The sequence below is a fragment of the Christiangramia oceanisediminis genome (assembly GCF_022570735.2).
Classification (GTDB): domain Bacteria; phylum Bacteroidota; class Bacteroidia; order Flavobacteriales; family Flavobacteriaceae; genus Christiangramia; species Christiangramia oceanisediminis.
In genome coordinates this window covers 749,731-807,401 of record NZ_JANCNS010000002.1, presented here as the reverse complement: position 1 = coordinate 807,401, position 57,671 = coordinate 749,731, and the positions used below count along the sequence as shown (strand labels likewise).

Below are 57,671 nucleotides of genomic sequence, written 5' to 3'. Positions count from 1 at the left end.
AATACAGAACTGCGGTTTTGAATCCGCTGAAACTGAAATTCAGTCCATCCACTTTCGGCTTCGGAAATTTAAATGCCTTTGGGTTTCCTTCCTTTGCGTATTTATCGATAAGCGGTCCCCCGGGATAGGGAAGTCCCATGATCTTGGCGCTTTTATCAAAAGCTTCACCAACAGCATCATCGGTTGTTTCCCCGATCACTTCCATTTCAAAATAATCGCTAACCTTTACGATTTGAGTATGTCCACCACTAATGGTCATGGCCAGAAATGGAAATTCGGGTTTGTCATAACCTTCCTCTTCAATAAAATGGGCAAGGATATGGGCCTGCATATGATTTACCTCGATCAATGGAATATTCAATCCCATCGCCAATGATTTGGCAAAGGAGGTTCCTACAAGCAAAGAGCCCATTAAACCGGGACCGCGGGTAAAGGCAATTGCAGAAATATCTTTTTTGTCGATATTTGCCGTCGCTAATGCCTGATGGATCACCGGAACTATATTTTGCTGATGGGCCCTGGAAGCCAGTTCCGGGACTACCCCGCCATATTGTACGTGAACTTTTTGAGTAGCAACAATATTGGAAAGGATTTTTCCGTTGCAAAGTACAGCGGCAGCCGTGTCATCACAGGAAGACTCGATTGCGAGAATGTTAATTTTTTGCTCTGGCATCAGAAGTAATTGGGCTTAGAAGTTGTAAATTAGACGCAAAGTTAAAACATATTAACGTATCAAAAAATTCTGGAAAATACTAACTAGAACAGTGGTCGCACTTGTTTTGTTATTCATTATTTTATTGATAGTATTTTCTATTCCCGCAGTACAAACTTCGGTCGCAGGTAAGATCACCGATTCCCTCAAAGAAAAGAACGATGTAAACCTATCCATTGGCAGGGTTTCACTGGGTTATTTCGGAAAAGTACGCTTAAGGGATATCTATGTGGAAGACCATCATAATGATACTCTGCTTACGGCGGAAGAGATGCGGTCTTCTATCCTAAGTCTTACACGGCTTATAAACAACAAACCCAGATTGGGAAGCACCCGTATTGATGGCCTGGACCTCAAAATGCGGCGTTATGAAGGGGAGGATAAAGATAACCTGGGGATTCTTATCGAAAAACTAAGGAAGCAGCCAACTGGAAATCCACCTGAATTCGAATTAACGGCCAGAGACGTACAGGTGCTTAACAGCCATTATAGCTTTATAGATGAAAACCTGGATAAGCAGGATGTAGTGATCCTGGATAGTTTGAACATCTATGCCAATGAATTGAAGATAGATGGTGATAATATAGACCTGGAAATCGCTAGCCTGAACGGCTATGAACAAAGGGGGATCAAAATAACCAACCTGGTCACTCAATTTCATTACGATCCCTCCAACATGAGCCTGGTTGATATGAGTCTTCAAACACCTGGTTCCCTGATTGACGCCGATCTTTACTTTAATTATGACCTGAGCGATTTTTCCGATTTTGAAAACCTTGTGCAGGTGGAAGCCAACTTCCGAGAAAGTATTATTTCCAGTGACGATCTGCAGGCTTTTTATGACGGTTTCGGAAAGGGACAAATCCTCCAGTTCAAAACAAAACTTACCGGTACTTTAAATGACTTTCAGCTTACCGATTTTGGACTTCAGGGACTGGACAGGACCACGATCTATGGCAATTTCGAGCTGAAGGGATCTTTCTCTAAAGACCCGTCTGAATTTAGTATGGATGGGAGTTTTTCAGATTTTAACACGAATTACTACGACATGGTGAATTTTCTTCCGGGACCTTTATTAGGAAAATTACCCGAGGAGCTTAGAGAATTTGGTAATGTGAACCTGAAAGGGAATACCTATGTTACCAATTCTTCTTTGATCGCCGATGTATATTTGAACAGTCAGCTTGGTGCCGCAGATGCCGATTTTACACTGAGAAATTTTAATAGTTCGAAGAACTCAACTTATAAAGGTAATTTGGTCTTTAAGGATTTCAACGTGGGTCGACTCATGGAAAACAAGCAATTCGGTAAGACCAGTTTTAATATTGAATTTGAGGGAGGTGGCTTCGATCCGGAACATCTCAACAGCCAGTTACGGGGAAGTATTTCCAAGCTTCAGTATAATAATTACACCTATACCAATCTTCGGGTGATCGGTAATCTACGAAACCCGGTTTTTAATGGTAACCTGGTTTCCAGGGATCCAAACCTGCAAATGGAATTCAATGGCCTGGTGGATGTTTCAGAAGAGATCAATGTATACGATTTTGAAGCCGCCGTGCAGTATGCCGATTTGAATACCCTGAATTTTGTGGACCGGGACAGCGTTTCGATTTTCAAGGGAGATGTGATCATGAATATGAAGGGGACGAATATAGACGATGCGTTTGGAGATATCCTGTTGCTCAACACCTCGTACCAGAACGAAGATGATCTTTATTATTTTGACGATCTGAGTATTTCCTCGAGCTTTGAGGGGCCTGTAAGAACCATTAGTATCAATTCTCCTGATGTGATAGACGGGCAGGTGAGGGGAGTTTTCAGTATTAACGAAGTAGGAGCTCTTTTCGAGAATTCACTTGGGAGTATCTACACGAATTACCAGCCCAGGACCATCACCACCAACCAGTTCCTCGAGTTCGATTTTGAGATCTATAACCAGATCGTTGAAGTTTTTTACCCTGAGATTGAACTGGCGCCAAACACCTTTATCCGGGGAAGGGTGGAGTCTGACGAATCTGAATTCAGGCTTACCTTCCGTTCGCCCAGGATCGATGTCTTCAATAATATGATGGAGGATGTGAACCTCCAGGTTGATAATACCAACCCCATTTACAATACGTTCTTCGAGGCCGATAGTGTTTCAACCAGGCTGTATAATTTCTCTGAATTCAGTTTTATCAACGTTACTCAAAGAGACACCCTTTTCATCCGTTCAGAATTCAGGGGCGGGGAAGATAATTCAGATGAATTTAATCTGAACCTGTACCACACGATCAACGAGGAAAATAAATCGGTGGTTGGGATACAGCGATCTGATTTCAAATTCAAGGAAAAGGTATGGTATCTCAACAAGGCTAATGTACGAAGTAACCGAATCGTTTTTGACAATAAGTTCAGGGACCTGAGCATAGATTCGCTGGTGATGAGCCATATGGATGAAGAGATCAGGCTAAGCGGGGTGATGCGGGATTCCACGTACAAGAACTTTCAAATGAGTTTTGATAATGTGGATATTGGAAAGATCACGCCCGAAATAGACAGTCTCGACCTTGCTGGAACCATTAACGGGGATCTGGACCTTTTGCAGGAGCAGGGTTTGTATTATCCAAATACCAAAATGCGAATAGACTCCCTTAAGGTAAATGATATTTTCCTGGGGGATCTCGATTTAAATGTGGAAGGAAATGAAGACCTCACCAATTATTCGGTTTACAGTGTTCTGAAAAAAGAGGGAATGGAATCGCTTTCCACCATTGGCGACATTAACGTTAGCGGGAACGAGCCTACTATAGACCTGGAAGTGAATCTCAACAGGTTGAACCTCGGGATTTTTACCCCGCTCGGGGCTGATGTGCTTACCGATATCAGGGGTTTTGCCTCCGGTAGGGCATTTGTTACCGGGAATTACAAGAATCCTGATTTTTCAGGTGGCCTGGAACTGAACCAGGCCGGGTTAAGGATACCCTATTTGAACGTGGATCTGAACCTTCAGCAGGCTGCGCAGGTGGATCTTACCAAACAGCAATTCGTATTCGATAATATCTCCATTGTTGACACTAAGTATAAAACACGCGGAAGGTTGGACGGCAGCATCTCTCACAAGGATTTTTCAGAATGGTTTCTCGACCTGGAGATCAGCTCAGACCGATTGCTGGTTCTGGATACCGAAGCCGATGAAGACGCCCTTTACTACGGAACCGCTTTTATTGATGGGGAAGCTACCATCAAGGGGCCTACCGATGAGCTGGTGATCGATGTGACTGCGGCTACCGAAAGAGGTACGGTTTTCAAGATCCCGTTGAGCGATACTGAATCGGTTGGGGACAATTCCTTTATTCGGTTTTTAAGCCCGGAGGAAAAAGCTGCACGACTGGCGGGGGAAGAAATTGAGATCCCTGAAGTTAAGGGGATCGAGATGTTGTTCGATCTTGATATCACCAACGATGCCGAAGTAGAAGTGGTGGTAGATAAGACCAGCGGCAGTACACTAAGGGGGCGTGGAGCCGGAAACCTGCTGCTGGAGATCAATACCAACGGGAAGTTCAATATGTGGGGAGATTTCATAGTTTATGAAGGAGTCTATAATTTTAAATATGCCGGTTTGGTTCAGAAGGTTTTCAACGTGGAATCTGGAGGGAATATTAACTGGGACGGTGATCCGCTGGATGCAAGCCTGGATGTGAGTGCCATTTATTCAGTAAATGCAAACCCGGCGGTATTATTAGAGAATCCATCGGTAAACCGTAAGATCCCGGTAGATGTAGTGATCAATCTCCAGGGGCAGGTAGAACAGCCGGAGATCACTTTCGATATCGAATTCCCCAACGCAAGTTCTACGGTAAAATCTGAATTACAATATCGTATAGATGATCGTGCAAGCAAGGAATTGCAGGCTTTATTCCTGGTAACCCAGGGAACATTTTACAGTGAATTCGGGCTACGTGGCGCCGCTATCTACGGAACCCTTGCAGAAAGGGCTTCCAGTATCGTGAACGATATTTTTGCCGATGATGACGGTAAATTCCAGGTAGGCGTCAATTACGTTCAGGGAGATCGAACGCCAGATCAGCAAACTGTAGACCGTTTTGGGCTTACGCTTTCCACCCAGATCTCAGACAGGGTCGTTATTAATGGCCAGGTTGGGGTGCCAATTGGTGGTATTACCGAATCGGTTATTATTGGTGACCTGGAAATCGATTTCCTTCTTAATGAGGAAGGAACGCTTCGTGCCAAGGTTTTCAATCGCGAAAGCAATATTCAGTTTATAGGAGAGGAGATAGGGTTCACCCAGGGGGTGGGGCTTTCCTATTCGGTAGATTTTGATACTTTTAAAGAGCTTTTAAGAAAGATCATGAATGCCGAACTGGTAAAAAATGCGGCAGAAGATGTACAACAGGAAAGACTTGAGACCATGGCGCCAGACTACATGAATTTTCCGGCCAAAAATTAAGAGCTTCAAAATTTTAATAATTTCTTAGTGTTCATTCGTGGACATCCCTTTAAATTTGAAGGAGAACTGGATTTGGGCTACGGCATCGAATTTAGTTTGTAGATTTATAATTCAATTTATGCTTTATGAGTAAAAAAGTAAGACGAATTGGGGTAATGACTTCCGGAGGTGATTCTCCTGGGATGAATGCTGCAATAAGGGCTGTTGTGAGAACATGCGCCTATTATCATACAGAATGTGTTGGTTTTTACCGTGGGTACCAGGGCATGATCAATAACGAATATGTTCCGCTTAATGCAAGGAGCGTTCGAAATATCATCAACCAGGGAGGAACCATTTTGCAAAGCGCCCGGTCCAAGCAGTTTATGACCGAAGAAGGTCGATCTCGCGCAGCAGAGAACCTTAAAAAGGCCGAAGTTGACGCCATGATCCTGATTGGAGGAGATGGAACTTTTCGCGGCGGACTGGCTTTGAGCCAGGAGCACGATATTCCGGTTATTGGAGTGCCAGGGACGATAGATAATGATATTAACGGGACTCATTATGCGATTGGTTATGATACGGCACTTAATACGGTGGTAGAGGCTATCGATAAGATAAGGGATACCGCGAGCTCGCATAACAGGTTATTCTTTGTGGAAGTAATGGGACGCGATGCTGGTTTTATTGCTCTAAACAGCGGAATTGGAGCAGGGGCCGAGGAGATTCTGATCCCGGAAGAAGACCTTGGAGTGGAGCGTTTACTGGATTCACTGGAGCGAAGTAGGAGAGCAGGAAAGACCTCGAGTATCGTGGTTGTTTCAGAAGGAGATAAAACAGGAAAGAATGTTTTTGAGCTGGCTGATTATGTCAAGAAGAACCTTCCGTATTATGACGCAAGGGTTACTGTGCTTGGACATATCCAGCGAGGTGGAAGGCCTACCTGTTTTGACAGGGTTCTGGCCAGCCGACTATCGGTAAAGGCAGTTGAACTACTGCTGGATGGTAAAAAGAACCTGATGGTTGGAATGATGAATAACGAAATAGAATCATGTAGTCTCGACCAGGCCTTGAAAGGAAAACATAATATAAACAAAGATCTGCTGAGGATCTCCGAAATCTTATCTACTTAATTATGAAGACGATCGCCATTATAGCTCATGACGGGAAAAAACCTGAAATGGTGCAATTTTTAAACGAACACCGTGAAATCCTCGATTCCAACCAGGTAAAGATGATTGCTACCGGAACCACAGGTTCAAAGACCGAGGCAGCCGGGTATAATGTTGAAAAGCTGCTTTCAGGCCCTGTGGGCGGAGATGCGCAGATCGCTGCCAGGATCGCTGAAAAGAAGGTGGATATGGTTATCTTTTTCAGGGATCCGTTGGACAAGCATCCTCATGAACCTGATATTTTCATGCTTATGAGGTTATGCGATGTTCATAATGTGCCACTGGCAACGAATCCTGCTACCGCCAGGTTATTGATCAAAGGTCTGTAAGAAGACCTTTTTTATTTTTACTGGAATCTAGAGTTTAACGGCTATTGCGCTTATCTCTACATTCACAAATTTTGGCAGATTTGCCACCTCCACGGTTTCCCTTGCTGGTGCGTCTTCAGAATCAAAATAGCGAGAATAGACTTCATTGATCTTCCCGAAGTTGTTCATGTCGCTTATAAAAATCGAGGTTTTTACCACATGGTGAAAATTAAGACCGGCCTCTTTTAAAATAGCTCGCAGGTTTTCCAGCACCAAAGTGGTCTCTTCTTCAAGATCATCGGTTTTGAGGTCACCCGTAGACGGATCAATTGCTATCTGTCCTGAAATATATAAGGTGTTTCCGGCAAAAACTGCCTGGTTATAAGGCCCTATCGGTGCCGGTGCAAATTTTGTTTGGATGATTTTTTTCATATTGAGAAAATTTAAATCTTTCTAACTTCTAACTTCAAACCTCGTACTTCAAACCTCGTACTTCAAACCTCGTACTTCAAACCTCGTACTTCAAACCTCGTACTTCAAACCTCGTACTTCTACCTTACAACTGCCTGTCTCTTTCCCTTCGCTTCTCATACTTGATATCCTTAAGCACATTTGCCTTGATCCTGATAAGGAAATTCCAGGATTTCCTGTCGCTGAACGGAACCCAGCTAAAACTCATCATCCAGCTGTCCAGGTCTCTTTGAAATCGAAGCTGGGTAAAGGTAAAGCCCCTGTCTACCAGGTCGTATCCAGAGCTAACCCCGATCTTCCATTTTGGAGCCAGTTCTACGTTTCCTGAAAACATGATGGAGTGGGTATTGATCTCGCTCTGCCTGGCATTGTTATTATAATTCATCGAGTAAGCCAGCCTAAGATCCCATGGGATGGTATAATTATACCACGAATTCTCATTTTCTTTTTCTTCACCTTCAAACGGGTCCTCGTCAAAGAGTTCTCCATCCTGGCCCATTCCCTGTCCGAAGAGGTTGTCTTTTCGTCCACCATTCCGGAAGGTTTCATTATCTATATTGTCATCTTCATCATCTTCCTCGCTTGCCTCAAAATCCTTGTTGGAAAACGAATAACCAAAATTAACACTTCCGTTGGTGAGCCTGAAAAGGCTGCCTCCATTTTCGATATTAAGTCTGTCTATCCTCCGGTTGTTGTTGTTCAGGGCATAGATGTCCAGGTTCCCCCCAAAGTTGATATCTAACTTGTTTTTCACGATGGGGATCGCTCCCCTCAGGGCAATTGGCGAAAGTTTTAGTGAATCTGCAGCCAGGTTGTAACTTGTGCTTACACTAAAGTTGTTGAGTAAGGTTATCTTTTTAGGTTCGATCTCCGTACTGTCTTTTGCGGTCACCTTGGCTTCCAGTTGATTAGATATATTAAAGCCCACGGAACTTGAAAAATTGCTTCCAGGCGCTCCGTATAGAGTTCCATCAAACCTGGAGTAGTCAACCAGTTCGATCTGGTTGGGATCTGCCAGGTCTGCTCTTTCATAGGTATCATAATACTGGTCAAAACCAGGTCTAATGCTATAACTTACCGAAGGTCTCATTACATGCCTTACGGCCTGTATCTTTTTGTCTGCTCCAAAATTTTTGATCCCGTAGACCGTCGTACCCATACTGGCATTCAAATTATAGGTGCGATAGGAGTCGAAGCCATTGATGGTATCTCTCACAACCTGGCCAAGAGCAGGATCGTAAGATTGTTCAAAGGTCCTTGAAACCCAGGTTTCCTCATAATTAGCACCGGTACTTACACTCAGGAACTTGAATAACTTGAAGTTAGTGGAAAGCGGGATCTGGTGTTGCGCACCCAGCCTGGCATCCCGAAACATTTCTGATTTGAAAAATAAGGAATCGGTAGTTTCGATCTGGTTTTCAGCGCGGAGGTTATATTGAAGGTTGATGTTATCTATAAATCCCTTTTTGGCTCCTACTTTTGGTGCGAAAGGAAATATCCTTGACATGCTAAGCTGAAGGGTTGGCAGGCTCATACTGATACTCTGGGTACGTGTATTTTGCTGGTGCCTGGCTGCAAGGCTCAGGTTTACCTGGGGTTCTCCTTCAAATGTTTTACTGTAGGATACCGATGAACTCAGGGTGTTGTTAAGGAAGTTCCCGGTATTCGCCTGGTTTATGGATTCCTGGTAATATTCACTACTTCCAAGATTTACCGAAGCAGAGAACCTGGAAGTTGGATTCGCCTTGGCATCCTGGTTATGAGACCACCGGATGTTATAACTGGATGATTCACTAAAATTTGGAAATCCTCGCTGGCTGTTGAATCGTTTCTCATACCTAACACTAAAATTTCCTCTAAAGCGGTACCTTAAAGCATAATTAGAGGTAAGCTCCATATTGTAGGTTCCGTTAGTGAAATAACTTCCCAGTGTTAAAAGATCTACATAATCACTGATGGCGAAATAATACCCACCATTTTGAAGATTAAATCCAAATTGGCTTTCTCCAACGGCAGGAATTATAAAACCGGATGTTTCTTCATCGGTTAATGGAAAATAACCAAATGGCAACCCAATTGGAGTAGGGACATCAGCGATGTACATGTTCACCAGTCCGGAAACGATTTTTTTATCGGGTACGAATTTGATTCGCCTGGCATAAAAGAAATAGTCTGGATCGTCAACATCTTCTGATGTGGTAAACCTTACATTTTGCATGAAATAGACCGAATCATTTTCACGCTTTGTCACCATGCCCTTTACGTTGAATTCGGCTTCCTTGGTCCTGGAGTTATATACCAAAGCACGTTCGGTATCAAAATTAAAACGAATGGAATCTGGCCTTACTTCACGTTGTGCCTGGGTGAATATAGGCGTCTGGGAATATACCCCAAGCGAATCTTCGATCCCGTAAGCATATACCTCATTAAGTTTATTATCTATTATTATAAGCCCTGCTTCAATGGTCATATCGCCGTACACTACCTTGGCTTCATTATACAGGTACATTTTGTTTTCCTTTGAACTAAGCCTCATATAGTCGGTAGCCGTATAATTTACAATATCGGTAAGAAATTGAGGTTTTCTAAGGGTATCGGTCTTTGTGGTATCCTGTTGCTGAACCTGGATATCTACTTCTGAAGTATTGACAGTTGCAGGAATTGAATCCCTTTCGGCTTCTACAGGAACCGAATTATTCTCTATTTCCTGTGCCTGCAGAATAAGGGAGAAGAACAGCGTGAAAACTAAGCAAAAAAGACTATTCGGGATATTTGTTTGCAATGCTTTAAGTGCTATTTTTGTACGGATTGGCTTGCTTTTTGCAAATCCAAAATTACATATATTTTTTCAGCTGACTTTGGCGAGCTAAGGAAAAATAGTAATTAAAATATTCACCCCAGTTAAGCGTTAGCCTTTTATGAGAACGAATTTACTTAGACTTTTCGTATTTCCAATTTTACTGATTGGTTTAACAATAAGCCTTAAGGCTGCTGAAGTTCCACCTTCGGCCGATAAGTTTGTTGTGGTTCTGGATGCAGGCCATGGTGGTAAGGATACAGGAAATATCGGTAATGGATATAAGGAAAAGGATATTGCACTTAGCATTGTGTTAATGGTTGGCAAAGAGCTCGAGAAGAAGGGTATCGAAGTAGTTTATACACGGGATAGCGATGTTTTTATACCTCTTGAAAAAAGAGGGAAGATCGCCAATGATGCCAATGCCGATCTTTTCGTTTCCGTTCATTGCAATGCTCATAGTTCACAGGCATATGGGACCGAAACCTTCGTTTTAGGGCTTCATCGTAACGAAACCAATTTTGAAGTAGCCAAACGCGAAAATTCGGTGATCTACCTTGAGGAAGATTATGAAGTTACCTATAGTGATTTTGATATCAATTCTCCGGAGTCCTTTATTGGCCTAACAATTATGCAGGAAGAATACTTGGATCAAAGCATCCTGCTGGCAGACTTTGTTCAGAAGGAATTCACAAACCAGCTCAAACGCAAGGACCGCGGTGTTAAACAAGCCGGTTTCATTGTGCTGCATCAAACTTATATGCCAAGTGTTTTGATTGAGACCGGGTTTTTAACGAACAACCAGGAGGGAGCTTATCTCAACAGTAACCAGGGCCGGCAAAAAATGGCCGAGGCGATCACCAGGGCAATCGTAGAATATAGTCATACTATTAACCTGAACACCCTGGAAAGTATTGCCCAGGAGCAAACCAATGTTGATGTTGAAACCAAGCCCGCTCAGCCAGAATCACAGATCTATCGCGATGTTACTTTTAAGGTTCAGATCGCGGCGGGATCTAAAAAGATAGACACCAAAGCTTATAATTTTAAGGGGCTTAATAATATCGTAAGGGAAAAGGAAGGTAAACTATTCAAATATTACTACGGAAGTACCTCTGATTATATTAAGATCCAGCAACTACATAATGAAGCCATAAAAATAGGATATCCAGATAGTTATATCGTTGCCTTTAAGAACGACGATAAGATTACGGTTAATGAGGCGTTAAATTCTGGAGTTAAATAGAATGCCTTTTCTATATTTATTTCTAAATTTGTGCGTATTCATTAAAAAATTTGCTTTTGAAGTATTCCAGAGAGGTCAAAACTGCCCTGCTAGCTATTATTGCAATAGCGATCTTAATTTTCGGTTATAGTTTTCTAAAGGGTGAAAATCTACTGGATAACAGCCGTACATTTTATGCAGTATATGAAGATGTGGAAGGTTTGTCTCCTTCTTCAGAAGTGACCATTAACGGGTTGAAGGTAGGAAAGATAACCAGTATCGATTTTCTCAATCGCGAGGGAGACCTTGTTGTGACGTTTACAGTTAAAACCGACTTCAGATTTTCCAAGAACAGCGAGGCCCAGATCTATGGAGGAGGTATTATAGGTGGGAAATCGCTTGCTATCGTACCCAAATATGATGAAGGTTCGGGTTGGGCAACCTCCGGTGATACACTATCTGGCGGAAAGGAAGAAGGGATCATGGAGCTTGTGAACGACAGGCTTACACCTCTTCAGAACAAACTCGAAGGCACCATTGTTAGTGCCGATTCCATGTTAACGGCCATTAATCAGATCCTTGACGATTCTACCCGTAATAATATACGCGGAACTTTTAAAAACCTTGATGCCACTGTGTCTTCCTTCCAGGTAACAGCTAACGAATTGCAGAATATCGTACAGGGAAATTCAGGTAAGCTGGACAGGACGTTCACCAATCTTGATGAAATGTCCACGAATTTCAATAAATTTTCAGACACGCTTACCAATATGAACATCAATAAGATCACTACCGATCTGGAAAAGGTGGTCGCTGATTTTGAAGCGGTGTCCAATAAACTGAACAATGGTGATGGTACGGCGGCAAGGCTGATCAATGACGATGCTGTTTACAATAACCTTGATAGAGCTACCAAACAACTGGAAGAATTGCTTCAGGATGTGAAGCTGAATCCGAAACGTTATGTTCATTTCTCAGTATTTGGAAAAAATCCGGGGCCTTACGATCCTCCAAAAGATTCTTTAAAATAACCAACCATGCAAATTCTTGCACAGATCCTTTTTGTAATTGCCTTAGTGGCAGGAATAGGCTTTTTTGCCAGAAATATTAAACGGGTAATCCGAAACATCAAACTGGGCAGGGAAGTAGACCGCTCAGACAGGTCTGGAGAACGTTGGGCAAAAATGGGTCGTGTTGCGATAGGGCAGAGCAAGATGGTGAAAAGACCTTTTGCAGGTTTTTTGCATATCGTTGTTTATGTAGGTTTTATCATCATCAATATTGAAGTCCTCGAAATTATTATTGATGGGATATTTGGTACCCACCGAATATTTTCCATTTTAGGCGGATTTTATGACGTCCTTATCTTCAGCTTTGAAATTCTTGCCTTCCTGGTACTTGTTGGAGTGATCGTTTTCTGGACGAGGCGTAATATTTCAAATATTCGCAGGTTTCTGGCCCGGGAACTTAAAGGCTGGCCAAAGAACGATGCGAATTATATCCTGTATTTTGAAATGATCCTGATGATCCTTTTCCTTACCATGAATGCTGCAGATTACCAGCTTCAGCTTAATGGTGTCGATGATTATGCATCGGAAGCCGGGATCAAGGGAAGTTTTCCTATCAGTCAGTATTTATTGCCATTATTGGATGGATTGAGCAATTCAACCTTGATCATCATCGAGCGAGTGGCCTGGTGGCTTCATATTCTAGGGATACTGTTCTTTCTGAATTACCTATATTATTCAAAGCATCTTCATATTATCCTGGCATTCCCAAATGTGTATTTATCAAAGCTAACTCCGCAGGGAGAGTTTGATAACCTGGAATCGGTTAAAAAGGAGGTGGAATTGATGATGGATCCCAATGCCGATCCATTTGCAGCACCAGCCGAAGGCGAGGAAGAGGAAGAACCGGAAAAATTTGGAGCTTCAGATATTTTTGACCTCAATCAGGTCCAGTTACTGAATTCCTACACCTGTACGGAGTGTGGACGCTGTACGGCTGAATGTCCGGCTAACCAGACCGGGAAAAAGCTTTCACCAAGAAAGATCATGATGGATACTCGTGACCGCGTGGAAGAGGTTGGAGAGATCATCAACAAGAATGGTAAATTTGAGGATGATGGTAAAAAACTGCTCGACGATTATATATTAAGAGAAGAACTCTGGGCCTGCACTACCTGTAATGCATGCGTGGAAGCCTGTCCTGTAGGTATAGACCCGCTTTCTATCATCGTGGATATGCGAAGATACCTGGTTATGGAAGAAAGTGCCGCTCCAAATGAACTGGCGATCGCGATGACCAATATCGAGAATAATGGTGCACCTTGGCCTTATAATCAAATGGATCGTTTGAACTGGGCAAAGGAAAAATAAATTAAGTAATTAAAGAATAAGATAAAGATCAGCAATATGGCAGAAGCACTAAAGGTTCCTACAATGGCCGAATATATGGCAGAAGGTAAAAAACCCGAAGTATTGTTCTGGGTGGGATGTGCCGGTAGTTTCGACGATCGGGCCAAAAAGATCACCCGGGCCTTTGTTAAGCTGTTGCACCAGGCAGGAGTTGATTTCGCTGTGCTTGGAACTGAAGAAAGCTGTACCGGGGATCCTGCAAAAAGAGCCGGGAACGAATTTCTTTTCCAGATGCAGGCCGCGACTAATATCGAAGTTCTGAACGGGTATGAGATCGAAAAAGTAGTAACTGCCTGTCCGCATTGCTTCAATACCATAAAAAATGAATATCCGGCCCTGGGTGGAAACTATGAAGTGATGCATCATACACAGTTTCTGAAAGCTCTTCTAAACGAAGGAAAGCTGAAGGTTGAAGGCGGCAAGTTCAAAGGCAAGAAAATAACCTTCCATGATCCCTGCTACCTGGGACGTGCGAATGATGAATACGAGGCACCTCGTGACCTGCTTAGAAAACTTGAGGTTGAACTGGTAGAAATGCGAAAATGCAAGAAAAATGGACTTTGTTGCGGTGCAGGTGGAGGACAGATGTTCAAGGAGCCGGAACCTGGAAATAAAGATGTGAATATCGAAAGAACCGAGCAGGCTCTGGAAACCCAACCCGAAATAATCGCAGCAGGTTGCCCTTTTTGCAATACCATGATGACAGATGGTGTTAAGAACAAGGAAAAAGAAGACAGCGTGGCAGTAATGGATGTGGCAGAACTTATTGCCCAGGCTGAAGATCTTTAAAAATTCACAAAAGTTAAAACACGGTACTATATTTGAGCTGAGGGCTAAAAGAATTAGATTTGTAACAATTCAAATGTAGCCCTTATGTTAGTACCTTTCGAAAGTCTTCCCGATACTGCAAGAGTCTGGATCTACCAGGCCAACAGGTCGTTCACCCAGGAAGAAGTTCAGGAAATAGCCTCAAAATTAGACGCCTTTATCGAAAAGTGGACTGCGCACGGAGCAGACCTAAAAGCTTCTTACGAAATCAAATACAGGCGTTTTATAACTATAGGACTTGATCAGCAGCTTAATGCAGCATCAGGATGTTCTATAGATGCATCTGTACATTTCATTCAGCAACTGGAAAAGGAATATGATGTGGATCTGCTCGATAAAATGAATGTGTCCTACAAGCAGGGTGAATTCATCGCCTATAAGAGTTTAGCCGATTTTAGAAAAATGGCTAAACAACGCGCCGTATCGGCAAATACCATCGTATTTAATAACCTTGTAAACAATAAAGCCGAATATCTCAATGACTGGGAGGTACCGGCATCAGAAAGCTGGCATAAACGATTTTTGAATTAATGAAGTTGAGATCGCCCTGGATTACCGGATTCTTTTTTATTCTTTTCCTTATTCCCAATGCTTTAACCGCGCAGATCACAAACCCCTTAAGGGCTGAAGATCACGTAGCCCAGAAGCAATGGGTGGATAGTATATACAACGCCATGAACCTTGAAGAAAAGGTGGGGCAGTTGTTTATGGCGAGTATCTGGTCTAGGAACGATAATGAGGCAGATACCATCCGGAAGCTGATAAAGGAGCATCATATTGGGGGTCTTATCTTTTCAAAAGGCGGTCCCATAAAACAGGCAAAGCTCACCAATGAATTCCAGGAAATGTCCAAAATTCCTTTATTGGTGGGAATGGATGCGGAATGGGGGCTGGCCATGAGACTGGATAGTACCTATGCATTGCCATGGAATATGACCCTTGGGGCGATCCAGGATAGCCGTTTGATCGAAAATGCTGGGGCTGCGATTTCCCGGCACGCCAGAAGGCTTGGTGTACACTTCAATTTTGCCCCGGTAGTTGATATCAATACCAATCCCCTGAATCCAATAATCGGGAACCGCTCATTTGGAGAGGATAAGCTTAATGTAACTCTGAAGTCTCTTGCGTTCATGCGTGGGATGCATAGGGAAGGTGTTTTAAGCTCTGCAAAACACTTTCCGGGTCATGGAGATACAGATACCGATTCACACAAGGCCCTGCCCATCATCCAATTTTCAGCTAATCGTATCGATGAAATAGAACTTTATCCTTATAAGGAATTGATCCCGGAAGGTCTAAGCAGTATTATGGTGGCTCACCTCGATGTGCCCCAGCTGGAACCTGCGGAAGGTCTTCCTGCTTCGCTTTCAGAAAATATTGTTACAAATATTCTCAAAAAGAATATGGGCTTTAATGGCCTGATATTTACCGATGCTCTTGGGATGAAAGGGGTTTCCAGGAATAAAAAGCCTGGTGAGGTGGATCTGGATGCTTTCCTGGCCGGAAACGACGTGCTTTTGATGAGTGAAAATGTAGGGAAGGCATCGAATAGCATTATCGAAGCTTATAACTCCGGCATCATTTCAGAAGAAAGGCTGGAATTGTCCGTGAAAAAGATCCTTTATGCCAAGTATAAAGTTGGCCTGAATAACTTTAAGCCCATTGAACCCGACTACCTGTTTGATGAACTGAATACAAGTCGGGACCAGGCGCTACTGGAAGATCTTTTCGAGAATGCCGTAACGCTTTTGAAGAATAATAAAGCGGCCGTGCCGGTTAAGAAGTTGGATAAGCAAAAGATCGCCTACGTAAATTTTGGTGATGCAGATGGCAGCCCTTTCCTCGAACAAATGCGAAAGTACAGCAGGATAGACTGGGTTAAAGCCGAAAGATTACCAGATCTGTTGAGTAAACTTGAAGATTATACCTATGTAGTTATAGGTTTTCATAAGTCTGATAAAAGCCCGTGGGCATCTTATAAATTCTCTCAAAAAGAACTGGTTTGGCTTCACGAGATCGCACGACAGAATAAAACGGTTCTTTCATTATTTGCAAGGCCTTATGCCTTGATGGATGTGAAAAGCTTCGCCAATCTGGAAGGCATCGTTGTAGGGTATCAAAACCATCCTGTAGCACAACGAAAAGTCGCTCAGGTTTTGTTTGGAGGATTGCCGGCAAAGGGAAGACTTCCGGTTAGTATCTACCATGAATTTCCTGAAGGGACCGGTTTTAATACAAAAGCTGTAGACCGCCTGTCTTATGGGATTCCCGAACAGGTAGGTATGAATTCTGCCAGGCTGAACAAGATCGATAGTATCGTGAACTATGCGATACAGGAAAAAATGGCTCCCGGGGCCCAGGTTTTAATTGCCAGGAAGAACAAGGTGATCTATCAGAAAAATTTCGGTTATCAAACCTATGATAAGAAGCTTCCTGTTACAGATACGACCATCTACGACCTGGCTTCCCTAACCAAGATCCTGGCCACCCTTCCAATCGTTATGAAGCTGGACCAGGAAGGAGTCATTGATTTTGAAACCAGGCTGGAAGAATTGTTACCGGTTTTTGCCAATTCAAATAAAGGAAAGATCAAACTTCAGGACATGTTGATGCATTATGCGCGTCTACAGGCCTGGATACCATTTTATATTTCTACGTTAGAGCCCAAGACCCGGAAACTTTCACCCGATTATTACAGTGAAATTCCGTCAGACATCTATAATCTACAGGTCGCAAAGAATATGTACATCAGGAAGGATATTGGAGATACCATTGTAGATGTGATCAAAAAGAGTGAATTAGAGCGTCGGCTTCAGTATAAATACAGCGATTTACCCTATTACCTGCTGAAATATTACCTGGAAGGTCATTATGAATCCAGTCTTCAGGATATCACCCAGGAAGAATTATATAAACCTATTGGAGCTTCCTATACCGGGTTTGTTCCGCTTACCCGCTTTGACAGCCTGCAGATCGCGCCAACCGAAGATGACAGGCTATGGAGAAGGCAGGTGATAAGAGGCTATGTACATGACCAGGGCGCGGCCATGCAGGGCGGAATTGGAGGTCATGCAGGCCTTTTCAGTAACGCAAATGATGTTGCCAAGATCATGCAAACCTTTTTAAACGGTGGTAGTTATGGGGATGAGCGTTTATTCGATAAGGAAATAATTGATAAATATAATACCTGCTATTATTGCGAAGATAATGTACGCAGGGGAGTGGGCTTCGATAAACCACAGTTAAGCGGGGGTGGTCCCACCTGTGCCTGTGTTTCCATGATGAGCTTCGGGCATAGCGGCTTTACCGGAACATTTGCCTGGGCAGATCCTGAAGAAGAGATTGTTTACGTATTTTTGTCTAACAGGACCTATCCAGACTCTAATAACCGAAAGCTTATTCGTGCGGATATTCGATCTGAAATACAACAAATCATTTACGAATCTATTGATTATTAATACATGAAAATAGCCATTGTTTGTTATCCCACTTTTGGTGGGAGTGGGGTTGTCGCCACCGAGTTGGGCCTGGCCCTTTCGAAAAGAGGGCACGAGATCCATTTTGTGACCTACAAACAACCGGTGAGACTGGAAACCATATCCAGTCATATCAGGTTTCATGAAGTAAATGTACCGGAATATCCTTTATTTCATTACCAGCCTTACGAGCTTGCACTGAGCAGTAAACTGGTAAACGTGGTAAAAAATTACGGAATCGAGCTGTTACATGTACACTATGCCATCCCTCATGCGTATGCTGGTTATATGACCAAAAAGATGCTTGAGGAAGAAGGGATATCGCTGCCCATGGTAACCACGTTGCACGGAACCGATATTACCCTGGTAGGGAATCATCCGTTCTATAAGCCTGCGGTTACCTTCAGTATCAACAATAGTGATTTCGTGACCTCGGTTTCGTTAAGTTTACGAGATGACACCATGAAGTTTTTTGAGATCACTAAAGAAATAGATGTGATCCCTAATTTTATAGATTTCTCTAAGTTTCAGCAGAAAAGTTTTACCGATTGCCAAAGAGAATTAATGGCAAATGAGGATGAAAAGATCATAACCCACGTAAGTAACTTCCGCAAGGTGAAACGAATCGAGGATGTGGTGAATATTTTCTACAGAATTCAGAAAGAAGTAAAGGCCAGGCTTATGATGGTAGGTGAGGGGCCCGAGCGGGAGGTAGCTGAACAATTAGTAAAGGAGCTGAATATTCGCGACCGCGTTTTGTTCCTGGGACAAAGTAATGAAATAGATAAGATCCTGTGTTTTTCAGACTTGTTTTTACTGCCTTCAGAAACTGAAAGCTTCGGTCTTGCTGCACTTGAAGCAATGGTTCACTCTGTGCCTGTAATATCTTCAAATACAGGAGGCTTACCTGAGGTTAATGTTGACGGGTTTTCGGGTTATCTACACGATGTTGGCGATGTAGACAGCATGGCTCAAAGCGCGATTTCAATACTTAAGGATCCTGGTAAATTAAGTAAGTTTAAAAGTCAGGCCAAGGAGGCTGCGAAGAGATTCGATATCAACGAGATCGTTCCCATGTACGAAGATCTTTATAAGCAGGCGAAGATTAATGCATAAAAAAAGTGGAGACTCCAATGAGCTCCACCTTTCCTTTCTTAAACCTATTTAAGAAAATCTAAAACTGATATCGTATCCCAATCGCAACATCGGGAGTAAAATCGTCGTGGTCGTCATAATTCGAAAATCCTATCTCCGGTCTAAAATCCAGCGAAAGTAATAAGGGGAAATCAAAATTATATTCGATACCTATATCACCTGCAACGAGCGCAAATAAACCGTCGTTGTTGTGCCTGTCGTCGTCATAGTTTCCTAATCCGGCACCAGCACCAACATACCAGTTGAACCCGCCTTCGATATTCCATACCCATTGGTAAAGACCTACTAGTTTGATCGCACTAAAATTGCTATCATCTCTCCAGCCCAGGTCGAATTCCAATCGGTTATTATCGCCGCCAATAGCTCTCTGGTAGGAGACTTCAGCCCCATATCCGCCGCCGCCACCTATACGCAAACCAATGGCATTATCGGCAATTTGCTGGGCATTCGCCTGATTACAAAACACACCGCCTAGAATAAAGGCTGCAATAAGAACAAGTTTTTTCATGTTAGATCGATTTGATTTTTGACAAATTTATAAGTAATAGCATAATGCAAACGCAGCCTGCAGCAAATCTATTGTTAATATTATTTAAAAAACTGTTAAGTCTGCAACCTGAAAACTTCTAAATTTGAGTATGGAAAAGACTGATGCCCTTCATAAATTATCCAAGGCACTTAGCGGAAAGCTTTACTACGATGCTCTGTGGAAAAGCATATATGCTACAGATGCCTCTGTTTATCGCGAGGTTCCGCTTGCGGTTTGTTACCCTTTGAACGAACAGGATATTATTACCCTCATTGAATTCGCCAGAAAGCATAAAACCTCCCTTATTCCAAGAACTGCGGGAACTTCACTGGCTGGACAGTGTACCGGGAATGGTATTGTGGTGGATGTTTCAAGGAATTTTACAGATATCCTGGAAATTGATGTGAAGAAAAAAAGAGTATGGGTGCAGCCAGGGGTTATTAGAGACGATCTTAACAGGCGACTCGAGAAATACGGACTTTTCTTTGGCCCTAACACATCAACCTCGAACAGGTGTATGATAGGAGGAATGGTAGGTAATAACTCAAGCGGAACCACTTCTATTAAATTCGGAACCACCAGGGATAAGGTTATATCCATAAAATCAATCCTGAGTGATGGGAGCATGGCCGAATTTCGGAATCTTTCAGAACAGGAATACCAGGAAAAACTGGGCCTGGAGAACCTGGAAGGCGAAATATATCGAAGCCTGGACTCCAAATTAAAAGACCCTGCGAATCAGAAAGAGATCAGGGAGAAATATCCTCCTGCAAGTTTACACCGAAGGAATACGGGTTATGCCCTTGACGAATTATTAGACTGCCAGGTTTTTCAGGAAAGCCAGAAACCATATAACCTTTGCCGACTTATCGCGGGAAGCGAAGGTACCCTGGCATTTATTACCGAAATATGCCTTGAATTGGATTCATTGCCTCCAAAACATACAGCGATGGTCGCAGCACATTTCGCCAGTATCGATAACTGTATGAAGGCTGTGGTGCCCGCCATGAAACACTCCCTTTTCACCTGTGAGATGATGGATAAGGTGATCCTGGATTGTACGAGCGAGAATTTGAAATACAGGGAAAACCGGTTTTTCATTGAAGGGGACCCGGAAGCAATCCTGATGCTCGAATTGCGTTCACATTCCCAAAAAGACCTGGAAGAGCAACTGAAAGCCCTGCAGGAAACCCTGGAAGACGCCAACCTGGGATACTCGTTTCCGGTGCTATATGGAGAACAAATAGAGCTTGCCCTCGAACTTCGAAAGGCCGGGCTTGGCCTGTTGGGCAATATGAGAGGTGACCGGAAAGCTGTTGCCTGTATCGAAGATACAGCCGTGGCTCTGCCAGTACTGGCTGATTATATCTCAGAATTCAGCGGCATCATGAAGGGATACGATCAGCAGGCTGTGTATTATGCACATGCCGGTGCTGGAGAGATCCATTTAAGGCCTATTCTGGACTTAAAAAAGTCTGAAGACGTAAAACTGTTCAGAAGCATCACGACCGATGTAGCAAAGCTGGTAAAAAAATACAATGGCTCTCTTAGTGGAGAACACGGAGACGGGCGTGTACGTGCAGAATTCATCAAACTGATGTATGGAGACCATATCTACCAAATGCTTAAAGACGTAAAACAGGTATTTGATCCAAACAACCTGTTCAATCCCGGGAAGATCGTGGATGCTCCTCCAATGGACAGTTCTCTAAGGTACGTCCCGGATCGCAAGGAACCCGAGATCGAAACCATTATGGATTTTTCAGACGCCGATGGGATCCTTAGGCTGGCCGAAAAATGTAACGGTAGCGGAGATTGCAGAAAATCGGTGGAAGCAGGTGGGACCATGTGTCCCAGTTATCGTGCGACCAAGGATGAAAAAGATACCACCCGTGCCAGGGCCAATGCCTTAAGGGAGTTTTTAACCAATTCAGATAAGGTAAATAGGTTTGATCATCCGGAATTAAAGGAAGTTCTGGACCTGTGTATTAGCTGTAAGGGCTGTAAAAGCGAATGTCCTTCTAATGTGGATATGGCTGCCTTAAAAGCTGAATTTCAGCACCAGTATTATAAAAGTCACAAACCAAGCTTTAGAGATAAGGCCTTTGCGAATATCACCCGGCAGAATGCCATGGCCTCAAAAGTTCCTGGGATCTCAAGATTCCTGCTTTCGAATTCCTTTACTTCTGGAATCGCGAAATCAATGCTGGGCGTGGCGAAAGAACGTCAACTGCCTGTGATTGAAAAGCAGAGCCTAAAGGCATATTATTTGTCTCATAAGAACAAGTTCCAGAAACCAGATTGCATTAAAACGGTATACCTTTTTAACGATGAGTTCACCAATTACCTGGATGTGAAGGTGGGTAAGGATGCGCTAAACCTGCTGGCTAAACTGAATTACCAGGTTAAACTGGTAGATCACCCGGAAAGTGGGCGTAGTTATCTTTCCAAAGGTTTTCTCACCGAAGCAAAAAAACTGGCCAATGAGAACATAAGGATTTTTAAAGACCTTATAGATGAAGATCATCTTTTGATAGGAATCGAACCTTCAGCTATCCTGAGCTTTAGAGACGAATATTTGAGATTGGCAGACGATAAGCAGGCTGCAAAGAAGCTTTCGGCTAATACGTTCCTGATCGAGGAATTCCTGAAACAGGAAATCGCCAGTGGGAATATCAGGGAAGAACAGTTCACAAAAAAGAAAGCCACTGTTAAAATCCATGCGCATTGCCATCAAAAAGCCCTGTCCAATTCAAGCAGGACTTTTGATATACTGAACTTGCCGAAGAATTATAAAGTTTCCATCATAGCTTCCGGTTGTTGCGGGATGGCGGGTTCATTTGGTTATGAAAAGGAGCATTACCAGATTAGTATGCAAATTGGTGAGAATTCGCTTTTTCCAGCTATCAGGAAAGCTGATAGGTCTGTGATCATCTCGGCAAATGGTACTAGCTGCCGGCACCAGATCAAAGATGGCACCGGGCGTACTGCTCAGCACCCTGTAAGTATACTTAGAAATGCCTTGAAAAAGCAGTAATAAACAAAGTTTTGTTAATGCATCTTAAATCTTATAGCCGCCCAACTTCAAAATCTTACATTTAGCCAGATTCAAATAATAGAGGATGAAGGAAGGATTACAGATTGAGGAATTAGAGCAGGAAATTGATAAACTTCGTCAGAAAAACGCAGACCTGAAAAAGCAGGCTTTTGATTATGAAAAACATATATCTAATCTTGAAAAAAAGCTATACCAGTATAAGGGCGTTATCTATTCATCCTCTGCTCTTATAACATTCCTGAAAGGACCAGATTATATTATCGAGTTCGCTAATAGGCCCATTTTAAAGGTTTGGGGAAAAGGTGATAGGATAGAAGGCAAAGCATTGTTCGATGTGTTACCTGAACTAAGAGAACAGGGTATTGAAACGTATTTAAACCAGGTTTTTTATAAAGGAATTCCGTATCACGCCCAAGGCCTCCCCATAGAACATGAGGTTGACGGAAAGTTGATCAGGTCTTATTTCGATTTTTCCTATACTCCTCAATACGATGCAGAAAAGAATATAATCGGGATTGGTGTGATCGCCCAGGATGTCACAAATCGTGAACTCCTAAATGACCAGGTTCGTAAAAGAGAAAAGGAATTCAGCGAACTAATAGATTTTATGCCCCACAAGATCAGTCTTGCTAATCCTGAGGGAGAGCCGGTATTTTTTAATAAAAGCTGGCAGGATTATACCGGTAAACCTATGGAAGAGCTCATCCAGGAAAAGTGGTGGTCTGCAATTCATCCAGATCAATTGGATAAAGCCCAGAATGAGGTGAATGAAGCACTTTCCAGGGTGAAGGATCTCGATATGGAATTATTAATCAAAGACCGAGAAGGAGAATATAAATGGCATTTGTATCGTACTATCCCGGTTCTGGATGATAAGGGAAGCCTGTCTACCTGGATTAGTTCAAGCACCGAAATACAGAAACTTAAAGAAGTAGAGCAGGGGAAGGAAAGTTTTCTAAAGCTTGTAAGTCATGAACTTAAAACCCCGGTAACTTCCATAAAAGGCTACGTACAACTTCTCTTAAAGATGATCCGTGATAAAAATGGAGAGACCGATATTCCCGTACAGCCTTACCTGGGAAGAATTGAAGATCAAATTGAACGATTGATCGTTCTCATCTCGGAGATGCTGGATCTATCAAGAATAGAGACCAATGAAATGAAAATGCAGCGGGAGGAATTTCAGTTAAATGAGCAGGTAGAAAATATTGTTCAGGAGGTTTCAGATACCCATAGCGATATCGAAATTGTGCTTAATCATGAAGCTAGTTGTCTGGTGGAGGCCGATAGAAACAGGGTTGGCCAGGTGCTTATTAATTTTCTTACCAACGCCTATAAATATTCTCCTGAAGAAAAAAACGTGGAGGTTAAGATCCACAAGTATAACGATGATTTTGCCGCAGTAACTGTTAGTGATAAAGGAATAGGCATTAGGGAGAGAGACAGGAGGAATATTTTTAAACGCTTTTACAGGGTTGAATCTAAGAACGAAAACACCTATTCAGGTTTTGGTATAGGACTTTATTTATCAAAAGAGATTATTGAAAGGCATAACGGAAAAATTATTTTAGAAAGCGAATACGGAAAGGGATCTGAATTTACATTTACACTACCTTTAAAATCATAAAAAATGGCGAGAATTTTAATAGTCGATGACGATCAAACAATAGGGATCATGATCCAGGACATTCTTGAGTTCAAAGGCCATAACGTGGTGGTCACCCAGCAGCCCGCTACCACAAAAGACCAGATTCTCCAGCATGATATTGAACTGGTTTTACTTGATAAGCTGATCTCTGGGGTAGATGGCACCGATGTGTGTTCTGAACTTAGAAAAGATGAACGTTTCAAAGATCTGCCAATCATCATGATGTCTGCACTTCACAATGTAGATGAAATCTGCCGGGAGGCCGGAGCGACCGAGTTCCTATCTAAGCCTTTCGATATGGACACACTTATTGCTGCGATAGACAGTATAGTGAATGGTGAATCACAGAATTAATATAAAATCAGGATCGATTCAGCAGTAAACAGCCGTTTTTATTTAAAAACTGGAAAGAATTCAGGCAAATTTCTGATTCATCTCTGGGTTTATTATTGATCAAATTTTTTAAGCTACATTGAACGCATAAAATGCAACCTGCTGCACAATAAGCAGGAATCCATTTTTAAATATGTGCTTAAAAAATTACATTTGTTCAAAATCCTTTAGATGCCCGGAAATTCCTTTGGTAATTTATTCAAATTAACCACTTTTGGTGAGTCACATGGTGTGGCCATTGGTGGGATCATAGACGGTTGTCCAGCCGGTCTCGAAATAGATGTTGAAAAGGTTCAGAACGACCTGGATAGAAGACGTCCGGGCCAGTCGGCCATCGTTACCCAGCGTAAAGAGCCGGATACCGTTGAATTTTATTCCGGAATTTTCGAAGGAAAATCCACGGGAACACCAATTGGTTTTGTGATCAGGAACGCAAACCAGAAATCCAAGGATTACTCTCACATAAAAGATACTTACCGCCCGTCACATGCCGATTATACCTATGATGAAAAATATGGTGTAAGAGATTATCGCGGTGGTGGAAGGTCATCTGCCAGGGAAACTGCCTGCAGGGTGGTTGCCGGAAGCATCGCAAAACAATTGCTGAAGGATATAAAGATCAATGCCTTTGTTTCCTCCGTTGGAAAAATGGAATTACAAAAAAATTATTCTGAGCTGAATTTTTCAGAAATTGAAAAGAATCCAGTTCGTTGCCCCGATCCTGAAATGGCTCGCGAAATGGAAGCCTATATCAAGGAAATTCGTTCCGAAGGTGATACCGTGGGAGGCACCGTGCAATGTGTGATCAAAAATGTACCGAAAGGATTAGGCGAACCGGTCTTTGATAAACTTCATGCTGAACTTGGCAAGGCTATGCTTTCCATCAATGCCGTTAAAGGATTTGAATACGGAAGCGGCTTTGAAGGAACAAAGATGAGAGGCAGTGAACATAACGACCATTTTAATACAGATGGTTCAACCCAGACCAATTTAAGCGGAGGCATCCAGGGAGGTATTTCCAACGGCATGGACATCTACTTTAAAGTAGCCTTTAAACCGGTTGCGACACTTATGCAAAAACAGCAAACCATTAACTCTAAAGGTGAAGAAGTGGAAATGCAGGGTAAGGGAAGACATGACCCATGCGTGGTTCCCAGGGCGGTTCCTATTGTGGAAGCTATGGCCGCATTGGTTTTAGCCGACTTTTACCTTCAGAATAAATCCTCTAAAATCTAAATTTAGAATATCAAAGAATGAAAAAACTTGCACTGCACTGGCAGATATTATTAGGAATGGTTGCAGGGGTACTCTTCGCCCTGATCCTAACCAATTTTAGCTGGGGAGCCGATTTTGTTAGCGACTGGATCAAACCTTTCGGAAACATTTTCATCAATGCCCTTAAATTAATCGCAGTGCCTTTGATCCTGGCATCTTTAATAAAAGGTATCTCGGACCTTAAGGATATTTCGAAATTATCCAAAATGGGAACCCGTACCATCGCTACATATATAGTGACCACGGTTATTGCGGTCACCATTGGTTTGGTGATGGTTAATATAGTTGGTCCCGGAAGAACAATTTCAGACGAGACCAGGAACGACCTAATTACCAGTTATGAGGGAGATGCCTCGGTAAGAATCTCAGATGCTCAAAAGCAGAAAGATGCCGGTCCCTTGCAGGCCCTGGAAGACCTGGTGCCCAGCAATATAATTGGTGCAGCAGGGGATAACGGGAATATGTTACAGGTGATCTTTTTCGCCATCTTCTTCGGAATTGGTTTGATCCTCATTCCTGAAAAAACGGCCAAGCCTGTAAAAGATTTCTTCGACGGCTTTAACGAGGCCATCCTGAAAATGATCGATTTGATCATGCTCACAGCTCCTTATGGCGTATTTGCCCTTCTGGCTGCCCTCGTGGTAGAATCACCTAGCACCGACCTTTTTGCTGCGCTGGCCATGTATGCCTTAACCGTATTGATTGGTCTTGCTATGATGATTGGAGTTTATATCCTACTGGTATGGATATTCACCAAAAACACGCCTTCTTTCTTTATCAACGGGATATCTCCTGCCCAGCTTCTGGCATTTTCTACAAGTTCCAGTGCGGCCACGCTGCCGGTTACCATGGAGAGAGTAGAGGAACATATGGGAGTAAATAAGGAAGTTACCAGTTTTGTCCTGCCAATTGGTGCTACCATCAATATGGATGGAACCAGTTTATACCAGGCAGTAGCGGCGATCTTTATTGCCCAGGCCTTTGGAATGGACCTTACCTTAGGAACTCAGTTGGGAATCATAGCTACCGCTACTTTGGCCTCCATTGGTTCTGCTGCTGTACCGGGAGCCGGAATGGTAATGCTGGTGATCGTACTGGCCCAGGCAGGAATTCCTGAAGCCGGTCTGGCTTTGATCTTTGCAGTAGACAGGCCGCTTGATATGTGTAGAACGGTAGTGAATGTTACGGGTGATGCAGCGGTTTCTTTGATGGTCGCAAAATCGGTAGACATGATGGGCCCGCCGAATGTAAAGGAATGGGATGATAATTATCACCCGGAAGCCGAAACAGTTTCAGAAAAGGCCTAATCCAGGAATTTAGCTTTTAGTTCGGGAGTAGGGATCATGCATTGTTCCTTTTTCCCGAACCACTTATATCGGTTTTTCGCTATAAAATCATAGATCCTGTCACGCATAACTTCGGGTATAAAAAGAAAATTCTTCAGTAAGGAATAACCTCCTGATAGATCTCTTGCTATCTCCAGGGCGGCGGTGGATTTCCTGTAGTAGGCAACCCCAGGCTCAATGAGCATGATTGAATCGATCTCCTCCTGATCCATTCCGCGTTCTTTTACCAGTTCCTTTCCCAGTTCGCTTTGCAGCGAGGCATACCGGAATACATCCTTTTTATCGTGTTTGATGATGAACTGAACGGCACCATCGCAAAGGTTGCAAACTCCGTCGAACAGGATGATCTTTTTATTTTCAGGTAATTGAGCCATAAACTATTTTTTTGCAGCCTGAACCAGTTCCAGCTGATCTAAAGATACAGAAGTGGTGAACATCCCGTAGTTAACGATCGCTTTTCCTTTTTCAATGGTATCTATAGAACCTACCGATTTGCTGTCTTCTAAACGAACGCGATCACCTACTTTTAGTTTCGCTTTTGGTTTATTCGCTTCCGCTTTTTTGATCTCTTCTTCTTTCTTTTTCTCCGCTTTCTTCTTTTCCCTAATAGGCTGGATCTTTTTCTGAACTTCCTGTTTCAGCTTACGTTCCTGGGCTTTTTTTGCTTTCTGTTTCCTGATATCCTCTTTCTTCCTTTTGGAATTCTCGATTTCAACCATTTTCAGAAATTCGCCTATCAGTTCCTTTTTCTTTTTACTGGTGAAATATTTTTCACTCATATCGTTCACCTTCTGTCCCAGGTAGATCAACCTTTGGTTGGCATCATAAAGCTCCTGGTAACTTTCCAGTTTTTGCTGAACCCTGTTGTTGATCTCCTCCAGCTTTTCTTTCTGTTCAGCGGCTTTTTCTTCCTTGGTCTTAAGGGAATCAGTCGTTTTTCTTAATTCGGAACGCTCCTTTTGAAGCTTGGCAATACTCCTGTCAAATCGTATTTTTCCTCTTTCAACCTTCTTTTTCGATCGATTGATAAGGCTATATGGGATCCCGTTTTTCTGGGCTACCTCAAAGGTGAACGAACTTCCTGCCTCGCCAACCTGAAGTTTATAGATCGGCTCCAGAGTTTGGTTGTCGAACATCATATTGGCATTGCTCATATCGGGCAATTCGTTCGCCAGTTTTTTAAGGTTGGCGTAATGGGTGGTCAGAATTCCATAAGAGCCTTTTTCATAGAAAACTTCCAGGAAGGTTTCGGCTAAAGCACCCCCTAATTCAGGGTCACTACCGGTACCGAACTCATCGATGAGGAAAAGCGTTTTTTCATCGCATTTCCTGAGGAAATAGTTCATATTCTTCAATCGATAGCTATACGTACTAAGGTGGTTTTCGATAGATTGATTATCACCAATATCGGTAAGAACTTTATTGAACAGGCAAACGCGGCTGTATTCATGAACAGGGATCAACATTCCACTTTGAAGCATGACCTGCAACAGGCCAACCGTTTTGAGCGTAATACTTTTACCTCCGGCGTTAGGACCGGAAATCACAATGATCCGGTTATCAGAAGCCAGTTCGATAGTTTGAGGAAAAGTCTTTTCTCCCTTTTTCTTATTACTGAGATAGAGCAGGGGATGATAAGCTTCTTTAAGCTGAAGCTCGCGGTCTTTGCTTATCTTCGGAAGCAAAGCATTGATCTTTTCGGCATATTTGGATTTTGCGGCGATCACATCCATGTCGCTCAAAAGATCCTGGTATTCAATTAAAACGTCCCGGTAAGGTCTTGAGAATTCGGTCAATTCCTTCAGGATACGTTTGATCTCTTCCTTTTCTTCATATTCCAGGTTGTTCAGTTCCCGTGTATACTGGTAAGTGGCTTCCGGCTGAATATAAACGATACTACCGGTCTTGGAATTCCCCATAATACCACCTTTCACCTTTCTTCGGTACATGGCCTTTACTGCGAGCACCCTTACATTCTCCATTACACTTTCCCTGATCTCATCCAGGTAACCATAAGAATTATAGGTAGAGAGTGCGCTATTGAAACTGGAGTTGATCTTCCCTCTTACCGAATTGATCGATTTTCTGAGATCCTGCAAAAGGGGAGAAGCGTCATCTTTCATTTCCCCAAAACGATCGATCACCGAATTTATCTTCTCGGTAAGACTGGTGTCGAATTCAATATGCGAAACGGTTTCAGCAAGCACCGGGAAGACTTCGCTGTATTTTTCAAAAAACTTCAAATGCGTATTAACTGTTTCAGTAATAGCTGAAATCTTTCGGAAGCCCGTGATCTCGATAAGAGAACCTTCGATTCCCAACAACTTTATTTCGGCTTGTATGGAATCAAAGCCATGATTGGGAATAGGTGTGTCGTTGGTTTTGGAATTGAAATATTCATTGGTCTGGTTAAGGCCAAAAATGGTCTTTTTATAGTTTGGATACGGCTGGATGTTCAGGGCTTTTTCCTTTCCCTGTCCCGTTATGCAAAATTCGCTGATCTGTTCACATACTACCGGGAACTCAAGATCTTCTAGACTCCTCGAACTTATTTTAATCATATCAATTTTTCCCTACTTTTGAGGCGCTACAAAGTTACTTAATTCTAATGAACGTAAGAATACACCCCAGCTGGAAAAGTGAACTGGATACCGAATTCGAAAAAGACTATTTCAAGACGCTAACCCATTTTGTAAAAAATGAATATGATAAGCACACCTGTTTTCCTCCGGGACCTGAAATATTTGCGGCATTCGATCATTCAAATTTCCAGGATACCCGTGTGGTCATTCTTGGGCAGGATCCGTACCATGGGCCGGGTCAGGCAAATGGGTTGTGTTTTTCAGTACGTGATGGAATTCAATATCCGCCTTCGTTGATAAACATCTTTAAAGAGATAGAACAGGACCTGAATAAACCTATGCCTGAAACAGGAAATCTGGAGCGTTGGGCAGACCAGGGTGTGCTTTTATTGAATGCGACTTTAACGGTTAGAGCACATGAGGCAGGTTCTCATCAGAAGATGGGATGGGAAAAATTTACTGACAGTGTGATCAAACTTATTTCAGAAAACAAGGAGAACGTAGTATTTATGCTTTGGGGCGGCTATGCAAAAAAGAAATCAAAATTGATCGATTCTTCTAAACACCTTGTTTTAACCAGTGGGCACCCGTCACCATTAAGCGCGAATCGCGGTTACTGGTTTGGCAACGGGCACTTTAGCAAGGCAAATGAATATCTTACGCAAAATGGCAAGGCTCCTATAAACTGGTAAAGAAGGAAATTGAAATTTTAGAATTTTACCTTTCATTCGTAAAACAATTCTTCCTTTAATTTTTCTTCCTTTGATCCATAAAACTCATATTCTGGTATTCACCTGTATTTATTGAAGTTTTCACCTGGTTCAAAGATTGCGCCGTCAATAGAATGTTATTCCTAGGTTTTTTCTTATCGGTATAATTAATCTCTGTTATTAGGCTTTCTGAAAATTGCTTGATAAGGTCTGGATCTATGTTTGGAAGTTCCTTATCCATTGGTCCTGAAAAATTAAACAGGCCATTCGTTTTTATAGGAGCCTGGGTTGTATGATAAACCTGCGCAAAATAATCCTCATTCTCAATCTCTACGCCCTTGCTGTTATATCCAATGATAGTTTTATCTGGAAGTTCTCGAATTTTGAACTCCGGTAAATTACCAGGATTGTCCTGGTTTTGCATAGTATGTACCTGGAGGAATTTTCCATCCCCAGATTGTATGAGCATAACCAAAGAATTTATATTTAAATCGAAGACCATAGTTGCTTCAACCGATTTTTCCACCTTCATCTTTATACCTTGATAATTTGCACCTTTTCTAAGAAGCAGGATCATATCCATTGCATCTTGTTTCTGGTTCGACATATGCATTTTCAAGTGGTATTCCCAGTCAAAATCATAACTTCCCGGTAAATTATCTTTCCCAAGGTTGCCTTTTTCACCGGTAGATCTCATGGAACTTTGCGTAACCTTCTCGGAACTAGTGTTTCCGGAACTAATTTCAATATTGTTTCCCGAAGCTGGGTTGTTTTCTCCGGGAGGTGTTGCATCTGCACCGGCCAGGAACAGATCCTGGAATGGCATTTTTACCTCTACAGCATCTGGTACTTTAACCGAAACCGGCTGGTATAAGAATTTAAAACTTCCGGTACCTTTTGCCTGTTGAGAATCTACCTTAGCGAAAATCTCCGACAATCTACCTTCGCTATCGAAAAGCACCCACGAACCCCGATTCTCAGGATTGGTGTTTAAGAATTTTGGACAGCTCCCTCCATTTGTGCAGGGAATGCTGGTTTCTTCGTAATCTCCATTTCTGAAATGCTCCGGCTTATATATGAAAGCTAATTCCACGATCTGGAATGTATTCATATTTAGCCCTTGTTCCTTTAGTTTTCTTGAAGCTTCTAAACTGGGTTCTGCAGGAAGTTTCAGTATTCCCATAGACATGGTCGGCATCATAAAGGCCATTCCGTCAGACCTCATGAGTCCCGTTTTTTCCCAGCGACCTTCTCCCTCATTATAAGCGTAGTTGAAACCTTCACTATCTATATAAATAGGTCCTTTGGCATTGGGAGCTTCCCCTCGGGCTGCAATTTCATTGCTGTCAAAATAATAAGTGCTGCCCGGGCCCTCGGAATCTGAGGTTTTTACGATCACGTCTGAAGTGTAAAAGGCTCGCTTAGCTGCAGAGTTGATCGTTTTGGCTTTATTCGAACTTTTATAGTTCTCGCTACTTACTTCTGAAGTATTATTTTGCTTTTGAGGATTAACAATACTATCAAAGGCACTCTCCACGGTCTTCTCAACTTCTTTCTTTAGCTTTTTGAATATTTGTCCTTCAGCAAAACTGCTGGTGAAAAGAAAACAAAGGCTAACAATTAATAATCTCCCTTTCATGTTCCATCCTTTTGTTTATTGAGTAGTAAATTATATTTATGTCATCTAGAATAGCATGATCATAAATTCAGAGGGGGGTTGTCTTTCGACAATTAGGCGGTAGTAACCTTAGGGTCAGTGATCTTACAAAGATACGATAAATCAAAAAATTGATGATAGGCTAAATAGCTAATTTCAATAGAATACCATATTTGTTTCATTTAAAGCCTGGTATTTGGAATTTAAATGCTGAATTAATAAGTTCTCAGTTATTAGGATTTTACTAAACCCATAAAAAAAGCCGACTTATGAGTCGGCTTTTTGAATTTATGCGTTGGTAACTAAAACCGGAATCCCAGATTAACCATGAACTGGCCAACGATTGTTGGAGAATTGTTGCTTAAAAGGTTTCTTCCAATTCCTGCATTTAGATCGAGTAAGAAACCACCGCTGGAAACAAATTTTCCTCCCAGTCCAAAGCCTATAGCAAAATCGGCGTAATCGTCGGTTTCAACTATATAATCACCATCTGTCCAGTATGATTCTGTTTCGTATTCACCGCTGGAGATCATTCCGAAGCCATTTACATAGAAACCACGGGCATAGGTTGAACTAAAGAAGTGTTTATATTTTCCGGTTAGCGACAAATCTTTATAGTAAAGTTCATCTACATAGTCTTCCTTGTTCGGATGAATAAAGGCTTCAACTGCCCAGGTAGAATTTTCACTGATCACGCGTTCGTAGGCTACTTCTATGACTCCGAAGCTTACAAGGTTAAAAGCATTTAAGCTTAATTCATTTTGGGTGATATCCCTCTTTTCAGGTTCCTCTTCCTGTAGGTTTTCCTGGGATAAACAAATTGAAGTAGATAATAGCAGAATCCCTGCTATGGCAAGTTTTTTCATTAGATCAACGAATTATTTTAGGCGCCGAAGTTAGGAAAAATATATTGCGAAGCGGGAGAGAAGCTTATAAATTTTAACCTGCAAAGGCTGTGCGAAAATTCAGTTTCTGAAATTCAGCAACTTAAGTGATAAGATTCGGGATTTTTAAAAACTATGAACCAGATCAGAGAATTTCCTCTTATGGCCAATGAGATTCAGCTTCAAAAGGGTGTTCTGGACATTATCCAGGTCTTCCTCGCTGATCTGTTCCTGGCTCCACCTGGTTAGATCAAGCCACTTCCTGATATCTTCCAGTTTCTGGTCGTAACGTTTGGCGAGTTCCTGGTCTATCTCCTTCTTCATTTTGAAGTTAGTAGTTTCTGCATTGATCACATTCAGCATTTTTTTCAGCCTTTGTGGATTCATTCGGATACTTTCGGTACGCGCAGCAATTACAAAACAGGGCCATGGAGTAGGGCAGTCTGCGATCAATCGGAAGGTTTTGTTATCAACCAGCGGTTTGGTTGTGAAATGTTCCCACATAAAATACTGAGCCCGATCTTCTTTTAAGGCTTTGATAGCTCCATCCAGGTTATCAACGATCTCAAAATCCAGTTTATCAAGGTCCCAGCCCCGGTTGCTGGCATTGACGTAAGCCATGAGATGACTTCCGCTGCCTTTCCTGCTTATTGCCGCCCTGGTGCCTTTAAGTTCCTGAAGATTTTTATACGGGGAGCCTGCATCTACATGAATTCCCCAGATCAATGGGCTTCCAATATAAGTTTGAATGATCTTTGCATCATTTCCCTGTGTAATATCTTTGACGATCCCTTCGGTAAGTATGATAGCTGCATCCAGTTCGCCAGATCTCAAGGCCTTGCACATAGCTCCGGTACCTTCAGGGAAATCCTTCCAGATCAAATGCACATCCTCATCCTCGAATTTTCCTTGCTCCATGCACAGATGCCACGGCAGGTTAAAATGTTCTGGAACTCCTCCTATCTTAATGGTTTTCATAAACTGTGTTTTTCTTTAAGATACTCATAAATAGCATATTGAGACCGGATCTTCTTTTCACCTTTCTTTTGCTGAACATAGGTATTGCTTTCTGAAGCATCCTGTATACGCGCCTTGACATTATCATTCAACTGGATTTGGAGGATATCCTTGAATTCCTGCTTGATATCTTCATCCAGAACCGGAGAGATCACCTCGATCCTTCGGTCCAGGTTGCGGCTCATCCAGTCTGCACTACCATAGAACATCAGTTCATCACCTCCATTTTCAAATAAATAGATACGGCCATGTTCCAGGAACCGGTCTACTACACTGGTGATATAGATATTCTCGCTCAAACCTTTGATCCCGGGGATCAAACAGGTAAAGCCTCTTATCAGCATTCGAATTTCAACCCCAGCCTGGCTTGCCTTGTAAAGCAATTCGATCATTTCCTGGTCTTCCAGGCTATTCATTTTAGCCGTTATCCTGGCCTTTTTACCTTCCCTGGCATGTTCGATCTCATTAAATATCAATTTCATGAATTCCTGCCTGGTAGAGAAAGGGGAAATTAGGAGATTCTTTTCCCTGGGAATAATAAGCTCTCCTTCAAGAACTTTAAACAGGCGCTCCATCTCCTTTGTGATATATTTATTAGCCGTAAAAATGGCGTGATCACAATAGATCCTGGCGGTTTCGCTGTTGAAGTTACCGGTACCTATATAGGCATACCTGGTTTTTTTATCTCCTTCTTCCCGGCAAATAAGCATGATCTTGGAATGCACCTTGACCTTGGGATAGCTGTAAATAACATTAGCTCCCTTTTCTTCGAATTTACGCCCCCAGATGATGTTGTTCTTTTCATCGAACCGGGCTTTGGCCTCCACGAATACCGTGACTCTTTTTCCATTATCAAGAGCTTCGAGTAAGGAAGACGTAAGTTTGGATTCATCTGCCACACGGTATAGCGAGATCTTGATCTCTGTAACCTTCTCGTCCTTCGCAGCCTGTTCCATGAACTTTTCCACATAATCGAAGGACATATACGGAAAGTGTAGCGATATGTCTTTTTTAGAGATCTCATCAAAATAATGATCACTTTGTTCAAGTGTGCGATGCTTGAGCGGCGTGAGTTCGGTATAATGTAACTTCTTATTGTTGGTTGGGTCAGGAAATGAAAAGAAATCCTTGAAATTGTGATATTTCCCTCCCGGCATCATATCGATCTTACCAAGCTTGAGAAGTTTTCTTATTTTCTTTTGGGTCGCTTTAGGCATACTGGCATCATAAAGCAGCCTGGTTGGCTGTCCATCGGTTCGCTGTTTCAAAGATTCATAGATCTTTTCTGCAAGTACGCCCTCGTAAATATCGTCTATATATAATTCCGCATCACGCGAAAGTTTTATTTCGTAGATCCCGGTAATTTTTTCTTTTGGAAAGATGGTATGAGCTTCATGCCTGATGACCTCGTCAAGGTAGGCGATATGGTGTTTCTCTCCCTTATCTTTCACCATTACAAACCTGCCGCATTCTCCAACCGGTATGTTCACTACCGCAAGATGATCCTCACGCTCAAAAGTGATCAGGAAATAAAGGACCGAATTCTTAAGAAAAAGCTCATTCTCTTTATTCAGGTCGAGGTAGATTGGTTTTAAATGTTCTTTTACCTTATTCTGAAAGAACGAACCCACAAAATCTTTATGATGCTCAGAATAATGTTCGGCATCAATGATATTTATATTATTTTGGGCCAATTCTGGAAGGATCTCATCCTGGTATATTTCACCAAATCGTTCCTGCTGGTTCTTTACTTCCTCTATGATTTGCTTGGTGATCTTAGAAGGGCGTAAGGCCAGCTTTTTACGAATGCTTTTCTTAACTCTTTTGATCTGCCGAAGCTGCGATACCCGAACCCTGAAATATTCATCAAGATTTGAAGAAAAAATGGCCAGAAATTTCATCCTTTCATATAAAGGATTGATCTTATCTGCGGCCTCCTGAAGAACTCTCTCATTAAAACTCAACCAATTCAGATCTCTATGTCTAAAATGGTCTTCATTGGGTTGCTGCATGTATCTAGGATTGTTTATCCAAAAATACGAACTTCAACAGGCATTGCTTTTAATATATTGTTAAATACCTAAGCTTTAGAAACGATCTTATCCAGGCAGTATTGAATAAGCTCATCCATCATTTCAGAAGCGTTTTCAGAGAATTCTCCGGTCTCCCTGTTCGCCAGGACCAGGTTCATGGAAATCGCTTCGTGACCTAATAATTTGGCCATTCCGTAGATGCCTGAAGTTTCCATTTCCAGGTTTGTGATTTGAAGTCCTTTATGATCAAAATCCCTGATCTTATCGTTTATTTTGGGATCGGGTACATCCAGGCGCAATACCCTTGCCTGTGGACCATAGAAGCCAACATTGGTTGCGGTAAATCCTTTTTTGGTTCTAGCCGAACTCAATTTATCGATTAGCAATCTGCTTCCTTCCACTACATATGGCCTGGCCTTTAAAGAAGACCAGTTAGTTTGCTCCACGAATGCTTCGGCGATGTCTTTTTTTAAGAATTCATCACTTTTATAATAGTGCATAAGCCCGTCAAAACCAATGGCGAGTTCGCTTACCAAAAAGGAATTGATCGCAATATCCTTTCTAATAGATCCTGTAGTCCCTATCCTGATAATATCCAGTCTTGTATGGTTTTGCCTGATCTTCTTTTCTTTTAGATCGATATTGACGAGCGCGTCCAGTTCGGTTAAAGCGATATCGATATTATCGGTTCCCATCCCGGTAGACATTACAGTAATTGGTTTGCCTTTGTAAACGCCAGTATGAGTGGTAAACTCTCTTTTGCTCTTTTTAACTTCAATCGTATCGAAGAATTTGCTTACCGAAGATACCCGACCTGGATCCCCAACGGTTATGACTGTATTTGCAATATCTTGAGGTAAAAGACCCAGGTGATATACCGAGCCGTCACTATTGAGAATTAATTCGGAAGCTTTTAAGCTCATGCTATAATTTTAAAAGTCGGTGCGAATCTGATTCATAGAGGAAATCATACATTTTTGCACCGCCAAAATATTCATCGTTTTTAAGATCCCGGTAAAAGTTCTTTTCCTGGTTCAAAACCTGATTTCCTTTCTGGTTTAATATCAATCTCTCTGGAGTTTGCTCGATAAAGATGGAAAGCTTGTCCAGGAGTCGCTGCATCTGGCTGTCACTGTAGCCATAATAGCCCTGATATTGCAAGGAGTAACCAAGCAGGTGTTTCTGGTTCTTTATTTCATGGTTTTCGATAAGCTTCAGTACATTCCTTTCAAGGGTATTGATCCCTGTGATGCTATTTGGAAAGCGCTCGATATGCGCACGAATACAGCTTGATAAATATTCGAAATTCGTTTTTATCTTGATCTGAGGTTTCAGTTTAAGCGGGTTGTTTCCACAATAGAGTTCCCAAATAAGAACTGCCACTTCAATATCATCCTCGTTCAATTCGATCCTGTTATCGTAATGATTCTGTAGCTCTTTTGGATTCAGGTGGGAAAGCGGTTTATGTTCTTTTTCACCAGATAGTTTCTTACTACACACCAGGGACAGATAAAGATCTTTTCTTTTTTGATATAAATGATCAATGACTGCCAGCATATTGATGTGGCAAAAAAGATCGAATTCGAACCAGAGCACTACGCGATCATAGCCATCGATGTTCTTCAGCTTCTTTATCTCGGAAACGAACCTTTGCTCATAATTTTCAGCAGAGATATCATAAGCCTTCTTTAGAAATTTCTTCCGAAGTTTGATAAAATCCTTGTCGATCTCCTGTTGTGTAGGACCCTCACAAAGTAATTCCCGCCAAACAACCAGGTCACCAGGAATATCTAATTCCTGGAAGCCTTCGGTAAGACTGTCTCCATTAATAATATGTAAGGTCTTTTCTTTCATCCTAAAAAAAGCGCATTGGATTTAACCTCCAACACGCTTTACTTTTTTATATCCTTCTTTTTTAAGAAGCTGAATTATTTTCTCTCTGTCGTCACCCTGAATGATGATCTCTCCATCTTTGACCGACCCTCCAACTCCACACTTCTTTTTCAGAAGTTTTCCAAGGGCGATAAGGTCTTCTTCCGGACCCTGGTAGCCTTTGATAATGGTTACGGTTTTTCCACCGCGGCCTTTATTGCTGAAATGAGCCTCCAGTTCCTGTTCATCTGGTGATAAACTTTCCTGTGATTCATCTTCAACATAATCCTTTTCATCAAAATCATCGTTCGTTGAAAAGACGAATCCACCAAGATCTTCTAATCCTAATTTCTTCTTAGCCATAATTATTTCTTGGCCAGGCCAATTTCTACAAGACGCTGATGTAGAAATTCACCGGCAGTGATATCTTCGTATTGTTTTGGGTGATCCTCATCGATACATTCTTCCAGGCAATCCAGCCTCATGTCACTTCGTGGATGCATGAAAAACGGTATAGAATATCTTGGATTGTCCCATTCTTCTTTTGGAGGATTAATTACCCTGTGAATGGTAGATCTTAATTTGTTATTGGTATGTCTCTCGAGCATATCGCCTACATTGATCACCAGTTCATCTTCCTGTGGAATCGCATCTATCCACTCTCCATCTTTTCTCAGCACCTGAAGACCTCCGGTTGAAGCACCCATTAATAGGGTTATCAAATTAATGTCTCCATGGGCTCCGGCTCTAACGGCGCCTTTAGGCTCCTCGGTGATAGGCGGGTAATGAATGGGTCTTAATATGCTGTTTCCATTACTGGCCCAGTGATCAAAATAATGCTCTTCCAGACCTATATAAAGGGCCAGAGCCCTTAACACGTAGATACCAGTTTTTTCAAGCATCCTGTATGCCTGCATTCCTACCAGGTTGAAGTCTTTTAATTCCTCTACCTGTACATTCGCCGGGTATTCTTCGATTAGATTTGCATCTTTAGAGGGTTCCTGGCCAAAGTGCCAGAACTCCTTTAGATCGCCTTCCTTTTTTCCTTTAGCATGCTCCTTTCCAAAAGAAATGTATCCACGCTGGCCAGCCAGCCCTTCGATCTCATATTTCTGTTTGGTTTCAAGCGGAAGGTCAAAAAACGCCTTTACTTCTTTATATAGATCATCTACGAGTTCATCACTTAAAAAATGATTTTTTAAGGCTACAAACCCAATTTCCTCGTAGGCCTTTCCAATCTCTTCTACAAATTTTTGTTTTCGGTTTGGATCATCTGATAGAAAATCGGCCAGATCTACGCTGGGGATATTATTCATTGCCATTTTAGCAGTATTTTATGTAAAATCAACAAGCAAAGTTAAGTAAAATTAGGTGATATGCCCCTAGATTATATTTTTCTTAGCATATGGAATTTTAGTTACATTTGAGATATAAACGCTTATTTATGCTCTCCAGAAAAACCAAATCGAGTCCTGTCAAGTTTGAGAATACCCAACTATCAAATGACAAGTTGCTGGATCTTTACAGGTCTATGCTGAAACCCAGAATGATAGAAGAAAAGATGCTTATTCTTCTTCGCCAGGGAAAGATTTCCAAATGGTTTAGCGGGATAGGGCAGGAAGCAATTTCAGTAGGGGTTACTAAGGCCCTGAATTCCGAAGAATATATTTTACCCATGCACCGGAACCTTGGTGTTTTTACGAGCCGAAATGTGCCTTTAGACCGATTGTTCTGCCAATGGCAGGGAAAAGCCAGAGGTTTCACCAAAGGTAGAGATCGTAGTTTTCACTTTGGCACCCAGGAATATAGAATCGTAGGCATGATCTCGCACCTAGGACCGCAGTTAGGAGTAGCCGATGGAATTGCGCTGGGACACCTTTTGAAACATGAAAATTTGGTTACCGCTGTATTTACCGGAGAAGGAGGTACCAGTGAAGGTGATTTTCATGAAGCCCTTAATATCGCTTCGGTTTGGGACCTCCCGGTGATTTTCTGTATCGAGAATAATGGCTATGGACTTTCCACACCAACTTCTGAACAATTCAGGTGTAAGGACCTTGCCGATCGAGGCATAGGCTACGGAATGGATTCCTACATAATTGATGGGAACAATATCCTCGAGGTTTATTCCAAGGTCTCAGAGATCGCTGAGAGTATTCGAAAACAGCCACGACCCGTTTTGATCGAATTCAAAACCTTCAGGATGAGAGGACACGAAGAGGCCAGTGGAATCAAATATGTCCCAAAAGAGCTTATGGAAGAATGGGAGGAAAAAGACCCTATTCTTAATTTTGAATCGTACCTTTTTGATAAAGGCATACTTACAGAAGCCATATTAGAGGAATATCGAACTGAAATTTCTGCTGAAATTGAAGAGAATCTCCAGGTCGCATTTTCTGAAAATTCCATTGAGTCTACTGAAACTTATGAATTAAATGATGTTTTTCAAAGTTTTGAATATGAACACTTTGTTAAAAATGAAAACACTGAAAATATTCGGTTTATAGATGCGGTTTCCCAGGCCCTGGATAGCTCAATGGAAAAACATGATAATCTTGTTCTGATGGGGCAGGATATCGCCGATTATGGCGGGGTTTTTAAGATAACCGAAGGATTTACAGAGAAATTTGGGAAAGATCGCGTTCGGAATACGCCTATTTGCGAATCGGCTATCGTGTCCACAGCCATGGGTCTATCAATTAACGGAATGAAGGCGATGGTTGAGATGCAGTTCAGTGATTTCGTAAGTTCTGGCTTCAATCCTATAGTGAACTACCTCGCGAAGGTACATTATCGATGGAACCAGAATGCCGATGTTGTTATCAGGATGCCCTGTGGAGGTGGAGTAGGAGCTGGTCCATTTCATAGTCAAACAAACGAGGCATGGTTTACCAAGGTGCCTGGTCTTAAAGTGGTCTACCCGGCTTTTCCGGAAGATGCCAAAGGCCTGCTCAACACTGCTATTAATGATCCAAATCCCGTGCTTTTCTTCGAACATAAAGCGCTTTACAGGAGTATTCGTCAGGATGTACCAACAGGATATTACACTATAGCATTCGGAAAAGCAGCATTATTGAAAGAAGGAGAAGGCATTACGATTATTACTTATGGAGCTGGTGTACATTGGGCTTTACAAACTCTGGAAGAAATGGATTATCATCAGGCCGATCTTCTCGACCTAAGATGCCTGCAACCCTTAGATCTGGAAAGCATCCTAAATTCGGTAAAGAAAACAGGAAAGGCGATCATTCTCACCGAAGATTCGGTATTTGGAAGCTTAGCATCTGAAATATCTGCCATTATTTCGGAACAGTGTTTTGAAAACCTGGATGCACCGGTGGTGAGGGTAGGAAGCCTGGAGACACCTATTCCATTTGCACCTGCCCTTGAAAAAGGCTATTTACCCCGTGATCGATTTGCCCAAAAATTGAAAGATTTAATAGACTATTAAAAAATCGCCTTAATTATGGCATTTGAATTAAGAAACCTTAACAAATTCACTGTTAAAGTATTAATAATCTTTTGTCGAAGGAAAAGCACTACTGTAATTTAGTTTTAACTAATCAATTAAAACCTGTAAAATTATGGTACGTTTAATCGTTATTTTTCTGATTATCGCAATCGTGGCCGCGATCTTCGGCTTCGGTGGAATAGCTGAAGGTGCTGCAGATATCGCTAAGATTATATTTTATATCTTCCTGGTTCTGTTGGTAATATCACTATTAAGCAGATTATTCAGAAGATAGAAAAGCTGTTCATATAATCCAATGTGTTTTATGTAATAAATCGCATTGGATTTTTTTATTAATCAAATTTATAACATGAAAAAGATTGTAATGCTACTTATGCTCGGAGTGTTTATAGTTTCCTGTGGCGGTTCCAGTGAGGTCGCTAAGGAAGCCAGAAAGACCTTCGACGGAAACTGGACTCTAACCAGTATTACCTACCCCAATAATACCGGCGAATTCAATGTTACCCTTTTTAACGAAGCTTCGGCTTCCTGTTTTGAGAACAGTACCTGGGATTTTGTATCCAATAACAATCGCGGTACTTATTCGGTATCTGGCATTGGATGTGATGGTGATACCAGTTATTTTATCTGGTCTATAGACGAAGAGAACACACCTGCCGGTGTCTATGATTTTTTATTAAAACCAACCAACGACGATTATAAGTCTACCACTGGAAATCAGGGGTTCAGACTTAATTTAAAGAGCCTTACAGATACCAATATGGTTTGGGAGCAAACCGTTAGTCTGGATGGTTCCCCATTTACTATAAGAATGAATTTTTCAAAAATTTAAAAACTGAAAATGCTATGAAGATTAGATTAAATAAAATGATGGCGATAGTACTGGCTGCAGGAATGCTGGTAAGTTGTGAAGCCACAAAAAATGCCAACAATAAGCAAAAAGGTGCAGTAATTGGTGCTTCCAGTGGTGCCGTTATTGGTGGTGTGATTGGTAATAATACCGGTGACGGAAATACCGCCCTTGGTGCAATTATAGGAGGTGTAGTTGGTGGTACTGCTGGTGCCATCATCGGAAATAAAATGGACAAACAGGCCAAGGAGATCGAACAGGAAATTCCCGGTGCTGAAGTTGAACGGGTTGGAGAAGGTATTAATGTAACCTTTGATGAATCCAGTGGAGTATATTTTGACACCGAAAAATATAATATCAATGATAAATCCCGCCAAACGCTGAATAAACTGGCAGATATTTTCAAGGAATACCCACAAACCAATATTTTGGTTGAAGGACATACCGATAATACCGGAAGCGATAGCTACAATCTTACCTTATCCAAGAACCGTGCACAGGCCGTTACCGGTTACCTGGTAGATTCTGGTGTAGACAGAGGTAGATTTACCACCAAATGGTATGGCGAAAGTCAGCCTAAATATGACAATAACACTGCTGAAGGCCGTGCAAAGAACAGGAGAGTGGAAATTGCCATTGTTGCGAATGAAGAGCTTAAAGAAGAAGCGAGGCAACAGGCAGACCAGGAAAACTGATAAATTTTAAACTCTTAAGTATAAAATAAGAATCCCGGACAGTCTCCGGGATTTTTATTTTAGTAAATTGAAGCTGTGAAAAAGACCCAGGTGATTATTATTGGTGGAGGACTGGCCGGTTTAACGGCTGCGATCCACCTGTCAAAAATGAGACTGGAGGTCATCCTTATAGAAAAGGAGAACTATCCCAAACACAAGGTTTGCGGGGAATATCTTTCTAATGAAGTCCTTCCATATTTCGAAAGCCTGGGAATCTGTTTCAGGGATATTCCAATACCTGAGATCAGCAGAATGGAATTCTCCAATAACGATGGTCAATCCCTTTTTTATGACCTCGAGTTGGGCGGAATGGGAATCAGCAGGCATTTTTTAGACCACCAATTGTATAAAAAAGCATTGGAAAATGGCTGCGAGATCATCAAGGATACTGTTACCCGAGTAGAATTCGCTAATCAAGAGTTCCTGGTGACTACACAGCAAGAAGTTCAGATTAAAAGCGATTTTGTTTTAGGTGCCTTCGGAAAAAGATCTAACCTTGATAAAATGCTTGACCGTAAATTTATAGATCATCATTCGGGATGGCTTGCGGTCAAGGCTCATTATTCAAATGATCATCATCCTGAAAACCTGGTTTCCCTGCATAATTTTAATGGCGGTTACTGTGGAATTTCTGCTACCGAAACAGGTAGGCTAAACGTATGCTACCTGGCTAGCTACCGAAGTTTCAAGAACTTCAAGAATCCTGAAAGTTACAGGGAAAAGGTTTTAATGGCGAATCCTAAATTGAAAGAATTCTTTATCAATTCCGAAAATGCTTTTGACAGGGAACTAAGTATTGCACAGGTTAGTTTTGAGAAGAAGGACCTCATTAAGGAACATGTTCTTATGCTGGGTGATGCCGCAGGTCTTATTCATCCGCTATGCGGCAATGGTATGGCTATGGCCGTTCATAGTGCAAAACTAGCCAGTGAAAAGATCCTGAAATATTATAGTGAACCTGTGATGGATAGAAAAAATGTAGAAAATGAATATATGAAGAACTGGAATTCTAATTTTAAAGACCGCCTACGAACAGGAAGAATACTTCAAAAAATTCTTCTGAATCAAAGCCTTTCTGGTCTTTCTCTTCAATTACTTACTTATTTTCCGGGCCTGATGCCTCAGATAATAAAAAGAACCCACGGCGATCCAATTTATGTTTAGAATAGATACCAGCCAGCGTACGAAAAAAGAAGAGATCATGGATGATTTCGAGTTGAAGGGGCCTGAACTCGAACGTACTCTAAAAGATCTCGAAAACATCAATTTTCTGTTGGGTGGAAATGGCATCACCCTGGATGGTCTGAAAAAAATCCTACAGGCTTCGCCGGGAAAAAAGACCATCAGAGTTATGGATGTGGGCTGCGGGAATGGCGACATATTGCGAAGGGTCGCGAAATGGGGTAGACAAAACGGTTTTTCTTTTCAATTGATAGGAATTGATGCCAATGCACATGCCATCGAAATCGCAAAATTGGCTTCAAGTGATTTTCCGGAGCTTTCATATCGCCACCTGGATATTTTTAGTGAAGAATTTAAGAGCCTGGAATGTGACGTCTTATTATGCACGTTAACCCTGCATCACTTTGATAATCAACAGATAAAAAAGTTGTTAACCAGGTTTTATAAGCAGGCCAATTTTGGAATTGTGATCAACGACCTGCACAGGACCAGGCTGGCTTATGGTCTTTTTAAATTATTCTGTGCCGGCTTTGTTAGGAATGAGATCGCGCGGCAGGATGGGCTCACATCAATTTTAAGAGGATTTAAAAAAGAAGATGTCCTGCAGTTTTCCAAAAATTTACCGGGCCAGCATCAAATCAAATGGAAATGGGCCTTCAGGTACCAATGGATCATCCAAAAAGAAACGAAAACCGTATGAGCGTAAATATAATTAGCACTGAAAAGGAATTACCTGGATATTCAAGGGAAACCAAAGAAATTCTTCCATTAGTTGAAGATTGGCTGGGCGACCAGGAAGATCGTTTTAGAAGAAAGGTTCTCAAAATATTTGAAGGTGCCGGCGTGGATAAACGCTATTCGATCATGGAACCTTCAGAGGTATTTACAGCAACTTCTTTTGAAGATAAAAATAACATCTATGTCCGGGAGGTTAGAAAACTTGGAAAAAGCGTGTTGGAAAGATCGCTTGAAAAGGCCGGCTGGAATCCTGGATCGCTGGATTTCATCATTACCGTAAGCTGTACAGGGATCATGATCCCAAGCCTGGATGCTTACCTTATTAATGAAGTGGGTTTAAAACAAAATATCGTCCGGCTTCCGGTAACCGAAATGGGTTGCGCCGCCGGTATCTCGGGAATGATCTATGCCTACAATTTTCTAAAATCCAATCCCGGGAAAAGGGTAGCCGTAGTGGCAGTAGAAAGTCCAACGGCGACCTTTCAGCTGGGAGATTTCAGCATGGCAAATATGGTAAGCGCAGCGATCTTCGGGGATGGAGCGGCCTGTGTGCTATTGTCTTCAGAAGAAGGGGTGAAAGGACCAAAAATCCTGGGGGAAGAGATGTACCATTTCTATGATTCCACTCACCTAATGGGATTCGACCTGCGAGATACCGGACTGCAAATGATCCTGGACCCTGAAGTGCCGGAAAAAATTAGTGAACATTTCCCTGAGATCATACATCCGTTTCTGCAAAAAAATAATACCTCCATAGAGAAGGTTAACCATTTTATTTTTCATCCTGGTGGTAAAAAGATCATTCAAACAGTTTCTGATCTTTTTGGTAACTTAGGAAAGAATATTGATGACACCCGGGAAGTCTTACGCCTGTATGGGAATATGAGCAGTGCAACGGTGCTTTACGTCCTTCACAGGTTTCTCGAAAAGGAGATTCCTGAAGGAGAACAGGGCTTAATGCTCAGTTTTGGTCCAGGGTTTTCAGCACAAAGAATTTTAATAGAATGGTAGAAGATTTCAAAGATAAGGGTTACTGGGCGCTGATCTTAGGCGGTAGCAGCGGCCTTGGCTATGCCAGTGCCAAAAAGCTGGCCAAACATGGGATGAACATCATTATCATTCATCGCGATCGCAGAAGTGAAATTCCGGATATAGAAGAAGCCTTCGATGAGATTCGGTCTTCGGGTGTGAAGTTTGAAAGTTTTAATGCCGATGCCGTTAAGAAAGAGAGCAGGGAAGATCTGATTGAAAAGATCAAAAATCTGCTTGGTGAAAAAGGCAAAATAAGAACCCTTCTTCACAGTATCGCGAAAGGAAATTTGAAACCAATGACCGGGGAAGAGCCTATCCTTGAAAATATCGATTTTCAACTCACTATAGATGCAATGGCGCTTAGTCTTTATGACTGGACGCAGGCAGTTTTCAGGAACGGTCTGTTTTCAAAGGACGCCCGCGTAATTTCGTTCACTAGCGACGGAAATAAAAAAGCCTGGAAGAACTATGCGGCGGTTTCAGCTGCCAAAGTAACCCTGGAATCACTAACCAGGAGTATGGCGCTTGAATTCGCCAAAAACGGCATCAGGGCCAACTGCATACAGGCCGGGATCACCGTCACCAGATCTTTCCAGATGATCCCCGGCAATGAGACGCTGCGAGTTCATGCCCTTAAACACAATCCATTCAAAAGGCTTACCGTACCTGATGATGTGGCTAATGTGGTCTACCTGCTAAGCAAGGATGAGGCCAGCTGGATCACGGGCAGTATCATTCCTGTTAATGGCGGTGAACACCTTATGTAAATCCAAAAAGCATTGCATACCAATATCATTTCTCAGTTGCCCTATTCCTCGCCATTCCTGTTTGTAGATACCATCTCAAACCTGGATGAGAACGGTGTGACTGGTGAATATACCTTTTCGCCAGATCTAGAATTTTATAAAGGTCATTTTCAGGATGCACCTGTAACCCCCGGTGTGATCCTTACCGAATGTATGGCCCAGATAGGCCTGGTTTGCCTCGGGATTCACCTCGTAAATACTGAAAATATCAAGCTGAATGATCCCCTGATCGCTCTTACATCCTCAAACGTGGAATATCTCTTACCGGTTTATCCCGGTGAAAGGGTAAAGGTGATTTCAGTTAAAAAATACTTCCGATTCAATAAATTGAAGTGTGAAGTAAAAATGTTCAATTCCAAGGATGAACAGGTATGCAGGGGAACATTGGCCGGTATCGTTTATGAAAAATCAAAAAGCAGAAGACATGAATAGGAGAGTGGTGGTAACTGGAATGGGGGTCGCTGCACCTAATGCTGTTGGACTTGATAATTTTCATTCGGCTATAAAAGAGGGGAGAAGCGGTATCAGGTTCTTCAAAAAACTGGAAGAGCTCAATTTCAGTTGCCAGATAGCCGGTAAACCGGAAATACCAGGCGAACTTCTTCAGCAATACTTCACACCCCTTCAGCTTCGCGGACTCAATAGCAGCGGGATAATTTACGGTGTGATCTCTGGAACAGACGCCTGGCACGATGCCGGGCTGTCCTTCGTAGAAGGTGAGAATCCTGACTGGGATTCGGGGATCGTTTTTGGAACTGGTATCCTGGGAGTTGATAAGTTCCGGGAAGCCATACATTTAATTGATGAAGGAAAGACGCGACGACTGGGGAGTACCAGCGTTGTTCAAACAATGGCCAGCGGGATCAGTGCCTACCTCGGCGGAATGCTGGGCTGTGGCAACCAGGTTACTACCAATTCTTCGGCTTGTACCACCGGAACCGAGGCTTTGCTGATGGGATTCGAAAGAATTCAAAGCGGAAAGGCCCGTAGGATGCTTGTGGGAAGTTGTGGTGATCATGGTCCTTATGTTTGGGGAGGTTTTGATGCCATGCGTATCTTGCCAACAAAATTCAATAAGAATCCTGAAGAAGCATCCAGGCCCATGAGTGCATCGGCCTCTGGATTTGTTCCCGGAAGCGGTGCGGGTGCGCTGGTGCTGGAAGACCTGGAATCGGCCATGGAACGAGGCGCTAGAATTTATGCCGAGATCCTTGGGGGAGATGTGAACAGCGGCGGCCAGAGAGGTGAAGGAAGCATGACAGCTGCCAATAACCAGGCGGTAGAACGTTGCATAACCAACAGTATTAAAAATTCAGGAATTCAAGCACAGGAAATTGACTGCATCAATGGTCATTTAACCGCTACTTCCAGGGATTCAACCGAGATACAGAACTGGGTAAACGCCCTGGAAAGAAAGGCTCATGATTTTCCCTTTATCAATTCCTTGAAAGGTATGACCGGGCATTGTTTAAGCGCCTCGGGATCTATTGAGTGCGTCGCTTCGGTTTTGCAACTATACGAATCCTTTATTTTCGGAAATGTAAATTGCGAAGATATTCATCCAGATATCCTTAATTTGATCACTGAAGAGCGCATCCCTCGAAAGACCATTCAGAATGAAATAAACATCCTGGCCAAGGCAAGTTTTGGCTTTGGGGATGTTAATGCAGTAGTTATATTTAAAAAATTCAATAATAATTAGATTGTAATGAGTGAAAAAGAGATCATCCAAAAGCTGAAAAGGATCGTGGAGCCTTATGTTCAGCGAAACGAAGGCCTGGACAACTTCCACGAGGAAACCGATTTTTTACGCGACCTCGAGATCAATTCGGCCAACCTCGTTGACGTGATACTGGACGTGGAAGATGAATTTGATATTACTATAGATAATGAGTCAATGGAGGGAATGTTAACAGTGGGGGACGCAAAGAATATTATTCAGCATAAATTATAATGATAGGAAACGATCTTGTTGATCTGAACCTGGCGCTTCCTGAAAAAAAAGCTAAGAACCTTCGGTACCAGGAAAAGGTATTTTTGGCCGGGGAAATAGACGAGATCAAAGCCTCGTTAGATCCAGAGCGAAGTTTATGGCGATTCTGGTCTATGAAAGAATGTGCCTATAAGGCCAGTCAACGGGATACAAGATTCAGAAGAAAACTCAATCCACTTGATTTTAAATGTGAGATCCAAAAGGATTCAACAGGATTGGTTCACACCAAAAATGCCACTTATAAGGTATATTCAGAAATTGAATCGAACTACATTCATTCCTATACAATTTCTGAATCTTTTAGGCCTTCGGTGATCTATCACCTGGATATTTCCAAACAGGAAAAACTTGCTGCAATAGCTGCGGCTTTAGGCCTTTCAAAAGCTCTTGTAAATATTGAAAAAGACAGCCTTGGCATCCCTTGTCTCAGGTTAGGCTCTACACCCAAAAGCTTCCCAATTTCGATGAGCCATCATGGGAATTTTAGCGCATTCCTCATTCCGTTAATTAACTCCTAAAAGCAGTTAAACATTTAAAAACTGGTTTGACCCCTAGTGGCCTGTTTTGTATCTTCCAACTGTAATTAAAAACTATTATTTTATGAAGACAGTAGATAAAATGGAGGTGCTTCACAGTCAGTCAGCAGAGTTCATTGAAAAGGGAGAAACAGGAAAATTCCTGAAGTTGATCCCCGATACATTTTTGATCAAGGGTGACACACATAATGGAGTATTTAATCAGGGATATGCCATCCGCCATTTGAACAGGCGTGATATGATCCTTATTGATGTGGTAGAAAAATCTACTAAAGATGCAGTTAAAAAATTAGTTGAAGAAGGTTATAATATTAAAGGCATTTTGATCACCTGTGATGCGGTGCTTAATACGGCCTATGCCGATTTAAAAACTATTTCTGAAGATGCTGGTGGAGCTCCTGTTTATGCTCATCCACGAAATAACATTAAAGACAATTTCAAAACTAAAGACATAACCAAAAAAGACAAGGTACTGGATAGCTTCGATATCAATATTTTCGATTTACCCGGTAGTGAGGGTGCTTCTGTTGTGGTTTATTGTGACCTTAATGACGGGATGCTATTCCCGGGAGAAGATGCAGTAGGCTCTGATTATGATTCAGAACTGAACACGTTTGTTCGCCCTGAAAAAAAGAACGCAAATAATGATTACGGCCTGGCCGAGAGCTGGGCAGCTTTTGATACTTCCTTCAGCTACCTCTTCCCAAGAAAGGGAAAACCAGGATTTAACCTCGAGGAAGGTCATCAAATCGATATCCTGAACAAATTAGGGAAAAGCTAACAAATAAATTTTATTGCATTTCCGGAAGGGTTGTTTAGAAAGAATGAGTCGAACCATGATTGCCTTGAATTCAGCAAATCCGTTCGTCAAGACATTTTTTCAAAACACCCTTTTTTTAATTTGCTTGTGATTGCTGTTCCTCCTTTTTCTTTTGTTCATTCTGCCTGGCTTCTTCTTCAGATACCAGCGGGTGATTGGTAATTCCCATTCCTACTATCAGGATCACATTCGTGATGGTCCAGTAAAGCATCATGATCACGGCGATAAATCCACCGCCAATAATTGATGCAACACCAAGAGTTATATAATAGATGGTTTCGTACCATTCCCTGGTTACTTCTTCAGATTCACTAATTGGAAGGTTTAGCATAAGGAAGGTTATTACAGCAGTAATAATAAGGATGGTATCATATTTTGCAATCATAAGCACATCCTTATAATGCCGCCTGGTTAATGTAGACTCTGAAGACCTGCTTAAGCCCAGTAGAGTTAACATCAGTGCCAGAATGGTGGTAGAGCCCAGGATCACTGTATTGCATAACATATTAATGCCGGGAATCGATTTTTGGAGTAACTCCAGGGCCTTATACCCTGAAATCTGTCCCAGTATAAATGCTCCTGTACCCATGATTAGTGTAGATACAATACCACCTACAAGGGACCTCTTTACAATGGTATTCATATTGATCAGGTTTATTATCTAAAATAAAACCCCTGAATAAAAATCTTTATTAATCTTCCTTAAAAAAATAAGGCTTATAGGCTAAGGTTCTGTTAAACACCCTCGGGTTTTATATAAAAGATACTAATTTGAGGATTAAAACTTCTAACAATGCCAAAATTAAACGTCACTCAAAAACTTATTAAAGAACATCTTTTAAAGGGAGAGATGGAACCCGGAAAGGAGATAGGGATCAAAATAGACCAGGCTCTTTTACAGGATGCGACAGGGACACTGGTACAACTGGAGCTGGAGGCCATGGGGCTTAAGAAAGCCCAGACCGAAGTTGCAGTTCAATATGTAGATCATAACCTTTTACAAACCGATTTCAAAAATGCAGATGACCATCTTTTCCTGCATTCTGCAGCTCAACGATTTGGACTTTGGTACAGCCGACCTGGAAACGGAGTTAGCCATCCGGTGCACATGCAACGATTTGGAAAACCGGGAAAAACGATGGTAGGTTCAGACAGCCATACTCCTGCAGCCGGTTCACTAGGCATGCTAGCAATTGGAACCGGAGGATTAGATGTGGCCGCTGCTATTGCCGGTCAGCCGTATTTCGTTAAAATGCCCAAGGTAATGGGAGTGAAGCTTACCGGGAAACTGCCCGATTGGGTAAGTGCCAAAGATGTGATCCTTGAAATGTTAAGGAGACATGACGTTAAAGGCGGAGTAGGGAAGGTAATTGAATATTATGGTGAAGGGCTTGATAGCCTGAGTGCCATGGATAGGCATGTGATCGCCAATATGGGCGCAGAATTAGGTGCCACTACAACAGTTTTTCCGAGTGACGAGGAAACCAAAAGATTTCTAAGGTCTCAGCAACGAGAAGAAGACTGGGTGGAATTAAAAGCCGATGAAGGATGCGAATATGATTTTCACGAAGAGATCATCCTGGATGAGCTGGTACCTCTTATAGCACTTCCTACCAGTCCGGGTAACGTGGTTCCGGTAAGGGAAGTAGAAGGTAAGGAGATAAGCCAGGTGGTAATTGGTTCTTCTGCCAATCCGGGGCTTAGAGATTTCTGGATAGCCGGCGCCATTGTAGAAGGTAAATCAGTAAATAACGATGTGTCTTTCGATATCAACCCAACTTCGAGGCAAATGATTCAGAATATGATAGATAATCGCGCTTTTGCCAATCTTATCAAGGCCGGAGCAAGGTTTCATCAATCTGGTTGTATGGGATGCATTGGAATGGGACAGGCACCTGCATCGGGAACCATAAGTTTAAGGACTATGCCACGTAATTTCCCGGACAGGTCTGGAACCAAGGATGACCAGGTACACCTTTGTAGCCCTGAAACAGCGGCAGCTTCGGCATTAACGGGTAAAATCACCGATCCTCGTGACCTGGAGAAATTATATGATATGAAGTATCCTCAATTTCAACATCCGGAAATTGAGATCATCAATACCGAAATGCTGGTTCCACCACCGGAAGATGGTACCAATATTCAATTAAAGAAAGGTCCAAATATCAAATCACTTCCATATATCGAACCTATGCAGGAGAAATACTGCGTCCCGGTACTTTTAAAAATGGGAGACAATATTTCAACAGATGAGATCTTAAAGGCAGGAGCAGAAGTTTTGCCATTTAGAAGTAACCTGCCAGAAATAAGCAAATTTTCTTACACCGTGATCGATGAAAGTTTCTACGACCGTGCTATGCAGGCGAAAACTGAGCACGGCGGGCATATCGTTGTGGCAAAAGATAATTATGCCCAGGGATCCAGCAGGGAGCATGCAGCCATTGCACCAAAGTACCTGGGACAGGTTGCTGTGATCGCCAATTCGTATGCGAGGATCGCATGGCAGAACCTGGTTAACTTCGGAATTCTTCCATTGGAATTCATCGATATCGCAGATTATGAGAAGATAGAGCAGGGGGACCTGGTATATTTCAGGAATCTTACCGAGGATGTTAAGAATCGAAATAATATAAAAGTTATAATCAGGAACGAGAACGGAGATAAGAAAGAAGAGTTTGAGACCAAACACAGCATGAGCGACAGGCAGATTGAGGTTCTTCTCAAAGGTGGGATCATCAATGAATTTAAAGACAAGCTGGAAGAAGAAGACCTTAAGGCCTAGTAGATAAAATAGCCTTAAATAAATAAAAGCCCTTACGTTTTTGCGTAAGGGCTTTTTTATTTGAAATTCCATTTTTCCTAATGGGTATTCATTTTTGATTTTCTTTTACTGCACTGCCTGTCCAGGTCACTTACTGTCTCCGCTACAGAGGCTTCAAATGAATTCTCGTTGGACTTTGCAAAGATTTCAGGACCCGGTGCACTTAACCTGATCTCCGAAATATAACCTTTGGGCTTTTGATTTTCATCTCTTTTAAGGTATACATTGGCTCTTACGATCCAGTCATATTTGTTTTCAATTTTATCAAGTTTTTTTTGAGTGAAGGATTCGAGAGCTTCACTTTTATCAACATTTACAAATTCGAAAATAGCTTCCATATTTTAATTTTTAGATTATTTAAATAAACTGATTATATAAAATCCCGGCAAGGCTCTTAAGCCAGATTTGGCAAAGATTTAGCACTCTTTTAGAATTGATCAATAATCTCTTAAAATGCACTTAATCAACCGGTATTTCGTGTGAAAAAAAGCAATAGCTGCTTATAAACTCTTAAATTTGTAAATCTATGGAAATTAATCAAATACAATACAAAATGATGAACCGGGCCATAGAATTGGCCCGAGAAGGAGGGGAGATGGATAACGGAGGACCCTTTGGAGCTGTGATCGCCAGGGGAGATGAGATCATTGCTGAAGCCCGAAACCAGGTTCTCGGTAAATGCGATTGTACTCAACACGCCGAATTGAGGGCTATTCAAAGAGCTTGCAAAAAATTAAATAGTACCAAATTAAAAGGTTGCGCGCTTTATACCAGTTGTGAGCCTTGCATGATGTGCCTGGGAGCTTCGTATTGGGCCGAATTGGATTACCTATATTTTGGCGCCTCGGCAGAAGATGCTAAAAAACATGGATTTATATATAGTGATCTCTATTATAATTCTGATACTAATAAACGCCACGAAGAATTCAACATGATACAATTAAATCGTGAAAAAGCTTTGGCTGTATGGGAAACACGCACAAAGAGTAAGTTGCAGTTTTAAATTTTTAGCCAAGTTGAAGGTCCAGGAATCCGCAACGATTCCTGGATTTTTTATGCTATAAATAAAAATTATTATCCGTTATCTTAATGAAACAAAAAGTAAAAGACAAGGAAGAGGTAGATCGCGAACTTAAATCTTCCGATACCAAAAAAGATGATACCACTAGGACACATGCTGAAATATTAAAACAGCAGATTGAGGAAGCCTGTAAAACTTACGACCGCAATACACCCAGTATACTCGTTAGCAGTTTTACGGCAGGGCTTGAATTAAGTTTTAGCTTCCTGTTAATAGCCACCGTACTTCATTTTTTTACAGGACATTTTTCTGAAGAATCCATCTTTAAATTCACCGCCCTGGTTTATCCAATTGGATTTATATTAGTTGTGCTTGGCCAGTCTATTCTGTTCACTGAACAAACCTCGTTATTAACCTTACCGGTTCTGAATAAGGAAAGAAGCCTTATGAACCTTTTCAGGGTGTGGGGGATCGTTATTTTTGGGAATCTTGCCGGTGGGATGCTCATGAGTGCCACCTATATATGGATTGGTCCCAAGTTAGGCCTGTTCAATATGGATGACCTGGAGAAGATCGCATTGCATATGACTGAATATAGTGCCATAACTATTTTTGTTAGTGCAATCCTGGCTGGATGGCTTATGGGTTTACTATCCTGGCTGGTTACGAGTTCACGGGAAAGCATAGGGGAGATCCTGATCATATTTTTGATAACCGCCATAATGGGCTTTACGAGTCTTCACCATAGTATTATTGGAAATATTGAAGTTTTTACCGGGTTTCTTATTTCAGATCAAATAAGCTTCTGGAAATATATAAAAACGATTGGCCTGGCCCTTACAGGTAATGCAGTTGGTGCAGTAGTTTTTGTAGCTTTATTAAAATACAGGGCCTTTGTTTTTAATGTGAATCGTCATTAAATTAATAGTGAAATTAATGAATCTTTAAGTTATGAAAATCAGAGTCTTACTGAAATTATTAAGTGTAGCAATTTTTATACTTATCATGACCGGGTGTGGCTCATCAGGTCAAACTTCATTTAATCCTGAAGAGTTTCAAAAAATAAGCGATCTGGTCAACTCCCGTGAATTCATTATTGAAAATGAATGGGCGAATCCAATACAGGGACGACAGATAAATCTTATCGATAATCCAAATCACATAATTTTTAAAGGAGATAGCGTGAATGTACATCTTCCTTATTATGGAATTCGCCATACCGGGGGTGGTTATAACCGGGAAGGCGGAATTAAATTCAAAGGCGTGGCACGGGAAGTAAAAATAGAAGAGAATACAAACAGGCGATTAATCGATCTAAGTTTTGATGGAAACCAGAATGGTGAGGTCGTGGAATTTGATATCAGGATCTTTGCAAGCGGTAAAACAACTACTACGGTAAATTCTTCACAGCGCAGCATGATCTCTTACCAGGGGGAGTTGCAGGCTTATGAGAAGGAAAAAAATTAAAGGGTTGGAAGTTTAATACCTATTCGTTCTATAATATTCTATTTTACATAATATAAATTATAGTTCAATATGATATAATCTTTATAGTTCACAGCTGGCATTTATTTCCTGTTGGATCTCATTTCCTGAAATAACTCTTTAAATAAGCCACGGGCAATTAGAACCTTCATTATTTCATTGGTTCCTGCATAGATTCTGGCTACGCGATTATCGGCATACATGCGTGCAATTGGATAATCCCATATATAACCATAACCTCCAAACAATTGAAGACATTCGTCAACGACCTTATGATGCATTTCTGTTGCTGAATATTTTGCCATGGAAGCACTTTCAGCCGTCAACCTGTTTTTTGATAATAATCTCGTACATCGGTCCAGGAATGCCTGATGAATTTGCAACTGAGTAGCACACTCAGCCAATTTGAACTGCGTGTTCTGAAATGCGGCGACAGGTTGTTTAAAAGCAGTTCTAGTTGATGTATATTCAATGGTTTGTTCTATGGCACCCTGAGCTCCACCAATTGCATTCAGGGCAACTACTAAACGTTCCCTGGCCAATTCGGTCATCATAATTTTGAAACCTGAACCTTCTTCTCCAAGTAAATTATCTTTAGGAACTTTAACCTGGTCAAAGAATAGTTCGCAGGTATCCTGGGCTTTCATACCTATTTTTTTGAACGGAACTCCCTTTTCAAAGCCCTCAGAAGTACTCTCCATGAGCAATAAGGAAATACTTTCCTTAGGAGTTCCCAGGTTAGTTTTAACAGCTACGAGTGACATATCGCTTAAATAACCGTTTGTGATAAAGGTTTTTTGTCCACTCACCAGGTAATGATCCCCCTTATCCACCGCCTTTGTCTTAATTGCCTGCAAATCGCTGCCACAATCTGGCTCGGTCATTCCCAGTGAGGTGATCAATTTTCCGCTTGCCATTTGAGGGAGATATTTCTTCTTCTGGGCTTCGGTTCCATATTTCAGTATATATGGCGCAATAATATCTGAATGCAGGGAAAAGCCCGGACCAGTTATTCCTTTTCTGCCCATTTCTTCCATGAACAATGCGCTAAAACTAAAATCCATTCCGCCGCCGCCATATTCTTCAGGCATATCCATGCATAATAATCCCAATTCACCGGCGCGTTCCCAGATCTCCCGGCTCACCATACCATTTTTTTCCCAATCTTCAATTTGATCCTCGATCTCATTATTAATGAAATCCTGGATCATTTTCCGGGTCATTTTATGTTCTTCTGAAGAATATATTTTTCGTTCTAATAAAACATTCTGCAACATAACAGTTCCTGGATTAAGTGATTAACTAGGCTTTAAAGGATAAAAGATGAAAATTGAAATGAACCTGCTTTAATCGATGGGGATTCTAATGGTCTTATTTAAGGTAATTTACAAAATCGTCCTGAATGATCTTTAATTTTGGATCTATATATCTCTTACAAAACGGTCTTTGTGGATCTTTTCTATAATAATTCCTGATCTGCTCTCGTGATTCCCTGAATTTACCGAAGTAAAATACTTCTGTAATAAAATCTATATTCTCCCGAGATAAGCGGTCCAGGATATTTTCTGCTTCGGAAAATTGTTCCTTCGTGAAAGTATATACAGCAGACAGATATCTTGATCTTAAACTATGGTTCTTCTTACTTTGATGAGTCTGCAAATGAATTCGAATCAGTGTCTCAAGGTCTATTATTCCAGGATCAAAATGTACGATCACCCCTTCATAAAATTGTTCTGGTTCAATACTGGTTGAAATATAGCCCTGTTCTACCCTTTCCACTCCCTTTAGAAACTGGAAAACAGCTTCAGTACACCAATGACAACCTCCGCCCACACCAATTTTCTGAATTTTATTCATAAGCCATTGATAAGTTAAAAATTCCACTTACATATTTTTAATTATCCTCGGTGCTATTTTTGAATCCATTTTTACTTAATAATTTTCCAATTATCTCCAGTTCACTTATTTGCAAACAAATAACCGTAATAATTCCCATGATTGGAATTGCCAGTACCATCCCAATAATACCCCATAACATATTCCCAAGAATAACCGCCAGGATCACAAAGAAAGGGTGAACATCTACCCTATCTCCAACTACGTAGGGTTGTAGTACGTAACTTTCCACGAACTGGGTGATGGTGAAGGTCAATGCAATACCTATAAGGACACTGGTTTCGCCGG

The 57,671-nt window shown here is 41.8% G+C and carries 52 protein-coding genes (2 of these 52 only partly in view); 33 read left to right on the top strand and 19 right to left on the bottom strand.

From position 1 onward, the window contains the following. Nucleotides 1-673, bottom strand: partial view of a tRNA (adenosine(37)-N6)-threonylcarbamoyltransferase complex transferase subunit TsaD gene (gene tsaD / locus MKO06_RS11095; protein ID WP_241551241.1) — the 5' portion only. 350 nt of this gene lie to the left of the window's left edge; 673 of the gene's 1,023 nt are visible here — the first part of the coding sequence; it begins with the start codon at nt 671-673; the stop codon falls past the left edge of the window. Between the two features lie 91 nt (nt 674-764). Between tsaD and MKO06_RS11090 the strand changes: the two genes are divergently transcribed. The 3 genes from MKO06_RS11090 (at nt 765) to MKO06_RS11080 (ending at nt 6,645) form a co-directional block, all read left to right on the top strand. Continuing rightward, the gene (locus tag MKO06_RS11090) at nt 765-5,165 is read left to right on the top strand and encodes a translocation/assembly module TamB domain-containing protein (RefSeq protein ID WP_256946176.1); all 4,401 of its coding nucleotides are present in this window, start codon (nt 765-767) and stop codon (nt 5,163-5,165) included. 125 nt (nt 5,166-5,290) lie between these two features. Then, nucleotides 5,291-6,277 (top strand): 6-phosphofructokinase, encoded by a 987-nt coding sequence (gene pfkA / locus MKO06_RS11085; protein WP_241551239.1) that lies wholly within the window; start codon nt 5,291-5,293, stop codon nt 6,275-6,277. A gap of 2 nt (nt 6,278-6,279) precedes the next feature. Further along, entirely contained in the window at nt 6,280-6,645 is a 366-nt protein-coding gene (locus tag MKO06_RS11080; protein WP_241551238.1) for a methylglyoxal synthase, read from the top strand. 27 nt (nt 6,646-6,672) lie between these two features. Here the strand turns inward: MKO06_RS11080 and MKO06_RS11075 are convergent, their stop codons facing one another. Both MKO06_RS11075 and MKO06_RS11070 read right to left on the bottom strand, forming a co-directional pair. Next, entirely contained in the window at nt 6,673-7,056 is a 384-nt protein-coding gene (locus tag MKO06_RS11075; protein WP_241551237.1) for a RidA family protein, read from the bottom strand. A gap of 124 nt (nt 7,057-7,180) precedes the next feature. Next, nucleotides 7,181-9,877: a putative LPS assembly protein LptD gene (locus tag MKO06_RS11070; RefSeq protein WP_241551236.1), complete on the bottom strand. Its 2,697-nt coding sequence runs from the start codon at nt 9,875-9,877 to the stop codon at nt 7,181-7,183. 136 nt (nt 9,878-10,013) lie between these two features. Between MKO06_RS11070 and MKO06_RS11065 the strand changes: the two genes are divergently transcribed. From MKO06_RS11065 to bshA, 7 genes are all read left to right on the top strand, one after another. Further along, entirely contained in the window at nt 10,014-11,138 is a 1,125-nt protein-coding gene (locus MKO06_RS11065) for an N-acetylmuramoyl-L-alanine amidase family protein (protein WP_241551235.1), read from the top strand. Between the two features lie 56 nt (nt 11,139-11,194). After that, nucleotides 11,195-12,148: an MlaD family protein gene (locus MKO06_RS11060; RefSeq protein WP_241551234.1), complete on the top strand. Its 954-nt coding sequence runs from the start codon at nt 11,195-11,197 to the stop codon at nt 12,146-12,148. Between the two features lie 6 nt (nt 12,149-12,154). Next, on the top strand, nt 12,155-13,495 hold the full coding sequence (locus tag MKO06_RS11055; RefSeq protein ID WP_241551233.1) for a 4Fe-4S dicluster domain-containing protein: 1,341 nt from the start codon (nt 12,155-12,157) through the stop codon (nt 13,493-13,495). A 36-nt stretch (nt 13,496-13,531) separates the two neighbouring features. After that, nucleotides 13,532-14,323, top strand: a complete 792-nt coding sequence (locus MKO06_RS11050) for a (Fe-S)-binding protein (RefSeq protein ID WP_241551232.1) — start codon at nt 13,532-13,534, stop codon at nt 14,321-14,323. An 84-nt stretch (nt 14,324-14,407) separates the two neighbouring features. Next, the gene (locus MKO06_RS11045; protein WP_241551231.1) at nt 14,408-14,893 is read left to right on the top strand and encodes an ABC transporter ATPase; all 486 of its coding nucleotides are present in this window, start codon (nt 14,408-14,410) and stop codon (nt 14,891-14,893) included. After that, a complete protein-coding gene (locus MKO06_RS11040) occupies nt 14,893-17,820 on the top strand; it encodes a serine hydrolase domain-containing protein (protein ID WP_241551230.1) in 2,928 nt (975 codons plus the stop codon). Before MKO06_RS11045 ends, MKO06_RS11040 begins: the two co-directional genes overlap by 1 nt. Before the next feature lie 3 nt (nt 17,821-17,823). Next, nucleotides 17,824-18,954 (top strand): N-acetyl-alpha-D-glucosaminyl L-malate synthase BshA, encoded by a 1,131-nt coding sequence (gene bshA, locus MKO06_RS11035; protein WP_241551229.1) that lies wholly within the window; start codon nt 17,824-17,826, stop codon nt 18,952-18,954. Nucleotides 18,955-19,012: 58 nt separating this feature from the next. Here bshA and MKO06_RS11030 read toward each other — a convergent pair whose 3' ends face one another. Beyond that, nucleotides 19,013-19,501: a hypothetical protein gene (locus MKO06_RS11030; RefSeq protein WP_241551228.1), complete on the bottom strand. Its 489-nt coding sequence runs from the start codon at nt 19,499-19,501 to the stop codon at nt 19,013-19,015. Nucleotides 19,502-19,631: 130 nt separating this feature from the next. On the opposite strand from MKO06_RS11030, the gene MKO06_RS11025 reads away from it, so the two are divergent. The 5 genes from MKO06_RS11025 to MKO06_RS11005 all read left to right on the top strand — a co-directional run bounded on the left by MKO06_RS11025 (nt 19,632) and on the right by MKO06_RS11005 (nt 27,203). Beyond that, nucleotides 19,632-22,559 carry an FAD-binding and (Fe-S)-binding domain-containing protein gene (locus tag MKO06_RS11025; protein WP_241551227.1) on the top strand — a complete coding sequence of 976 codons (2,928 nt, stop codon included), beginning with the start codon at nt 19,632-19,634 and terminating at the stop codon, nt 22,557-22,559. An 85-nt stretch (nt 22,560-22,644) separates the two neighbouring features. Further along, nucleotides 22,645-24,207, top strand: a complete 1,563-nt coding sequence (locus MKO06_RS11020; RefSeq protein ID WP_241551226.1) for a PAS domain-containing sensor histidine kinase — start codon at nt 22,645-22,647, stop codon at nt 24,205-24,207. A 3-nt stretch (nt 24,208-24,210) separates the two neighbouring features. Next, nucleotides 24,211-24,582, top strand: coding sequence for a response regulator (locus tag MKO06_RS11015; protein WP_241551225.1), 372 nt, complete (start codon nt 24,211-24,213; stop codon nt 24,580-24,582). Between the two features lie 210 nt (nt 24,583-24,792). Further along, on the top strand, nt 24,793-25,857 hold the full coding sequence (gene aroC / locus MKO06_RS11010) for a chorismate synthase (protein ID WP_241551224.1): 1,065 nt from the start codon (nt 24,793-24,795) through the stop codon (nt 25,855-25,857). A gap of 17 nt (nt 25,858-25,874) precedes the next feature. After that, entirely contained in the window at nt 25,875-27,203 is a 1,329-nt protein-coding gene (locus tag MKO06_RS11005; RefSeq protein WP_241551223.1) for a dicarboxylate/amino acid:cation symporter, read from the top strand. Here the strand turns inward: MKO06_RS11005 and MKO06_RS11000 are convergent. Together MKO06_RS11000 and MKO06_RS10995 are read right to left on the bottom strand one after the other, a co-directional pair. Beyond that, nucleotides 27,200-27,616: a thiol-disulfide oxidoreductase DCC family protein gene (locus tag MKO06_RS11000; RefSeq protein ID WP_241551222.1), complete on the bottom strand. Its 417-nt coding sequence runs from the start codon at nt 27,614-27,616 to the stop codon at nt 27,200-27,202. The genes MKO06_RS11005 and MKO06_RS11000 overlap by 4 nt on opposite strands. Before the next feature lie 3 nt (nt 27,617-27,619). Next, complete coding sequence (locus MKO06_RS10995) at nt 27,620-29,803, bottom strand: endonuclease MutS2 (protein WP_241551221.1); 2,184 nt, start codon at nt 29,801-29,803, stop codon at nt 27,620-27,622. Between the two features lie 47 nt (nt 29,804-29,850). Here MKO06_RS10995 and ung point away from each other — a divergent pair, with 47 nt between their 5' ends. Next, entirely contained in the window at nt 29,851-30,516 is a 666-nt protein-coding gene (ung, locus tag MKO06_RS10990) for a uracil-DNA glycosylase (protein ID WP_241551220.1), read from the top strand. A gap of 55 nt (nt 30,517-30,571) precedes the next feature. On the opposite strand, the gene MKO06_RS10985 is transcribed toward ung, so the two are convergent. The 8 genes from MKO06_RS10985 to MKO06_RS10950 form a co-directional block, all read right to left on the bottom strand. Further along, entirely contained in the window at nt 30,572-32,173 is a 1,602-nt protein-coding gene (locus MKO06_RS10985; protein ID WP_241551219.1) for a hypothetical protein, read from the bottom strand. Between the two features lie 320 nt (nt 32,174-32,493). Further along, a complete protein-coding gene (locus MKO06_RS10980) occupies nt 32,494-33,057 on the bottom strand; it encodes a hypothetical protein (RefSeq protein WP_241551218.1) in 564 nt (187 codons plus the stop codon). Between the two features lie 144 nt (nt 33,058-33,201). Beyond that, nucleotides 33,202-34,053, bottom strand: a complete 852-nt coding sequence (locus MKO06_RS10975; protein WP_241551217.1) for a substrate-binding domain-containing protein — start codon at nt 34,051-34,053, stop codon at nt 33,202-33,204. Next, nucleotides 34,050-36,104, bottom strand: a complete 2,055-nt coding sequence (ppk1, locus tag MKO06_RS10970) for a polyphosphate kinase 1 (protein ID WP_241551216.1) — start codon at nt 36,102-36,104, stop codon at nt 34,050-34,052. Before ppk1 ends, MKO06_RS10975 begins: the two co-directional genes overlap by 4 nt. A gap of 68 nt (nt 36,105-36,172) precedes the next feature. Continuing rightward, complete coding sequence (locus MKO06_RS10965) at nt 36,173-37,048, bottom strand: nucleoside phosphorylase (protein WP_241551215.1); 876 nt, start codon at nt 37,046-37,048, stop codon at nt 36,173-36,175. Nucleotide 37,049: 1 nt separating this feature from the next. Continuing rightward, nucleotides 37,050-37,979, bottom strand: a complete 930-nt coding sequence (locus MKO06_RS10960; RefSeq protein ID WP_241551214.1) for a DUF1835 domain-containing protein — start codon at nt 37,977-37,979, stop codon at nt 37,050-37,052. Nucleotides 37,980-38,000: 21 nt separating this feature from the next. Further along, the gene (locus MKO06_RS10955) at nt 38,001-38,360 is read right to left on the bottom strand and encodes a translation initiation factor (RefSeq protein WP_241551213.1); all 360 of its coding nucleotides are present in this window, start codon (nt 38,358-38,360) and stop codon (nt 38,001-38,003) included. 2 nt (nt 38,361-38,362) lie between these two features. After that, nucleotides 38,363-39,313 carry an isopenicillin N synthase family dioxygenase gene (locus MKO06_RS10950; RefSeq protein ID WP_241552047.1) on the bottom strand — a complete coding sequence of 317 codons (951 nt, stop codon included), beginning with the start codon at nt 39,311-39,313 and terminating at the stop codon, nt 38,363-38,365. 128 nt (nt 39,314-39,441) lie between these two features. On the opposite strand from MKO06_RS10950, the gene MKO06_RS10945 reads away from it, so the two are divergent. The 13 genes from MKO06_RS10945 to MKO06_RS10885 all read left to right on the top strand — a co-directional run bounded on the left by MKO06_RS10945 (nt 39,442) and on the right by MKO06_RS10885 (nt 50,121). Continuing rightward, nucleotides 39,442-41,448 (top strand): alpha-ketoacid dehydrogenase subunit alpha/beta, encoded by a 2,007-nt coding sequence (locus MKO06_RS10945; RefSeq protein WP_241551212.1) that lies wholly within the window; start codon nt 39,442-39,444, stop codon nt 41,446-41,448. Nucleotides 41,449-41,581: 133 nt separating this feature from the next. After that, nucleotides 41,582-41,743 (top strand): DUF1328 domain-containing protein, encoded by a 162-nt coding sequence (locus MKO06_RS10940; protein WP_241551211.1) that lies wholly within the window; start codon nt 41,582-41,584, stop codon nt 41,741-41,743. 75 nt (nt 41,744-41,818) lie between these two features. Beyond that, nucleotides 41,819-42,301, top strand: coding sequence for a lipocalin family protein (locus tag MKO06_RS10935; protein WP_241551210.1), 483 nt, complete (start codon nt 41,819-41,821; stop codon nt 42,299-42,301). A 14-nt stretch (nt 42,302-42,315) separates the two neighbouring features. Next, complete coding sequence (locus MKO06_RS10930) at nt 42,316-43,014, top strand: YiaD family glycine zipper/OmpA-like lipoprotein (protein WP_241551209.1); 699 nt, start codon at nt 42,316-42,318, stop codon at nt 43,012-43,014. Between the two features lie 75 nt (nt 43,015-43,089). Continuing rightward, nucleotides 43,090-44,217: an NAD(P)/FAD-dependent oxidoreductase gene (locus MKO06_RS10925; RefSeq protein WP_241551208.1), complete on the top strand. Its 1,128-nt coding sequence runs from the start codon at nt 43,090-43,092 to the stop codon at nt 44,215-44,217. After that, entirely contained in the window at nt 44,210-44,935 is a 726-nt protein-coding gene (locus tag MKO06_RS10920) for a methyltransferase domain-containing protein (RefSeq protein WP_241551207.1), read from the top strand. Before MKO06_RS10925 ends, MKO06_RS10920 begins: the two co-directional genes overlap by 8 nt. Then, nucleotides 44,932-45,984 (top strand): type III polyketide synthase, encoded by a 1,053-nt coding sequence (locus MKO06_RS10915; RefSeq protein ID WP_241552046.1) that lies wholly within the window; start codon nt 44,932-44,934, stop codon nt 45,982-45,984. Before MKO06_RS10920 ends, MKO06_RS10915 begins: the two co-directional genes overlap by 4 nt. Continuing rightward, nucleotides 45,978-46,772, top strand: a complete 795-nt coding sequence (locus tag MKO06_RS10910; RefSeq protein WP_241551206.1) for an enoyl-ACP reductase FabI — start codon at nt 45,978-45,980, stop codon at nt 46,770-46,772. Before MKO06_RS10915 ends, MKO06_RS10910 begins: the two co-directional genes overlap by 7 nt. Nucleotides 46,773-46,784: 12 nt before the next feature. Continuing rightward, nucleotides 46,785-47,243: a 3-hydroxyacyl-ACP dehydratase FabZ family protein gene (locus MKO06_RS10905; protein ID WP_241551205.1), complete on the top strand. Its 459-nt coding sequence runs from the start codon at nt 46,785-46,787 to the stop codon at nt 47,241-47,243. Beyond that, entirely contained in the window at nt 47,236-48,513 is a 1,278-nt protein-coding gene (locus MKO06_RS10900; RefSeq protein ID WP_241551204.1) for a beta-ketoacyl-[acyl-carrier-protein] synthase family protein, read from the top strand. Before MKO06_RS10905 ends, MKO06_RS10900 begins: the two co-directional genes overlap by 8 nt. A 6-nt stretch (nt 48,514-48,519) precedes the next feature. Next, a complete protein-coding gene (locus MKO06_RS10895; RefSeq protein ID WP_241551203.1) occupies nt 48,520-48,765 on the top strand; it encodes an acyl carrier protein in 246 nt (81 codons plus the stop codon). Continuing rightward, a complete protein-coding gene (locus MKO06_RS10890; protein ID WP_241551202.1) occupies nt 48,765-49,322 on the top strand; it encodes a 4'-phosphopantetheinyl transferase family protein in 558 nt (185 codons plus the stop codon). The genes MKO06_RS10895 and MKO06_RS10890 overlap by 1 nt, the downstream gene beginning before the upstream one ends. An 82-nt stretch (nt 49,323-49,404) precedes the next feature. Beyond that, entirely contained in the window at nt 49,405-50,121 is a 717-nt protein-coding gene (locus MKO06_RS10885) for a hypothetical protein (RefSeq protein ID WP_241551201.1), read from the top strand. Nucleotides 50,122-50,236: 115 nt separating this feature from the next. On the opposite strand, the gene MKO06_RS10880 is transcribed toward MKO06_RS10885, so the two are convergent. Further along, nucleotides 50,237-50,803 carry a hypothetical protein gene (locus MKO06_RS10880; RefSeq protein ID WP_241551200.1) on the bottom strand — a complete coding sequence of 189 codons (567 nt, stop codon included), beginning with the start codon at nt 50,801-50,803 and terminating at the stop codon, nt 50,237-50,239. 150 nt (nt 50,804-50,953) lie between these two features. On the opposite strand from MKO06_RS10880, the gene MKO06_RS10875 reads away from it, so the two are divergent. Continuing rightward, nucleotides 50,954-52,942, top strand: a complete 1,989-nt coding sequence (locus tag MKO06_RS10875; RefSeq protein WP_241551199.1) for an aconitate hydratase — start codon at nt 50,954-50,956, stop codon at nt 52,940-52,942. 77 nt (nt 52,943-53,019) lie between these two features. Here the strand turns inward: MKO06_RS10875 and MKO06_RS10870 are convergent, their stop codons facing one another. Continuing rightward, nucleotides 53,020-53,319 (bottom strand): HPF/RaiA family ribosome-associated protein, encoded by a 300-nt coding sequence (locus MKO06_RS10870; RefSeq protein ID WP_241551198.1) that lies wholly within the window; start codon nt 53,317-53,319, stop codon nt 53,020-53,022. Between the two features lie 188 nt (nt 53,320-53,507). Here MKO06_RS10870 and MKO06_RS10865 point away from each other — a divergent pair, with 188 nt between their 5' ends. From MKO06_RS10865 to MKO06_RS10855, 3 genes are all read left to right on the top strand, one after another. After that, on the top strand, nt 53,508-53,984 hold the full coding sequence (locus MKO06_RS10865) for a nucleoside deaminase (RefSeq protein WP_241551197.1): 477 nt from the start codon (nt 53,508-53,510) through the stop codon (nt 53,982-53,984). 86 nt (nt 53,985-54,070) lie between these two features. Next, nucleotides 54,071-54,922 (top strand): formate/nitrite transporter family protein, encoded by an 852-nt coding sequence (locus MKO06_RS10860; RefSeq protein ID WP_241551196.1) that lies wholly within the window; start codon nt 54,071-54,073, stop codon nt 54,920-54,922. Nucleotides 54,923-54,953: 31 nt separating this feature from the next. Further along, nucleotides 54,954-55,469 (top strand): DUF4251 domain-containing protein, encoded by a 516-nt coding sequence (locus tag MKO06_RS10855; protein ID WP_241551195.1) that lies wholly within the window; start codon nt 54,954-54,956, stop codon nt 55,467-55,469. A gap of 101 nt (nt 55,470-55,570) precedes the next feature. Here the strand turns inward: MKO06_RS10855 and MKO06_RS10850 are convergent, their stop codons facing one another. The 3 genes from MKO06_RS10850 to MKO06_RS10840 form a co-directional block, all read right to left on the bottom strand. After that, nucleotides 55,571-56,764, bottom strand: coding sequence for an acyl-CoA dehydrogenase family protein (locus MKO06_RS10850; protein ID WP_241551194.1), 1,194 nt, complete (start codon nt 56,762-56,764; stop codon nt 55,571-55,573). Between the two features lie 94 nt (nt 56,765-56,858). Next, on the bottom strand, nt 56,859-57,344 hold the full coding sequence (locus tag MKO06_RS10845) for a peptide-methionine (S)-S-oxide reductase (protein WP_241551193.1): 486 nt from the start codon (nt 57,342-57,344) through the stop codon (nt 56,859-56,861). Nucleotides 57,345-57,381: 37 nt separating this feature from the next. Continuing rightward, nucleotides 57,382-57,671, bottom strand: partial view of an AI-2E family transporter gene (locus MKO06_RS10840; protein ID WP_241551192.1) — the final stretch only. It continues 772 nt past the right edge of the window; only the last 290 of its 1,062 coding nucleotides appear in the window; the start codon falls outside the window, past its right edge; its stop codon occupies nt 57,382-57,384.

What these genes read in the sequence shown, in the direction of transcription:
- MKO06_RS10945 (WP_241551212.1), top strand. Translation starts at nt 39,442, where the DNA reads ATGCTCTCCAGAAAAACCAAATCGAGTCCTGTCAAGTTTGAGAATACC.
- MKO06_RS10900 (WP_241551204.1), top strand. Translation starts at nt 47,236, where the DNA reads ATGAATAGGAGAGTGGTGGTAACTGGAATGGGGGTCGCTGCACCTAAT.
- MKO06_RS10875 (WP_241551199.1), top strand. Translation starts at nt 50,954, where the DNA reads ATGCCAAAATTAAACGTCACTCAAAAACTTATTAAAGAACATCTTTTA.
- MKO06_RS10920 (WP_241551207.1), top strand. Translation starts at nt 44,210, where the DNA reads ATGTTTAGAATAGATACCAGCCAGCGTACGAAAAAAGAAGAGATCATG.
- aroC (WP_241551224.1), top strand. Translation starts at nt 24,793, where the DNA reads ATGCCCGGAAATTCCTTTGGTAATTTATTCAAATTAACCACTTTTGGT.
- MKO06_RS10930 (WP_241551209.1), top strand. Translation starts at nt 42,316, where the DNA reads ATGAAGATTAGATTAAATAAAATGATGGCGATAGTACTGGCTGCAGGA.
- MKO06_RS11040 (WP_241551230.1), top strand. Translation starts at nt 14,893, where the DNA reads ATGAAGTTGAGATCGCCCTGGATTACCGGATTCTTTTTTATTCTTTTC.
- MKO06_RS10870 (WP_241551198.1), bottom strand. Translation starts at nt 53,319, where the DNA reads ATGGAAGCTATTTTCGAATTTGTAAATGTTGATAAAAGTGAAGCTCTC.
- MKO06_RS11030 (WP_241551228.1), bottom strand. Translation starts at nt 19,501, where the DNA reads ATGAAAAAACTTGTTCTTATTGCAGCCTTTATTCTAGGCGGTGTGTTT.
- MKO06_RS10935 (WP_241551210.1), top strand. Translation starts at nt 41,819, where the DNA reads ATGAAAAAGATTGTAATGCTACTTATGCTCGGAGTGTTTATAGTTTCC.
- MKO06_RS10960 (WP_241551214.1), bottom strand. Translation starts at nt 37,979, where the DNA reads ATGAAAGAAAAGACCTTACATATTATTAATGGAGACAGTCTTACCGAA.
- MKO06_RS10860 (WP_241551196.1), top strand. Translation starts at nt 54,071, where the DNA reads ATGAAACAAAAAGTAAAAGACAAGGAAGAGGTAGATCGCGAACTTAAA.
- MKO06_RS11005 (WP_241551223.1), top strand. Translation starts at nt 25,875, where the DNA reads ATGAAAAAACTTGCACTGCACTGGCAGATATTATTAGGAATGGTTGCA.
- MKO06_RS11065 (WP_241551235.1), top strand. Translation starts at nt 10,014, where the DNA reads ATGAGAACGAATTTACTTAGACTTTTCGTATTTCCAATTTTACTGATT.
- MKO06_RS10895 (WP_241551203.1), top strand. Translation starts at nt 48,520, where the DNA reads ATGAGTGAAAAAGAGATCATCCAAAAGCTGAAAAGGATCGTGGAGCCT.
- MKO06_RS11020 (WP_241551226.1), top strand. Translation starts at nt 22,645, where the DNA reads ATGAAGGAAGGATTACAGATTGAGGAATTAGAGCAGGAAATTGATAAA.
- MKO06_RS10885 (WP_241551201.1), top strand. Translation starts at nt 49,405, where the DNA reads ATGAAGACAGTAGATAAAATGGAGGTGCTTCACAGTCAGTCAGCAGAG.
- MKO06_RS10980 (WP_241551218.1), bottom strand. Translation starts at nt 33,057, where the DNA reads ATGAAAAAACTTGCCATAGCAGGGATTCTGCTATTATCTACTTCAATT.
- MKO06_RS10845 (WP_241551193.1), bottom strand. Translation starts at nt 57,344, where the DNA reads ATGAATAAAATTCAGAAAATTGGTGTGGGCGGAGGTTGTCATTGGTGT.
- MKO06_RS10995 (WP_241551221.1), bottom strand. Translation starts at nt 29,803, where the DNA reads ATGATTAAAATAAGTTCGAGGAGTCTAGAAGATCTTGAGTTCCCGGTA.
- bshA (WP_241551229.1), top strand. Translation starts at nt 17,824, where the DNA reads ATGAAAATAGCCATTGTTTGTTATCCCACTTTTGGTGGGAGTGGGGTT.
- MKO06_RS11050 (WP_241551232.1), top strand. Translation starts at nt 13,532, where the DNA reads ATGGCAGAAGCACTAAAGGTTCCTACAATGGCCGAATATATGGCAGAA.
- ppk1 (WP_241551216.1), bottom strand. Translation starts at nt 36,104, where the DNA reads ATGCAGCAACCCAATGAAGACCATTTTAGACATAGAGATCTGAATTGG.
- pfkA (WP_241551239.1), top strand. Translation starts at nt 5,291, where the DNA reads ATGAGTAAAAAAGTAAGACGAATTGGGGTAATGACTTCCGGAGGTGAT.
- MKO06_RS10950 (WP_241552047.1), bottom strand. Translation starts at nt 39,313, where the DNA reads ATGAATAATATCCCCAGCGTAGATCTGGCCGATTTTCTATCAGATGAT.
- MKO06_RS10940 (WP_241551211.1), top strand. Translation starts at nt 41,582, where the DNA reads ATGGTACGTTTAATCGTTATTTTTCTGATTATCGCAATCGTGGCCGCG.
- MKO06_RS10910 (WP_241551206.1), top strand. Translation starts at nt 45,978, where the DNA reads ATGGTAGAAGATTTCAAAGATAAGGGTTACTGGGCGCTGATCTTAGGC.
- MKO06_RS10855 (WP_241551195.1), top strand. Translation starts at nt 54,954, where the DNA reads ATGAAAATCAGAGTCTTACTGAAATTATTAAGTGTAGCAATTTTTATA.
- MKO06_RS10975 (WP_241551217.1), bottom strand. Translation starts at nt 34,053, where the DNA reads ATGAAAACCATTAAGATAGGAGGAGTTCCAGAACATTTTAACCTGCCG.
- MKO06_RS10865 (WP_241551197.1), top strand. Translation starts at nt 53,508, where the DNA reads ATGGAAATTAATCAAATACAATACAAAATGATGAACCGGGCCATAGAA.
- MKO06_RS10850 (WP_241551194.1), bottom strand. Translation starts at nt 56,764, where the DNA reads ATGTTGCAGAATGTTTTATTAGAACGAAAAATATATTCTTCAGAAGAA.
- MKO06_RS10880 (WP_241551200.1), bottom strand. Translation starts at nt 50,803, where the DNA reads ATGAATACCATTGTAAAGAGGTCCCTTGTAGGTGGTATTGTATCTACA.
- MKO06_RS10985 (WP_241551219.1), bottom strand. Translation starts at nt 32,173, where the DNA reads ATGAAAGGGAGATTATTAATTGTTAGCCTTTGTTTTCTTTTCACCAGC.
- MKO06_RS11025 (WP_241551227.1), top strand. Translation starts at nt 19,632, where the DNA reads ATGGAAAAGACTGATGCCCTTCATAAATTATCCAAGGCACTTAGCGGA.
- MKO06_RS11080 (WP_241551238.1), top strand. Translation starts at nt 6,280, where the DNA reads ATGAAGACGATCGCCATTATAGCTCATGACGGGAAAAAACCTGAAATG.
- MKO06_RS10915 (WP_241552046.1), top strand. Translation starts at nt 44,932, where the DNA reads ATGAGCGTAAATATAATTAGCACTGAAAAGGAATTACCTGGATATTCA.
- MKO06_RS11045 (WP_241551231.1), top strand. Translation starts at nt 14,408, where the DNA reads ATGTTAGTACCTTTCGAAAGTCTTCCCGATACTGCAAGAGTCTGGATC.
- MKO06_RS10955 (WP_241551213.1), bottom strand. Translation starts at nt 38,360, where the DNA reads ATGGCTAAGAAGAAATTAGGATTAGAAGATCTTGGTGGATTCGTCTTT.
- MKO06_RS10890 (WP_241551202.1), top strand. Translation starts at nt 48,765, where the DNA reads ATGATAGGAAACGATCTTGTTGATCTGAACCTGGCGCTTCCTGAAAAA.
- MKO06_RS11075 (WP_241551237.1), bottom strand. Translation starts at nt 7,056, where the DNA reads ATGAAAAAAATCATCCAAACAAAATTTGCACCGGCACCGATAGGGCCT.
- MKO06_RS11000 (WP_241551222.1), bottom strand. Translation starts at nt 27,616, where the DNA reads ATGGCTCAATTACCTGAAAATAAAAAGATCATCCTGTTCGACGGAGTT.
- MKO06_RS10965 (WP_241551215.1), bottom strand. Translation starts at nt 37,048, where the DNA reads ATGAGCTTAAAAGCTTCCGAATTAATTCTCAATAGTGACGGCTCGGTA.
- ung (WP_241551220.1), top strand. Translation starts at nt 29,851, where the DNA reads ATGAACGTAAGAATACACCCCAGCTGGAAAAGTGAACTGGATACCGAA.
- MKO06_RS11015 (WP_241551225.1), top strand. Translation starts at nt 24,211, where the DNA reads ATGGCGAGAATTTTAATAGTCGATGACGATCAAACAATAGGGATCATG.
- MKO06_RS11055 (WP_241551233.1), top strand. Translation starts at nt 12,155, where the DNA reads ATGCAAATTCTTGCACAGATCCTTTTTGTAATTGCCTTAGTGGCAGGA.